This window comes from Methylophaga sp. UBA2513, from assembly GCF_002341285.1.
Lineage (GTDB): Bacteria > Pseudomonadota > Gammaproteobacteria > Nitrosococcales > Methylophagaceae > Methylophaga > Methylophaga marina.
The window spans coordinates 115,343-158,899 of record NZ_DDNT01000014.1; the positions used below are offsets into that span (position 1 = coordinate 115,343).

A 43,557-nucleotide genomic window follows, 5' to 3' on the forward strand; every position below is an offset into this window, starting at 1 on the left:
GGCCATAAAGATCCGGTTCTTGCCCAGTTAATGAGTTTGTCAGCCGATGTGGTGACAACGCCTTTTTCGAGAACACCTTCTATTCCCACTCCAGCGCTCCTTTTTTCCATTCATATACAAACCCAACTACCAAAATGCCTAAAAATAGGAACATGGCCAAGAGACCAAACACACCGATCTCATCTAAAACAATGGCCCATGGAAAAAGGAATGCAATTTCTAAATCGAAAATGATGAAAAGAATAGCAACAAGATAATAACGAACATCAAACTTCATGTGGGCATCTTCAAAAGGCTCGAATCCACATTCATAGGCTGATCGTTTTTCACTGTCAGGATGCCGAGGCCCCAATACAAAGCCGGCCAGCAATGGCAGAACACCAAAACCGATGCCGATGATGATAAACAACAAAATCGGGAGATAATTCTCCAGCATGCTGTGCTTCCTTCGGATGTCTCGACAATTCAGCATGAGGGACTCGCGTCTCTGCTCATGCCCCTGACTACATTCTTAAATATTTGATGTAATCATCATCCTCGATACTACACACTAAAAACGTCAATGAGAAGTCACAATATGCGTTAAATCATGATTTTGAGAACGGCTTTAATACTGGACAGGATAGGAATGTTTGTGCTCGAATAGCCGCTGCTTTAAATTTGGTTGATTATGCCAACAAAATGGCATTGACACTTTCATAATAAAAAAATAGAAAGGTGCATCATTTCAGGTGAGTAAGAGTAAGTGGTTAAGTAAACCTGTTGTGGTTGCCATCGTTATTTTATTAGTCGCAGTGATAACAGCCACTGTGGCTGCGTCTCATCTGTTTTCCTTGATTCAGGAAGACGTGACTACACGCCTCAATACCGCACTGACCACATCCATCAATCGCGTTAAACAGTCCTACACCAATCATCAACGTAACAGCCTCTACTGGGCAGAAAACACCGTTATTCAGCAGATTGCTTTATTAGCGAATAAGCAGGATAACAAAGTGATGCAACAAGATTTATATCGACTTGTTGATGGCAACATCAAAGCGATATTGAGTAATGAAGGTTACCTTGACTACAAGCTGTTCACAACGCATGGCGACATGATTTTATCGGGAGTGAGTGGCTTTGCAAACGAAGGACATCAAGTCCGACTTCCTCTCAACATCCGTACGGATTTACCGACAAACACAGTCTACACGTCCCCCCCTTTTATGCCTTCAAGCTCATGGCAGGAAACACTTGGGCAGAATTACCCCACGCCAACTATGCTTTTTATTGCTCCCGTTCATGATTGGGCTGGAAAAACAGTTGCTTTTTTTGCTTTCGAAATCGATCCCGACAAGATTTTCAACCCTGCTTTTCATGAAAACCAAGTGGGGCAAACAGGCCAAGCCTACGCAATAGATGAACATGGGCGAATGCTCACTCAAAGTAAGTTTACTAAGCAGCTTATCCAAGCTGGATTAATTGATGCCGCTCATCCATTAAGCGAATTGGCACTGGAAGTGCGAGATCCCGGCGTCAATCTCTTAAGCTCTGAGAAAAAACAAGTTGCTGCCAATGCTCCACTCACACTGATGGCGAAATCATTGACCCAACACCAGACGGGTGTAAGTCTGAAAGGATATCGTGATTATCGCGGTATCAAAGTCATCGGTAGCTGGCGCTGGGATGACCATCTGAATATGGGAATCGTGACGGAAACAGAAGTCGCCGAAGTTTATAAACTCTATCGTTCCTTATTATTCAGTGTGGTTATCAGCATCGTATTTGTGATTTTCATGACGGCATTTGGTACCTATTTCTACCGCCGCTCGACGCAACAACGCATTGCCTCACTACAACAACGTGATGCCATCATAAAACAGACTGATGATGGCTTTGTCACTATTGATGATGTTGGAAAAATCACCATGGTGAACCCCGCTGTCTGTCTGTTATTTGGTTATCAGGAAGCGGAACTTATCGGTCAACCAGTTTCTATTCTGATAGATAAAAATGAACGACATAAACATGATAGTTATCTTAAGCATGCCAACATTCATGAGCCTAAAATCATACACAGAACGCGTTCTTTATCTGCCACCAGAAAAGACGGCACCGAATTTCCCATTGAACTTAACATCAGTCCGATGCAATTTGGCCATCGGAAATTCTATATTGGTGTAATTCGGGATATTTCAGAACGTCACCAATATCAGCAAGAGTTAATCAAGGCCATGCAACAGGCCAAGCACGCTAATGAAGCAAAAAGTGAATTTCTAGCAAAAATGAGTCATGAACTTCGCACACCACTCAATGCCATCATTGGTTTCTCGCAGCTCTTACAGCTAGATAATCTAAATGAAGATCAACGTGAATCGGTCAGCATGATCGAGAATTCAGGAAATCATCTACTCTCACTGATTAATGACATACTGGACTTATCACGTATTGAAAGCGGCCATATGTCAGTCTCAGTGGAAGATGTGCAATTAAAACCGCTTATTGATGACCTTATTCCCTTTATTCAAACTCAAATTCAGTCTTTAAATCTGCATATTGAAGAGTCATATCCAGCCAATATTTCATCTTTATTTGTGAAAGCCGATCACATTAAACTCAAACAGGTGTTACTCAATCTTTTATCTAACGCGGCCAAATACAACAAACCGAATGGCAAAATTAAGATTATTATAAGCAGTACTTATAAATCCTCTCTTCGTATTGCTATCCAGGATACCGGCTACGGCATTGATGAAAAATTACAACGTCGCCTGTTTGAACCTTTCGATCGTCTTGATAAAGATAACTCAGGTATACAGGGCACAGGTATCGGTTTAGTCATCAGCCGAGAGCTGATTAAACTTATGAACGGACGCTTTGGCTTTGAAAGTGAGCAAGACAAAGGCGCCACATTTTGGATTGAACTGCAACGTTCCAAGGTGACAAACGGCTCTCTATTATCATCTGAACATCACGAACCAGAACAAATGGAGGATGACTCCAAGGAGCACGTCAAAATCTTATGTATTGAAGATAACCCAACTAATCTCAATTTGATTAAAAGAGTCTTTAGACAATATATTCAGTTTGACCTTATCGCTGCTAGCGATGCTGAAACAGGCTTGGAATTAGCCAGACAATATGAACCAGCAGTCATTCTGATGGATATTAACTTACCGGGGATGAACGGTTTTGAGGCATTAGAAGCCCTCAAACGTTCGGCGATCACCCGTGACATCAAAACGATTGCACTGAGCGCGAATGCCATGCCTCATGATATTGATAAAGGGTTGAAGGCGGGTTTCGATTATTATCTGACTAAGCCAGTCAACTTTGAATTATTAATTGAGACCATTAACCGGGCATTGGAGAGACCTCTCTGACCCAGGAACCGTCAACTTCTAGATAGACAGACTTTTGTTAAACAGACTCAGACCAGTCACTCATCGCTTTCAGAGCAAGCTGATTCAGCTCTATGGCTCGTTCTTCACGACTAGCTTCAGTGTAACAACGTAATTCAGGTGCATTACCTGAAGGCCTGACATGAATGATTTCATCATCTGCAAAAGATAGTCTGACACCATCAGTGGTATCCACTGCTTTGATCTCGCCCATAAAAGGAAACAACTGTTGTACCTGCATGCTATTAATCTGCTTATCCACGATTAACGTATCCATCAATAAACGGCTTTTTTCCAATGCGAAGTTTTTCAGGCGATCGCTGCTGGTATAAATCGCAGGCATCGATGCATTCAGTTCAGAGACTGTCTGTTGCCTTTGTTTTGCCAGTAATAAGACACTTAAAATCACAATGATGGCATCACGTGTTGGTAGTGGACTTAGAGTTTTTCCTGATAGCTCAATGGCTGATTGCTGCAGAAATCCACCATTCGCTTCATATCCCACCACACCTTTTTCAGGCGAGTTTGTAGCCGCTGTTTGCATGGCTGCTATCACATAGGGTGAGCCGATTCGTGTTCGCAACACCTGTTCAAAAAAGTCGGCGTTCACGCAAGAGTTACTACTGACAGGCGTAACCACGATATCCGCCCTCAGGTAGAGCGCGGTTAATAAGCCGACAATATCACCTCTGAGCCAGCGTCCATGTTCATCACTGATCAAAGGTCGATCACTATCCCCGTCTGTTGACACAATCGCATCCAAAGCCTGTTCGCTTGCCCACTGTTGAGCAAGTTCGACATCTTCAGGCCGAATGGCTTCAGTATCTACTGATACAAACTGCTCACTCCTGCCTAGACTAATTGTGTTAGCCCCAAGTGCAGACAAGATTTGTTGCAGCACATCTCGACCCACAGCAGAATGCTGATATACACCCACCGTCATGCCTGCCAAACAATTATCAGGTAAAAACTGAGTAAAGCGCTCTATGTAGTGTTTTTGAGCAGAGAAAGATGGCTCAGTTAACACAGCATCTTGTTTGATAAATGCACCATGGTCATCAAACAGCTCATCCGGAATATCAACCCATTGTTGTTTGATGGCTTGCTCATCAGCCTGAAGTATTTCACCTATTGGCAAATTAAACTTCATTCCATTTCGATCATCAGGAATGTGGCTTCCGGTAACCATAATGGTCGCCATATGATGTTGAATTCCGTACAAGGCGACTGCTGGGGAAGGAATAAAACCCAGATTAATTGGATGAAGACCATAATGCTGGCAAGCTTTGGCCACTGCCTTCATAATTCGTGGACTGCTGGACCTCAAGTCACCACCGATACCAACTTGATCCCCTTTCTGTATCTGCTTCTCGTGAATCAAATGCTGCAAAAATGCTGAGGTATAGGCAAAACACACAAAATCTGTCATGTCTTTGACAAGACCACGGGTACCACTTGTACCGAATTTGACGCCAGAATCTGACATCAACTGTTCAATATGAATGTTCATTTGGATAGCTTAGTGTCGATGGTAATTATCCTGGAAGCGAACAATATCGTCTTCACCAAGATAGCCACCGGATTGAATTTCGATAATTTCTAGAGGTACTCTGCCAGGATTATGCAATCGATGTTTTTGCCCAACAGGAATAAAGGTAGATTCATTTTCTGACAGTAAAAAGACTTCATCTTCTCTGGTCACCTCTGCTGTACCTTGAACTACTACCCAATGCTCAGCTCGATGATGATGCATTTGCAATGAAAGAGATGCCCCTGGTTTTACTCGGATACGTTTGACCTGAAAACGTTCGCCAAGATCGATGGAATCATAATAACCCCATGGTCGATAACAAAGCCGATGATTTTCGGCTTCAGAACGTGATTGTTTTTTAAGCTTGGCGACAATGTCTTTAATGTCTTGTGCTTGGTCTTTGCTGGCAACCATGACCGCATCAGCTGTTTCCACAATGACCAGATTTTCAACACCTATTGCCGAGACAAGTCGGTGCTCGCTGTGTATGTAAGCGTTCTTTACATTCTGTATTTCAACATCACCCTTGAGAACATTATTATTTTCATCCTGTTGTGAACACTCCCACAAGGACGACCAGGATCCAACATCATTCCAGCCAGCATCAAGAGGAACAACCACCGCTTTTTGTGTTTTTTCCATCAAAGCGTAGTCGATGGAATCAGATGGACAGGCCTCAAAAGCCTCTTTACTCAAGCGTACAAAATCTAAATCCTGTTCACTGTTGGCAACAGCTAGACGACACTGTTCAATGATATCGGGATGAAACTTGCTCATTTCCTCAATTAATACAGATGCTTTAAACATAAACATACCGCTGTTCCAGTAGTAATCACCTGAGGACAGATACGCTTCAGCCGTAGCAGAGTCAGGTTTTTCGACAAACTGCTGAACAGCAGAAATCGTGGCTTTTTCCTCAGCTTGAATATAGCCATAGCCCGTATGAGCGCAAGTGGGAACGATACCAAATGTGACTAAATTTCCGACCATAGCTTGTTGTTCAGCGAGCTTTATTGCTTGATGAAAAGCGTCAATATCGGCAATCACATGATCAGCTGCCAACACTAAAAGTACGGGGTCTTCTTCACGTGACAATGCCTGAAAAGCGGCACTGACAATTGCCGGTGCCGTATTTCTACCTACGGGTTCCAACAGAATGCTGGGTTTCTCAATATCAATTTCGAGTAATTGTTCCGCCACCATAAATCTGTGGCTTTCGTTACACACCACTATAGGCGGTGAATTATTTAAACCACCTAATCTAAGGATGGTTTGTTGAAACATGGAGTCATCACCAAACAAATTTAAAAATTGTTTGGGTTTATGCTTACGCGAAAGTGGCCACAAGCGCGTACCACTTCCTCCCGACATTACGACAGGTATCATTGAAATTCCCGATTTAACTTATTATCCGTTATCAATTGTTCAGTGAGCTGATGGCTGAATCAATATCCGCTATTAAATCACTTTCATTATTTTGTGATGCTTGTTGTTTAGCCGTGTTCAGATATTGTCTTGCTAGCTCACTATTACCTTGTTTTACATGTAACACACCTAGGTGATAATTAAATACAGCAACATTGGGTTCTAGTGCTACCGCCTGTTCAAGTACTGGCTTAGCTTCATCCAGCTTATTTAATTTCACATTAGCCCAACCATAACTGTCGAGAAAATAAGGTTGTGTTGACGTTTTAAACCGTTGAGTAATTTCCAAAGCGCGGTTTAAATTCTCGGGCGACTCAAACCGATCCGTTAATAAGCTGGCCAGATTATTGGCAGCAATATCGACATTATTATTTTTTGCAAGAATGCCTTCATATAGATCACGTGCCTCAGCATAATTGCCACGTGACTCTTCAATGGAAGCTAGCTGTAAAGAGAATCGAATGTTGTCATCGACATTATCAACGGCTTTTTTCAGTATATTTGCCGCTTCGGATAACTTGTCATTACGTAAATAATAGTCGATTAATAAAGAGTAACCCAGCGTCCATTTTTTCTGTTCGGCAAGCTTTGATTCAAGAATATCGACTGCCTGTTCCGCTTTCTCCACCCTGAAATAATGAATAGCCAGTGTTGCAAATCCATTCATAGAGTTAGGATTTTGTTGATTGAAATTGTTCAGATAAGTTTCTAACTGTTCATTTTCTCCCAACGCTTCCATCGAGGTTGCCAGACCTTGCATCGCACGACTTGAATTTGGCGCTAATTCAAGTGCCGCTTGATACTCAGCTTTTGCCAGCGCATAGTCGCCTTGGCCTTCGTATAATTGTCCAGACAGAAGATAAGAAAGTAAGGTATCGCCTTGCTGATCTTTAAGTAGATCAATGGTTTCAATACCTGCCTGCCAGTCTTTTTTCAGGATTCTGACTTCAGTCAATTGCTGGAGTAAAGTGGTATTTGTAGGATTTTGCTCTAAAGCGGTGACTAAAACCTGTTCAGCTTTGTCATAATTATTTTCGTTAACTAACAACCCTGCCACCGTAAATGCTGCAGTGGCGTTATGTGGATTGGCTGCCAAAGCTTGTCTGAAACTATCTTCTGCGAGCGCATCAGAACCCTGTCTTTGATAGGCTTGAGCCAGCAAGATCATGGCTTCATCTGAATCAGGTGAGTTTCTTAATACTGTTCTCAGGTCAGTCACCGCTTGATCATATTTTTCATCCATCAAGTCCAGTTTTGCTCTGACCAGCAATGCCCCACTTTCTTCTGGCGCGACATCTAAAACAGCTTGAGCCAGCTCACGCGCTTTTTTGAAATCCTGCTGTGATGCGTAATATGACGCAAGCATGACACGAGCCTCATTGCCATTGATACCTTGCGGATCTTCGTTAATGATATCATTGAGCTCTTTGACAGAACCTTCAACATCACCGTTCTTGTCTAACAACGCGGCTTTTGCGAAGCGTAACTCATAATTCTCAGGATCAGCTTCAATCATCTCATCGAGTTTTGATAACGCTTCTTGTGGGTTTTTCTGGTTAATTAAACCTAATAAGAATTGCTGAGCTTCATCATCCTCTGGATGATTTTTCAGGAATGATTGTAAAAGCGTTAAAGCCTGATCATAACTATCTAATTTTGATACCAGCAATTTGGCATAAGACATGACCACTTCACGTTCATTAGGTTTACGAGCCAAAATATCTTCGTAGACATCAGCCATGCCTCTATAATCTTTCATGTCGTTATACAAGCTGAGTTCGATCAAACGAAGCGACATATCTTCGGGATATTTTTCAACTGCCTGTTTTGTTTTTGCCAGTGCTGCAGGAAGCTCACCTTTATCTTTTAAAATCAAAATTTCCAGTGAGAGAATATCCTTATGATCTGGATAATCTTTAGAGACTTCAGCAAGCAGTGTTGATGCTTCCTCAAACTTTTGTTGTTTTGCCAGAATAGACGCTTTCAGAATTCGACCATCAAAACTTTCCGGTTTTATAGATAAGGCTTTATCAGCTCGTGTGGTCGCCTCGTCAAGTTTTCCACCCAGCAGATACAATCGACCCAACTTTATCTGAGCATCAACATGATTGGGATCAAGTTGCTCAACAGTGGTCAAGTTGGCAAACATTTGTTTCCAGCTTTTGTTTTCTTCATCAATTAATGCGAGTCGGTAATATGGTTCGGCCTGTCGAGGGTCAATCTGGATTGCATTCTTGTATTCGACACGTGCTTTTTCTAAATTTCCATTTTTGAAATATTCATTTCCACTTTGAACAAAATCGGAAGAAGTTTCTGCTGAGTTTCCGCATCCGGCAAGACTTAACACAAAAAGTACTAATATAATTTTTTTCATTGTTTCAATTCATCCATTCCTGAAAAACAGCAGTATCTATGTATCTACATCAGCACAATGCTATAGTCATTGTATCCGATTGACAATCACTCAGTTGATTCGGTTGACGCTATTAGCAAGCACTTGAGCTCCTGGTAACGAAGTCTACATCGTGAAAAGAAAAAGTCATAGCTTTGCTGAAGGCCATCAAGACAAGGTGGAACTTAACCTAAGTTTACATTTGTTTGACATATCTTTATTCTGAGCTAATGGGTATTCATACACTAGCGTGAACAATTAACTACGAGCAGGGATAGTCTAATCAAGACATGAAAATACTTATTGTGTGTGAGCATGCGTCTGACAAATTTGGCGGCGAAGCAATGCTACCTCTGAATTATTATAAATTTCTCTCAAAGACTAATCATGAGGTTTACCTAGTTACACACGAACGAGCTAGAGCAAGCTTAGAGTCTAACTTAGAAATCAATAACAAGAATATCTACTATTTACCCGACACAAAATTACATAAATTAATTTTCAAACTTGGAAAATGTCTACCTGCTAGAGTCTATACAAGAACTTTCGGTGCTCTGCTTCATGCACTTACACAAATTTATCAGAGAAAAGAGGTAAAAAGGCTCGTAAAGACAATAGGTATTGATATCGTGCATGAGCCAGCGCCAGTATCTGCGACCCAACCTTCAGCGATGTATAACGTGGGTTGTCCAGTTGTTATTGGACCACTCAATGGCGGCATGACATTTCCGAAATCATTTCAAGATATGTCTGGGCTACTCGAAAAAGTTATATATAAGTTAGCAAAATACGCAGACAATACACTCAACAGATTAATTCCAGGAAAAGTTAAAGCGAATCTAATTCTGGTAGCCAACGAACGCACCAAAAAAGCCTTACCAGCTTGTATTAAAGGACCGGTTGAAATTTTAGTTGAAAACGGCTCATTCGGTATACAGTCCAATCCAAGACATTATGCGAAAAGAAAGCTAACAAAAGTCCTTTATGTTGGAAGACTGGTGGACTGGAAATGTATTGATATTGCTATTGAAGCTGTTAGCAAACTCAAAAATACCGAGTTAACTATAGTTGGCGATGGTCAGGAACGAAATAATTTAGAAAGATTGTGTAGAGAAAAAAACATAGAAAACGTCAGTTTTACTGGCCTTGTTCCACACAACAAAATTAACGAGTTTTATGACGAAGCCGATATATTTGTGTTGCCCAGCATCCGCGAGTGTGGTGGTGCAGTAGTCCTTGAGGCCATGTCCAGAGGACTGCCCGTTATTGCCACCGATTGGGGTGGTCCTGCTGATTACCTTACTCCAGAATCCGGCTTTCTCATTGCTCCAAAATCGAAAGAGTGGATGGTGGAACAGTTTTCAAACACGATACTACGCCTAGCAGATAGTCCCGAACTCAGGGAGAAAATAGGCATGAATGCGGTCGAAAGAATTAGAAAACATTTTTTATGGGATGACAAAATACAAACCATTTTGTCTCACTACAAAAATATCAAAAACAACAAATAATACTTGGTTAACAATAATGCCCTTAACTCAAAATTTATCTAAACACTGGCGACTTATATTATTCGTTTTTATCACTGTTGGTTTACTTGTGGCATTCAATGAAGCTACATCCGTATTGTGGAGTAGGTGGGGCGAGGAAAGGTACAGTCATGCACCATTTGTTTTAGCTTTAGCGACTTACCTTATCTGGATTAAACGTCACGAATTGACTGATACTAATGAAAGTCCATGGCTAGGCGTAATATTTACAATTATCGCCAGTGTATTACTCATTCTTGGTGAGTTAAGCGCATTGGTTACGCTCACTCATTATGGCATAGTCGTTATGATGTTTGGGCTCATGTGGACCATGCTTGGGCTCCAGACGCGACGCATCCTGATTCCATTTGCACACGTTCTACTAGTAATTCCTCTCCCCTACATGCTCGACGTGATGCTCTCAGGTAAGTTTCAATTGATGTCATCGACATTAGGTGTCGAGATGATAAGACTAATGGACATCCCAGTATTCAGAGATGGCAACATTATTGACCTAGGGGTTTACAAGCTTCAAGTCGTCGAAGCCTGTAGCGGGCTGAATTATACCTACCCTCTCATGACTATAGGCTTGATGATGGCTTATATGTTTAGAGCATCGATGTATGCGAGAGTTGCATTGTTCTTATCCACAATACCAATCAGTATTGTCATGAATAGTTTCCGTATTGCATTGGTCGCTCTGCTAGTTAACCATTCAGGTATTGAAGCTGCTGAGGGGTTTATGCACTACTTCGAAGGTTGGGTGATCTTCTTCTCATGCATAGCCATATTGCTGATCGAAGTAAAGCTCTTTAATGTTCTAACAAAAAAACACCGATCACTTAATGAGTCTTTTGATTATCTTGAAAATGATCGTGATTATGGATTAGCCGAACGTAACCCATATATCAACAAAACACCAATATACGTAGCTACAGTTTTAATTCTGATATCTGTCACGTCTACCATTTCCGTTAATCAACGAAATGAGATCATTCCTGATAGAAATTCATTTGTTAACTATCCACTATCTATTAACGGGTGGGATGGGCACACAAGAACTTTCCAAAACGGCGAAGATAAAATACTCAAGCTCGATGATTATTTTCTTGCCACATACCATAAAAATAACACCTATGTAGATGTTTATTACGGCTACACAGCTTCACAAAGAAGTGGATTTGTTCCACACTCACCAAAAGCCTGTATTCCTGGGGGTGGCTGGGAAATATCTAAAGCAAGCATTGAAACCTTTTCTATTAACGAAGAAAAAACTCTTTCTGTCTCGAGAATGCTGATTAGTAAAGGACAAGAAAAAATGCTTGTTTATTACTGGTTTCCTCAGAGAGGTAGAGATTTAGCAAGCGAATTCCCAATGAAATTTGCTCTCTTGTATGATTCTATAATGCTCAACAGAACTGATGGTGCAATCGCTCGGTTTGTTACACCAGTAGGTAAGTCGATAAGCAAATCGGATGAGAGGTTGCAAAACTTTATTGCTATGACTTACCCTGATATTAAAGCTTACATTCCAGATTGACTTAAAGTAGCTTGGAGTAATCACTCATGTGATGTAAATCTATTCCAAACTCCTGCCAAAGATAGCAATCGCTTAATTCTATAATTAGGCTTCAATATAACAAGCTCACAACCACAGCAATTGAGCTTACCTTGAAGCGTAAGCAATCGAGCCATGAATGCACTATCAATATAACTGACACCGCTCACATCTATCTTTAACTGAGCTCGGGTTGCCAGTAATGTGGTATTTATCAATGCGTCCAGTTTTTCAAGGTTAGTTGACTGAAAACAGCCAGTCAGTAACAACGTCTTATTATTAGGTTGCCAGTTAACGGTATTCTCGTGACTGTTACTTTTTTTATATTTCTTATCAACAAAATAATAAGGAAGTTGCTTTGTGAGTAATAACAAAGCCAAGCCCCAACCATCTTTGAGATAACGCTTCCACAAACTTGGCTCTTGTTTAATCCGCCACAACCATTCCAAGCCAAGTTTTCGCCACTTTTCTGGTGCACGTTTGACAGAACCTGCAACAAAGTTAATCACGGCCCCCAGATGGCTAATGACGGGCGCATTCAGATTAGCCATATTATTCATAATCCAAGCCTGACCTTTTTTTGCACCCAAGGCAACAAGCACAAAATCTGCTTCAGAGGCATTGATTTGCTCAATAATGTGATCCTGACTCATCTCTTCAATGCTCACAAAGCCTGGATCATAAAATCCAACACTGACCATACCTTTAGAATAGCTGTTGAGCTGCTCATGAGCTTGTTTGGCAACACCTGGTTCGCCACCGAAGAAAAACACCCGAATCGGTTTTTCTCGATGTGTGTCAGACAAAAATTGAAATAAGTCAGAGCCAGCTACGCGTTCCTTGACGGGTAACCCCATCATCTTGGCCAACCACACTAAAGGCATACCATCTATAACAGACAGATCACTTACAGCAACAGATTGATAAAAAGCGTCATCCCCGTGTGCTGCAATCGTGAAGTTGATATTTGGTGTGGAAAGAAAACAGCGTTTTTTAGATGAAATGGCTTGCTCAATCAGCTTTGCCGATTCAGCAATGCTGACAAAGTCGAAAGGTAGCCCCATCAAAACATGCTGTTTATTACGCTCATGAATAGCAGGAAAGGTGGAATTATTAGTCATTTGTTAGTCTCATCACGAGGTAATCCCCAGATTTCTTGGTGAGACCCCTTGGCAGGTAATTCAAAACAACAATGTGCATAAATCCAGCCAATGAATTCAACTAATACCGTTTTCGCACCAGCACTCGTCTGCCACCAATTGGCTAATCTAAATTCTCTTGGAGATGCGCTGATAATACCGATAGGAATAGCTAAAGCATCAAACGCCTGTTTGTACAAAAAATAAGTCCTGCGGCTATGCACATTTCCTGAAAACACATTAATCCCTTTCACCTTATCTATTGAAGGTGTTGCTTCAATAAACTTTCTCACCATCACTGCACTGAGATAGGTTCTATCTTGAGCAGAGGCAGGTGTTGGAATTACCTTAAGATTGTCCATACTTAGACCTAATAATTTCAGTTGATGGGCAGCTTGTTCAGCATAAGAATCAAACTGATCAGTAAAATTCCTCGCTTCAGGCCCACCCGTGGTGATCACTAAATCATAGTGACCAGATTTATATTCCATATAAGCCTGGCTGAGCGCATCAGACTCAAGCCAGCCCTCCACAACCAGAATATTAGCCTCAACAGGCGCTTGTTTAGCTAAAAAAAACGCAACATTGTTTATAAAGAATATGGCGATGGTCAGCAATAACAAAATAAAAATGATGACCGACCATATGGTGGGAACAAGAATAAAGCGTCGTCTGAAAAACCATCCATGTTTCTGCATCTACAAGTTACCAATTGATTCAGCAAATAATGCCTCTAAACGCTTAGCATTAATATCCTGTGCAAATTCTTGCTGCACTTTCTTCTCAGCATGACTGATGAGCGCTCCCCGTAAAGCTTCGTCCTTTATCAGCTCGAGCATCGCCGCAGCTAATTGCTCACTATTACCTGGCTCAATTAATTTACCTGTTTCCTCATCAATTACAAGCTCTGGGATACCGGAAATTCTAGATGAGATGACAGCCGTTCCCACCATCATCGCTTCCATCAATACAACAGGGATACCATCCATATCGCCCTGTTTATCTTTTTTACAAGGTAAGACAAATAAATCCAACTCTCTGACAAATTTGACGACCAGATCATGAGGCAATGGCCCCAGAAATACGACATTGTCATTCAAATCAAGTTGTGTAACTTGCTGTTTTAACTCTTCTTCCAGTGGACCCGACCCAGCTATTTCGACAGTAAAATCAGAAAATTGAGTCTTTAGGGTAGCGAGAGCAGAAATAAGCGTATCAATCCCTTTTTTCTCTACTAGTCTACCGACAAGACCTATACGTACTGGGCTTGATAGTGCTATTGAAGACTTGAGAGTGAACACGCGACTATCTACGCCACAGCGAATAATTTCTAATTTGTCAGGATTAACTTGATAAGTTTGCTGAATATAGTGACGATTAAAATCAGAGATTGTGGCAAAGAAACTAGACCTTTCGACCTTTTTATCCAACAATAAACCTCGCTCAAATATATCATTGGCATGGGCTGTAACGCTGAAAGATATGCCCGAGAGCATACTGGCATACATAGCAATATCTGTAGGTACATGAGCAAAATGCACATGCAGATGTTGAGTAGAATTCTCTTTTAATTCTTGAGCTAGCTTAGCTGCATAAAAAAACCGATAAAACAAGGCTAATGCATCACGGGATAATATGTTCACTTTGAACATATCCTTCACGCACTCACCAAGTGCTTTTAAATAATGAACAGGTTTTTTTGTCAGTAAGTTGAGGTGGCTAAAAAAAACTTTCTTCTTTGGTGTTGCATAAAGATAGTTCACCTTGGAGCGCAGTGCGTCAAGATGTTTATCAGTGGCAGGCATTATCGGTTTATGAACAGAGAACGGTATTATCTCGTGCCCTAGCTCACTTAGAGCCAGAACCTCGTTATACACAAAAGTAGCAGATAACGCGGGTATCTCTGGTGCAAGATATGCCAGTTTCAAAGGTTGCTCCTACTAGCTGTGTGATTGTTGCCAAACAACAGCTTGTTGTTCATTTAACTGCTGGGTTGCTTCAGCTTTCCCTTTAACAAGACACTGCCATTGGTAATGGCGAATAAACGCAACCAGTGCTTTATCAGCAAATCTTGGTTGACGTGTCAGCATACTTTTCACATAGCCCCACCACATCGCTGCACCACCGAGAAAGTATGGCGGATGTAGCATACGGAAGACTGATGAAGCGGTCATGTAAATCAGCCCAGTACCCATAAAATATTGGCCAAATCCGTGACGCATACGTCCTGTAAATATACCTTTCTGACTCGAACCCATCGGTCTCAAGTGAATAAACTGTAAATCAGGCTCATCCCAGCTAACAGCAATCCAACCTAGCTGGCGACATTTATGACAATCAATGCCATCCCACATTACCTGGCGGACAAAACCACCAATTTCTTCAAAACACGTTCGACGATAAAATTTTGTCATACCAACCGACATCTCATCACCACACTTTTCACTGATAAGCTGGCCTGATTTTTTATCTCTAAAATAGGCTTTACCACTGCATGTACCAATGCGTGGGTTCTTATTCATGCGATCAATCAAAATCTCAAAATAACGTGAGGGTAAATCTAAATCCAAATCAAATTTACAGATAAAATCAAACTGACTGACGTCCACTTGGTCATAGCCATAGTAAAAAGCCTCAATAACACCGGGACCTACACTACGATGCCCTCGGTTCTCACGCGTAATCACTTTGATAAAAGGATATTTTTCAGCATACTCAGCCAGAACTTGTGGCGTAGCATCAGTTGAACCGTCATCAACAATCACCCATAGATCAGGCTTAATAGTCTGATTCACAACACTATCCAGCGTTATTCGCATATAGTCAGATTCGTTGCGACAAGGTGAAACCAGTAAGTAACTCATAAATTGTTCTCGTTTATTTAAGCAATCGGAAACTCAGTCGAATTAAGGGCTACTTATATTCAATGATTTTCTGTCGTTTACCTGTTAAAAAGTTTTTATAAAAAGTCATGATACCTAATGTCTGTGGAAACTTAGATAGCACGTTTGAACTGGCAACTATCAATGACATCGAAAGAGGAAAATACTTCTTTGCGTCACGAGCTGTCAGTCTCATTATTTGTAATGGATATACAAGCAATAGCCAAAGCATCAACGGCTGCAATAGCGATAGTATAAGTAACGTTGGCAAAATGAGAGACCAAAAAACATTGCTCCTAACTTCTTTAAATCTGAAGCGTTCCTGAGATTGTCCATGGAGATAATAAGATTCAGCATAAGCATGGCCAGCTCTTTTATGACGTTTCCACCATTGAGTAAATTTTGTCATAGCAGCATCATGTAATGTCATATCGGCATCAAGGCGCATAATCTTCCATCCTTGTTGACGCATACGGAAGCACATCTCAGGCTCTTCACCCGCAATCAAAAAGTCTGAATACCCATTGACACTCTGAAAAGCAGAAAGACGTATTAATGTATCTCCCCCGCATGCATTAGCATCTCCTACAGGGGTATTCCACTCGATATCACATAACTGGTTATATACGGAGTATTCTGGAAAACGTTCACGCCTTCGTCCACAAGCGATTGCATAATCGGGCGAAGATTGAAGAAATGTATGTGCTCTTTGAATCCAGCCCGATATTACCTCACAATCTCCATCCACAAACTGTATATACTCAATCTCTGGATGCGCTGTGATTAATACTCTTGCACCTTCATTTCTGGCTCTGGCAGCGGTGAATGGCTTCTGCAAATCCAATTCGATTGTAGTGACCCTCAAATCCATTGCTGCTTGGACACTACCATCAGTAGAACCAGAGTCAACATAGATTATATTAGCTATATCCTTTTGGAGTGATTTAATACAACGTATCAGACGTTCCCCCTCATTACGCCCTATAATGACAGCACCAATATTCGATAGTGACATTTTTACTTCACCTTATCCCAGTGGCTTTGTCTACTAAACAAAAATAGCATTGTTTCAATCATAATTAACTTTGTTTACTTGGCTTTCTTTTTGTCATTCTTTTTGCCAAATTAATCCAATATTTTTCGTAGTAGAACGTCGATAAATGAGCAAGAACAAACAATACAACAAAAAGTATAGGGCGTTTTAGATATTTTTCCAGCGTATCTCCAGACCCAAACCATGTGTTGACAAGAAGTGGATGGATAACATAAAGCGCATATGAAACGCTCGCTAAATAAACTAAAACACGGGCATTCAGATATGTCAGTAATGAGCTATTAATATTGTATAAAGTAGAGCCGACCAATACTGCAGCAATATAAGGTCTAAAATAATTTACAAAGCCACCCTCTGGGTGAGAGGCGACGAATAATGCCAACAATGCAAAATAAGGGTTAACTGCACGGAGAAATTTTTGAAGAAAACCCAGCCCTTTATCATTGTATACAAGCGAGAGGATTACGCCTGCCAGTATTTCATCCACCCTATAATAAGTGTTTATGGCAACATGAACCCCATCAACCATTCTGTTGGCTGTAATTAAAAAACACCCAATTACCAGGATGATAAATGCCTTCTCTCTAAAAAGAAGAAACAGTAAACCTATAGTAAGATAGAACTGTATTTCAACGCACAAACTCCAGAAGTGACTCGTGCCATGCACAAGGTCCATCGGAGGGTAATTAGCATAAAAAAAGAAGTGTGGAGCAAGTTTAGAAAGATCGATATTCAATATAGGAAAGGCAATAATCAAATATAGCCAAGCTAGAGGAATAATCCTAAGAATACGCCTGATAAAAAAATCATGAACGTTAGGACGATGTATTAGAAAATTCGTTATCAAAAAACCAGAAAGTATGAAAAAAATACTCATCCCAATCACACCTGAAGTGAAATTGAGCTGTAAAAATGAAGGCCCGAGAGGGAGCAGATGAGCTGCAAGTACTAACATTATGCTGATACCACGCCAACCATCAAGAACATAGAAATAATCTTCAGTATTCTGCTCTCTTTTAACAGCTATCTTTTTCTCTTTGGCAGTAATAAAACTGAGAAATTTATTCATGCATTGATATCACTAATCTGAGTAGTACCGATCAATTTGGCAGGCACCCCAGCAACAATTGCATAGTCAGGGACATCTTTAGTGACCACAGCATTCGCACCTATTAATGCGTGTTTACCTATGGTGATATCACCAATAATCTTCGCTCCCGCACCGATATCAACATGCCCTAAAAGCGTTGGTGCTTTTGCTTCGAATCGCTTGACCCCCAATGTCACCTGTTGATGAATAAGGCAATTCACACCAATTATAGAAGACGGGTGAATAACAATACCATTAGCGTGTGGCAGTGAAATCCCTCCGCCCATACTTACATTCAAAGGAATATCCGCACCAGTTACTACAGACCAAAAACGATGTCTTAGTACGGCAACCTTCTTTCTAAATGGAGCAATTAATGAACGCTGAGTCGAGGCATTTTGATAATCACGTATACTTTTTATTAGCTTTTTTGATGGCTGCCAAAAAGTAGTGACTTCCTCTCTCTGCCAGTCAGGCATATCCGCTGAGACCACGTTCATTTCCTCTGGTTATGTAAGACTTATATGAGTATTTTTTGCTAGTTCTTTATAGTTTTCAAGGCTAATCTGACAGCCACTCAACGAGCTTAAAGTTCTTAAATCATCGTTGAATATTTTTTCCAGCTTCTCGAGACTTCGAGTTGTTAGTTCCGGCCGTTCTTTCATAACCAACTGTTGTTTCACAAAGTCACGTAGGCCTCTGGGCACCAGGCTTCTTCTTAAGGAAGCCAATATCGGGTTGTTTACAATAAGATTGTAACCTTTGAACCGTCTCACACGCTGATTAGAAACATTTTGTTCGGGGAGGGTTTCATGCCATGTTACTGGTTTATCGTACCCAATAAATCGTGCAACACGTGCCAGCTCTAGCTCTGGCTCTTTCCTAAATGCTTCCGAAAAAACTAATAAAATGTTCTCACGACCATACTGTTCTATGTAGGGTATTATCTGCATAGAGTATAGACTGTAATTTATGAGTTCAGGGAATAAATCAATAGCTGTATTGATATCGTCTCTAATAACATTTTGGCTCCATTGATGAATGTAATGAGAGACAAGCCTTTCAACAGGATGCCTGATAACATAAACAAGCTTTATCTCAGGCAAATAGGAAGACATTCTATCTAGAGTATGAGGATAGTCTGGCAACTTTGTGTAGTGCGTACTGGACTCTCCACAAATATCATTACGATTTGCACTCTCAAATAACCCTTGATACCAATTCAAACCTAGCTGATAAACATCATCATCACTAAAAAAGTTTGGCTCTTTGGGAGTAGACATAAAGATGCCAGGCTGTAATGCCAATTGCTCATGTAAAGTGCTTGTGGCACTTTTCATAGCACCAATAATAATAAAGTTTGGTTTAGTCATAATCTTTCGGATGTATGTAGGCTCTTAGAGGATTAGTAAAGTTTATCCATGTGTCGCGCCATTGCCCTTTTGCAGTGTTGCTTTGATAATGCTTGGACAGCTTTTCTCTCAGTCCCGAAATTGCAGCACCAAGTGACCAAGCGATGTTAGCGAGAATAAGCCCCCAATAGCCATAGAGTAAATAAAAATATCGTGTCCGAGACTCATAGAAATAACGTGGTAATTTTTTCCTCAATTGAGCCTGAGACTTGAGAGGAGAGCTACCTCCACGCAGGTGAACAACGTGAGCATTCGGTTGATAAATGACTTTCCAACCTGCTTTTTTTGCACGATAACTAAACTCTACATCCTCAAAGTACATAAAGAACTTGTCATCCAAAAGCCCAACATCTTTTATTACCTGACCTCGTATTAGCACACAGGCAAAACTCACCCACTGATAATACTCAGCGCTGTCAGCCACTGGTCTTGCTACAATATACCTATCTAAGAGACGGGAAAATAAGCCGATGCTAGCAGCTTTAAGGAACTCACTCACTGGCGTATGAAAGTGAAAACAGCTCTCTTGAGGTTTGCCATCGGGCCATTCTAATCGTGCGCCCACCAAACCAGCCTCAGGGTTATTTTTTAGGGTTTCCAAGAGCATTTCTAAAGCCCCAGGCCTCACAATAGTATCGCTGTTTAGCAACAGATAATAATCTGCACTCACAGAATTAATTCCAGCATTATTACCACCAGAAAAGCCACTATTAGAGGATGAGTCTACCAACTTGAATTTCTGCTTTTTATCCTCAGCTAATATCCACTCGTTAATTTGGACCACTGAGTCATCCTGAGAATCATTATCTACAATAACTACGCAGGCATCTAGGGTGTCCACTTCATGTTTAAGAGAATTGAGAACATCAACGACCATTCTTGGGGTCTTATAATTCACAATGATGACGGCTAACTCACAGTGTTTATTTGTCATCAAAAAAATAAGCCTTTCTTAGTTGCTTTAGCTGAGGTTCCAAGGCGGGATCAAAACTTCCATCTCTTTGATGAATAAGATGAGCCCAAGGTAGGCTGTTTGTTTCTTTTTCTAATTTATTGACGAGATCAGCCATATCCCCGATAACTCTTGCAGGCACACCCGCGACAATACTGCCTTCAGGAACATCACGGCTAACAACTGCACCGGCTGCTACAATCGCATTGGGTCCAATGGTTATTCCAGGTAACACAATAGCACCATGCCCTATGAATACATTATCTCTAATGTCGACTTTTCCTACGCGATCAAGTTTTTTGTTATAAGCTCGATTGAGCACGGCAATAGAGCCATCATGTCCCAGAATAGTACATGCTGTTAGCATGACATTATTACCGAGCCTGGTGTATTCAGGATTAGTGACATTCGTATAAGGCCATATTGCGCAATGTTCCCCTATGCTATGGTAAGTCCCCCACCGCTTTAAAAATTCAGCATACTCAAAACCTGAGGGGTTGCAGAGTTTTAGATACAGCTTCTTACAACGCCCAGTTTTGAATGCTATTTTTTTTATGATAGTTCTTAACATGTAGCAATCCAGTTAAATGTTGTTATTTTCTGAGAGCTTTTTGTAAAACGCGATTAAATTAGTCTGTAAGTCATCAAGCCCATACTCGCTCGCTTTCTTCAGCCCTTCAGTTCTTATTCGTTCCTTCAATGGCGAATCATTTATTAATGTTAAAAGGTGCTCAATAACAGTGTCGGTATCTCCGTCCTCCGCAACTAGAGCCGTTTCCCGGTGAATCATAAATTCTCTTCCAGCTCCTCCAGTAAAGCCAACAACAACCGCCCCACAAGCCATTGCTTCAATAGGAGGCAGGGAAAACCCTTCGGGATATCCAGTTGCAATAAAGATATCGGCAGCTTGATACTCTTTTATCAGTTCGTCTTGTGTAAGACCATCAACTACATTGATATCAATACCATATTCCCTCATCGCTTTCTGGATAATAGCCAGATCATGGGGATTTTTTCGCGACATTGCCAAGATTCGGCGTTCAATTCTTGACTCCGCTTGAGGCAAAAAAACCGTCAAGTCAATTCCGTTAGTAACGGTATTGACAGCAATACCCATATCCTTTTCTACATAATCAGAACAGAACTGGCTACATGTCATCACTTCATCATAACCAATGTCCTTGTAACTTTTCTCTTTATCATCGACTTTCAACCAACGTCTGAGACCAACTAAGTTTTGTAAAAAAAGGACTTTTGTTTGTGCAGGAAATAAGAATGCTTGATAAGGAGCAAATTCGGTGGCGACAACAATGTCATCCATCCCCATCTTCTCAAGCGCCTCTTGATAACTCAACGTGGGAACATCAAAACCAAAGAAATTGCCATGATACTTACCCATTAAAACAGGATAAGCACGATACCCCGCCTTATTTAACATCAAACAATGTTGATATATGACTTTGACACCACCAACAGGTTTAAATTTACGAAAAAGACATCGTCTGATGTAATTAAATAACCGACGTCTTTTTAGATGTCTTACCGCACTTCTAAAAGAGAAACGTTCTTTTTGAAACAAGTCAGGAATAACGTAGTAAATGTGATTCATTTTTTATTATCTGTCACCTGAAATGTTTCCAGTGGCTGCTGAGAGTTTGCCGTTGGAACATTATTGTTATTTTCACGACTAATCACATAAGCTCTTCCAGCCAGTGACCCTATAATCAACCAGTAAAAAGAATTCAAAGAAGAGTTAGGCATCTGATCTAGAAGAATAACAGAAACTAAAATGGCATGAGAACCGAGTAGTATCGCCTGCTTATTGTCTTTTTTAAGCCGTTTCACGGACAACTTATATGTCAGCCACAAAGGCACTACAATTAATAAAAACTGAGATAGATAACCAACCCAGCCATACACTCCAAGCGTTCCAATCCAACGACCATCTGTAGTACTAGCATCACTCTCGGTAAGATCGTTGATCACACGATTTCTTCCCCAACCACCCCATCCAAATAACGGTTTTGCATTGGCATGATTCAGTAACGCCCTCTCTTGTTGAAAACGAAAGTCGAGCGATTGTGCTCTATCCGGATTAATTCGGTTGGCTATATCAACAAGTTGACCGTGCGGAAACAAGTTTAAAGACGACATCAGTGGATAACTTATAAAAAGAATACCAACTAGCAAGGCAGCTTGATGCATTCGTTTTGGTGACATCATCAACACCATGAATAGACCAAATAGACCAAAAACGAGGGACGCTAAACTTTTTTGTAAAACCAAAGCAAATAGACAGGCAGCAACAATATAAAGACTTTTCACAGGAGTGACTTTTTCTTTGTATCTCTTCAATGCTGCGGCGGCAGTTAAACCTGATGCTATAAATATAGCCACCACCAGACCATGCCCCATAAATACCATGGCGCGAAATCCACCCTCTCGATATTGTTGTAACCATGAATGGGGGTAAAAACCATATACGATAGCGTGCAATCGTGGACTCATTCTCACTTCATATAAAACGAAGAATGCATATACAAAGGCCGCCATGGCCAAGTACTTGAATAACAGAACCTGCTTTTCATAAGTACTAAAATACTTAGCACCAAACAGAAATGGAATAATTGTCAGGAAAGTCTGTATGGAATCACTTAGCCCATCATATAAAGACAGACCTTGAATATAGTAATAGCGCTCAGGGTTTGCCAGAGCAGTTAAAAAAGGCACTATCAGACACATTACAAACAGAAATTTAAGAAACGAGTTTAACGCATTAAATCCGAACCGTTTCTTGTTGAAGTATAAATAAACAATAATTGTTAGCGTCGTGAGTGACAACTTATTGAGTGGTGGAATGGCCGGCAAGTCAACCTCAAAAGAGGAAGGCAAGAACATCTGAGCCCCAAGCAGAGCTAATAATATTCCAGCTTCTATACCTTTTCTCCTTATAAGGAGTATGGTCACCAAAGGCCATGAAAATAATGCAAGATAAGCAATAGAGTTAGGCATAAAATAACTTTCCTACACTAACTTCATAGCGTGATTCAGAGTTAAGTGAAGGCCATCATTAAAGCTAGTACTGGGCTGCCAGCCTAATAATTGTTTTGCCTTGTTATTATCCAAAGTGATTTCAGGAATATCAAAATCACGTTTTTCCTGATAATGGAGATTAATTTTTTTTCCAGACTCATTTTGAACTAACTGGATAATGTCATTGAGTGAAACCCCTTCACCACTTGATATATTGAAAGTATCACTTTTTGAATAATTCAAAGCAGAGATGGCGGCATCCGCCACATCAGTCACATAAACATAATCTCGCTTAACACTTCCATCGCCCCAGATTGTTAATGGTTTGCCTGTCAATGCTGCTGCAATGCATGTACCAATAAACCCTTGTACACCTGTGTGTGTTTGGCCTGGCCCGAATGGATTGGATGGCCGTAGAATAACCGCATTGAGACTATATAGTTCAGAATACATATGTAGATATTTTTCTATAGCAAGTTTGACAATGCCATAACTACATACCGGGTGATTAGTATGAGACTCATTGATGGGCAGTACCTCTGGATGCCCATAAACAGTGCCTCCTGATGAAAAGTAGACAATATCTTTTATACCAGATTGCCTCATTATTTCTAAAAGTTTGACGGTATTAACCAAGTTCCCTTGAATATCACTAACAGGGTCTTTGTTCGAAGAACTGGGTACAGAAGTGCTGATAAGATGAATCACTTTATCTACACCTATCAAAGACTCAGATAATGACAAAGTATCTGAGAAATCAGCATTTATAGCCTCAATGCCCGAGAGCTTAAGTCTATCTGCGTGTCTATCAAAAACAGTAACTTGGCAGTTATCCTCAAGTAACTTTTTGACAACATGCTGGCCTATAAAGCCAGTTCCTCCTAGAATCAGAACTTTCAAATCAGAGTCCTAGCTTATTGATAAGTAATTTACGACGTTTGTCTGCGACTTCTTCCCAGAGAAACTGAGTTGCGTGATCGTGAGAGTTTGTCGCCATTTGAACTCTCATAGAAACATCTAATGCTAATTTTTGGATACTCGATATCCATTTTTCTTTATCATGTGGATCGATTATATAACCATCTATACCATCTCGGACGACACCATCGCCCCCCATTGGTGTTACCAGACATGGTAATCCTGCACCTAAAGCTAAATATGTTACCAACGGGCTACCTTCTTCTATGCTGGGTAGGATAAACACATCAGCAGACTGATACATAGAATCTATATCAGCAGTAAAGGGAATAAACTCAATATCACCTCGTTCTGAAAAAGAATCTACCAGCGGTTGTACGCTTGGGTCTATTTTGCCAACCACCATTAACGTCCCATCAACCTTTGCTTTATCCCAGTACTCAAGCAATAAATGAATACCTTTACGTAAAATTACGCTTCCGACAAATAAGAAAACAGGTTTATGTTGACGCTTTTTAGTCACCGGTAACACCTGTTTTGGACTAAGCCCGTACGAGGTAGATAGAATCTTAGACTTATCTACCCCCGATACTATCAGAGACTTTGTCACCTGTGGGCTAGGGCTGAAAATATAATCAGCGAGTGTCAGCTTCGCATGCTCATCTCTAATACTGCTGTCATCAATTAAATGTGTTTTGCCCAAGCCTAAGAGTTGCTCTTCGTTACTTAAAAGTTGTTTCGCTACTTCTTGATGACAATTAATACTCTCAACAACAATTATTTTTCCTTTTCGTTTCAAATATTGAAACGTTTCAAGCGAACATCCTGGCCACAAAATGATGACATCAAACTTTCTCGCGTAACATCGAAATCGCCATTCTGTGTAACGACGTATTTTTTCAATGGAAATGAATTTAGACGCTATTCTTAGTAAAAGTTTTGATTTTATCGCACTTTGAACTAATGGTGATGTTTCTGCAAAATCAGAATCAATTGAAAAAATCTCTGAATGTACCTGATGATTATTCATACCAAGGGCAAGTGAATGAGCTGCAAAACCAATACCGTAGGGGTGAATATAATGATGCAGATAAGATAAAACTTTCATGTATATCCCTGTAACGTAACTTCTTTTTCTTTGTATGAATAGTGTTGAGTCGGCCACTCAAACTCAAGCAGAGTTTTAATATACAGTTTGCTTCAAACGCTTAAAAATTAGCAACATGTAATTGCGCCAAGACAACCATTTTAATGGTGACATAGAGACTAACCTAAAGCCTGATTTAAACGCCTGCTTATAGTCACCAGTATTAAACCAATACCATGACTCAGAAATCAGCTGATTAGTAATATGTTCATCTGCTGTTTTCGTTTCGAGTTCAATACTATCTGGAATTTCTGGTTTTCGCCCCATCATTAAATCATCTTTGCCTACTTCAAGCCTTTGCAAGTGACACTGTTTAGCATAATCCTCAAAGAAAATGCGCCTGCTGTTTAACTGGTTATGGGTAATAGAAAAATGGTGGAGTCTGTACTGATAGAAATTATCTGCAATAAAAAAAATGGCGCCTTGCTGAGAGAGTCTTAACTGTAGATCAATATCTTCCGCTGTTTCAAAAAATGTCCGACAACCACCGATAGCTCTCAATGCCGAAGTCTTCACCATAAAAGTACCAAAATGTGTGATGACCTGACCATCCATAAAATGACTATCAATACATCTCGAGCGCGTATTCTTATGATATTGAATGATATGCCGACCTTTGCTGTCGATAGAAGAGTAGGAGCCACAAACAGCAATATATTCGTGGTGTTTATCTAACCATTCTGCTTGTATCTTGAGTCGATTTTCGGGGAATAAGTCATCTGAATCACAACGACAAAAATATTTACCTTTTGCATGTTTCAAACCTATATTAATTGCTGATGCAATACCTTCGGCTTTACCATAAACGACTGTGACTCGAGCATCAATTACACCTTCAGCTATGTTGCGAGTGTCATCAGTAGACTGGTCATCAACGATAATTAACTCAAAATTAGTATATGTTTGCTGAAGTATTGATTCTATGCTTTGCTTAATGAAGGCTCCAGCATTCCTTGCTGGCATAATTACAGATACTAAATCGGACATTTTTTTCCTTAAGTTTGAATGGCAGTTGCAAGCGTTCTTGGAAATCTAATGTTTAATTATGCTTCTATTGAACTTTTTTCTGGCATTAAATCTTATTAATTTTTTACTTATCAAATTTTTTGCACTCAATAATTTTTTGAGTCAGATTTTATTCAATGCACATTTATCCTTACATAAGCCATATTAACTCTATCGAGCTTCTCAGACTACTTCGATAAAAAGGGAATGAGCAATTATCTAACTATCAAGAGAATTTCTTTCTCCTTCTTCGATACATCACCTTGAATTAGAATAGTTAGTGTTAAATCTAAAAAAAACTTCTTTTAACTTATCCTTTTTTTCCTCAATGATTGAGCTACTTGATAAGAGATAATCACTGCGTTTTTTTATTTGTTGTAGTTTTCTTTGGAAAAGCTTTTCATTAAAAAACTCATTAAAAAAATATCTTCTGGCGTAGTCTGGTTTGATCAGTGGTAGGAGTTCTAATTTTATGTTTAGCCCCATTGACTGCGCCCAGTCCTCCCATTTGAAATCAAGAATTAGCGCAGAGTTTTTTACAGGAAACCATGGCACTCTTAGTGAGTCAGCTAATATGGCACCATGCATTGCAGAGGTTATCAATCTCTCACAACTGTTTACTTGACTGATTACACTCATTGCTTGACCCAATGGTGAAATGTAGCTAACACCAGTAGCTTCTACAACTTTTTTCAATCTAGGTGAATCGATACTATGATGTGGCATAAAACCAACCCTCATAGTTCTCTTATCACCAATATTATCTAAACCAAGAATATCGCTAATTAAAATAGCAGGATCTGCAATTGCAAGTTTTTGCTCTACGCCAAGAGCTTTTGCCGTTAATGGTCCTCTTACACAGTGTATAGTCCAGCTTTTTGTTGGTTGTGGAATGGATTCCCCATAACCTGCCCCTGACCCCATTATGTTTATGGAGTTGTAGTTACTCAATGGGAGTTTATCGTTGATTAAAGTACCAATACCGACAAACAGTTGGTCACAATCATCATTAAAAGGTGCATCAATGTAGTTTGACCAAAACCAGGGGTTTATTGCATCACCGAAGTTTGCACACTCAGTATAATGAAAAAGCTTCATTTTTTTGTCTCACCATAATTTTAACTTAGTGAATATACATCAACTAACAGATTTAGAAAGGCTAAGAAGCTCTAATAAACACAAAAATCTTATTCAAAATGAGATTATTTTTATTCAATATCTCTCCTTACTCAAAGCGATAAATTGAATTTTCTGGTTAATCTTTTCTGTTCTTCAGATTCGCCAGTAGCATACTAGAACATCTTAGATTACTGCACTTGCCTAATTAATGGAGCAGAGCAGTAAATAATCATAGTCAAATATCATTTGCTCAGGATGAATTGTCTGTTACAGGTATGCTTCTCTCTTGACGTTTCTAAAAAATCGTACAAATAGATTAGCTCATAAGAAATTACCCATGAATATGTTTTAGGGTATCCACTGATGCAAAATAATAACGACATAAATTGATAAGAGAATGTCGTGCGTTTTTAACAGAGGGACACTAACTCACTTCAGGCTCTCTCTACTTAACTGCTTAAAGAAGATACATATCCTACTGAAAAGACGATAATGAAATTAATCCATCTTGGTTAAATGGCTTTGCACAAGGATTTGTTCAAGTCATCCCTTCTCAATTAGATGTAGACTCTTAACTTCATTCTTCAACAAGGAAGAAGTGCTCAGCTTGTGCAAATAATTATCAATACTCCACATAGTTTATTAAAAGGCCGTAACTTTCCAATTAACCCCCCCCTTAGCCTTATAAGTTTTTATTCAGTTAGATGTTTAATATTGGAGCTCACTACTTAATTTTAGGCGATACAGAAGACGTGTATATTACCGCCTAATCTTACTTCAACATTGTTTATTCCATATTCCAGAAAACTATTTGAGAGGGAAGATAAATAGATGTATCGAGGTGAGAAATACCCATATTGTTTTAGTGCGAGGGAAATATTAGACCATATAGATGATATATTGTTATATCATCATGATTTTGTCGCTAGTTAGAAAGTTATTAATGCCTAATTCTGAAAATGCCAGCCAGAGGTCTCCCCTAAAGAAACTCATTGTTAAAGGCTCATTATGGACTATCGGTGGTTATGGTCTGGCACAGCTTTTTAGACTAGCCAGTAACGTTATAATGGCGAAGTTTCTCTTTCCAGAAGCTTTCGGCTTAATGACCCTTGTCATGGTATTCATGCAAGGTATCAGTATGTTCTCTGATATTGGAATCACACCCAGTATTATTCAAAACAAACGTGGAAATGACCAAATTTTTCTTAATACAGCCTGGACTATACAAGTATTTCGTGGATTTGTTCTTTGGGCTATCGCTCTGGTAGGAGCCTACCCATACTCAATTCTCTACAACGAACCCCTCTTGGCTTGGATGTTACCCGTCGCAAGTCTAAGTGCGATTATTGCAGGGTTCAACTCAACATCACTCGCAAGCTCGAATAGAGATTTAAACCTCCGGAATATTACTCTTTTAGAGCTTATCGCTCAGTTTTTCTCAATCTCTGTGATGATACTTTGGGTCGTCATAAGTCCTACGGTATGGGGTTTGGTCGTTGGAGGATTGGTTAATGCATTGGTCAAAATGTTGTTATCTCAGTTTTGGATTGCGAAAACGAGAAATCGCTTTCAGTGGGAAAGAGAGGCTGCCTCAAGCTTATTTAAATTTGGTCGTTGGGTTCTGGCCAGTACAGCGTTGACATTTTTTGCGCGTCAGATTGACCGAATATTACTTGGTTACTTAATCGGAGCCGCGACACTGGGAGTTTATTCAATTGCTGCCATGTTTAAAGAAACAGCCTCTAAAACAGCTCAAATGCTCGGTAGTAGAGTTTTGTTTCCTTCATATTCGCGCTTGATACGTGAGAATGACCACAAACGCCTATATATAGCCTTAAGAAAGGCTCGATTATTTATGATTGTGATGACATGGTCTGTAGCAATAGCTTTAATTACATTAGGAAACCAAATCATAGATTGGTTATATGATGCACGATATGACGATGCGATTTGGATGGTGAAGATATTACCTCTGGACTTATTTATTGGTGTTTTGTCAATGACTTATCATAATGTTTATCTGGCAAAAGGGAAATCTTCGTACATATCTTTTCTACTTTTTTATCAATTAATCATACAAGTAACCTGTATATTAGTTGGTTACAATCTAGCCGGCACTCATGGTGTTGTCATAGGATTAGCTGTAGTCGGATGGCTTTTGTACCCAGCTAATGTTATTGCTGCCATAAGGCTCAAAATATGGCAGCCAGAAATAGACATACCAGTTATTGCCTTAGCAATTCTATTCATTACTGCATATTTAACACTTTCTGATGTTTTGGTTTCTATTTAAATTTAACCTAGCAATTTTTTACTATTATTCATTGATATACAACTTATCACTTAGTAGTCATTCGTCTTAGTGAAAAAGTGAAGAATCAAGAAAGTGCTTAATTCTTTAAGTAAGTTCGATTTATGGATAAAACAACTATAACCGGCGCGTCAGCGCCCCCAAACTTAGATAGGCTGGCTATGAATCATGCACCTTTGGTAACCATAATTATCCCCTGTTATAACAGAGAGAAATACATCAAAGACGCAATAAATAGCTGTCTTCGACAAACTTACTCTCATATCGAAATAATTGTCGTTGATGATGGTTCCCAGGATAATTCGATTAACGTCATCCGAGAGTATAAAAGTAAAGTTAAACTTATTACGCAAAAAAACAGTGGCGTAAGTGTTGCGAGAAACACCGGCATTGAAGCTTCACAAGGTGATTTTCTGGTATTTCTTGATTCAGATGATTGGATTTCTGATGATCTTATTGAGATGCATATCAACACGTTTAAAAAGTGGGATGATTTAGACATCGCCTGTGCCGACTCCAGAGGTATTAGTTCTGATGGTGTTGAGAGCGCTACAAATACATCCAACTGGCCCGAAATAGCGAGCAGTCCAAAAGAGTTATTTCTTCTAACACCGCCTCCATTCCCTGCATGCGAGATGTACAAAGCATCTACAGTGAAATCACTCGGTGGTTTTTATAATGATATGCGTGCATTTGCTGATTCAAGCTTACGAATTAGAATTGTTTTGAATGGTGGAAAAGTTGCCAGAACTCAAGGGGGACATGCCATATATCGCCCTGTAGAAAACTCCATTACAAGAAATAAAACCAAGCTCCACTATTATGCACTTAAGCTGTTAACAAAATTAAATAACGAGTTTAAAGACAACAAAAAGATCCTCCAACTATTAGAGCTAAGGAAAAAGAAACATCGTTTACGATATTGGTTTTCTAACTTTTCTTATCATCTAGGCTTTCATCCAATATCAATGATGAAATTCATTCGACATCTAATCGTCGTGTCTAAAATTGATCCTGGCTATACTTACTTCATCATAAAAGAGAAACCGTGGCTGTCTGAAAAAAGCGACGCTTTCTAAAAAAAAGGTTGGCCATGGCCAACCTTTTTTGTCAGATTTGTTAATAAACTATCTCATTAAACAACCAAACCGAGAATAAGCACGGCATGTTGTTGGCTCAACATCACTGTTATCCTCATTTGTTGCTTTTATTACCTCATTAATTGTGACACTCTCAATAGTACTTCTAGAGATAGAGCTCGGCTGCGTAATGACAGGCTCACTATATTCATCACCCGTACCAGTTGTTGTGTCATTTATTGTTACTGTAGATGTAGAGAAACGACTCGTTGAAGGCTGTACTTCAACATTTGAATCACTAGTTGTACTCGAAAACCTGCTTGTTGAACCTGAACTTGTTGAACCTGAACTTGTTGAACCTGAACTTGTTGAACCTGAACTTGTTGAACCTGAAGTTGTACCAGTATTTTCTGCATCAGTTGAGCTAGGTGATGAGAACCTTGACATGAAGGAGTTAGTCTCATTAACTGATGATGTAGTTTCTTCAGCACCTAAAACACCCTCAACAGCCTCTGTTACTTGATCTTCGACTTCTTGAACAGTATCGACAACGGGTTCAACTGTTTCTTCATAAACATCTTCAGCGTCAGTTAATGCATCAGATGGAGCGTTTACTAAGCTTTGTAAATTCACCCCTTCATGATTTTCACATTGATTAGTAGAAGTATCTGTATCGATATTGGCATCTTTTTTCTCAATACACTCTTTGAAAGCCGAAGTACTAGACCAGATTCTGTTATTGAGTACAGAGAACGAGTGTTCTCCACCAACTATAATGCCAGTAGCTTTTTCAAAATTTGTTACGATTCTATTATTTTTAATGACAATATTTTTAGACTTGATAGAGTCTTCATTTTTTACCGGTACGTTGACACCAGCGAGCAAATTTCCAGCCTCATCGATAATTGTATTATTCTCAATTAACGCACCGTCACAGGATGCACAACCGATGGCATTACCTCCCATGTTCATGAGCGTGTTATCCCGAATAGTAATATTCAAAAATGACTCATCACTTGTGTAACCACCATCGAAACTAATGCCCCAGCAGCTGTAAGCCGCTTTGCCAGCGTCCTCTTTTATGATATTACCTTCGACTATTACGTCTTTAAGAAGTCCATGACCTACAAGTGAAACACCTTGGCATGAGCCATCAACAATAGCTGATTTATACAATGTGTTGTTTCGTATCGTTATACCAGTAGCATATTGCCCTTTATTAGCAAGATATATATTGTGATCGAAACCGCGTGTTTCACCATTATGTTCAAAATGATTATTTTCGATTAGGCAGTCGTTACAGCCACCCATAAACCCTTGCGTAGTATTGTTTATTATCACAGAGTCTCTCAATACAAAGCGGTCATTCATCATATTGACGGATGGGTCATTTTCATCAGCAGGATTACTCCCTGCAGAATAGACGCCTAAGTCGAATCCTTCGATATGCAGGTTTTCAAGCGTAACATCATCAACATCGTTATATAACCTTACTCCAGTGCCTTTACCTGTAGTGGAGATGAGGATAAGATCTTTGACGATGTATCCGCCATCTCCCCCTGCACTACCACCTTCTTCAAAATTAAGTGCACTTTCACCTTCACTACTTACGATTTTTGGCGCATCTAGAGATGGATCACCATAACTGGCAATCGTGCATGGTTTCTCAGCTGAACATTTCCAGTTAACTAATTTATGTTTTGCGGTTACGTAGAACTGCCCACCCCGACAAAATAATAAAGCCCCACTAGGAGAGACTTTACTGAAAAGCGACACACCTTTCGTGAATGATTTAAAAGCAGTAGATTCTGAAAGCCCATCATTGTTATCGTCGCCAGTAGAATCACAAACATAATAATTTTGTGAATATGCAGCCGATGAAATAAGCATCAGTGTGAGTACAAATAAAATTGAAGTTATTCTTTTCATGTCCATCTCCCCCCGTGATAAATAGATGACACAGGTAAATAATATGCTTGATTCACAATTACGTTAGTGATTTCTTTCACACAATTTAAATGAAAAAAATCTTTTTAAAATTTTTGTGAATTCCTGAACAGTATAACGACCGGAGCAACTAATTACTTAGTCAAAGTCATTGAGGTATGGTTCAAAAAAAAGCCCAGTGTTACCACTGGGCTCAAAAACTTTCTGGGGGGCAGAAAGTTTTTAAAGTGCAGTAGATAATTTAGCGATCAATTTTAGCTTTCGTCGTGAACAACGTCACATTGTATAAATGTATTAAAAATCAGGGTTCAGACTAAGTGAATGTTATATAACTCTAGCAACCAACTTCTTACACGCTTAACATCAGGATTCTGACTCTCTTTCATTTTTATTATTGTAGAAGAACGTTTATCTTTGATCATATCAATGACCGTATTCACATTGACTTCTCTAGAGTCATCAGCAAAAGCATAAACAAGAGCGAAATCACATAGATTGTTTATTCGTCTTGGTACACCTTCACTGTAACAAAAGATAGCAGCACAAGCTTCATTACTGAAAATTTTATGATCAGCTCCCGCTACCTCCATTCTATGTTCGATGTATTTTTGTGTTTCTGGATAGCTTAACGCTTTGAGGTGATATTCAACGCCTATACGTTGTGCAAACTGTTCCAACTCCGGTAGATTGAGCTTATCTATTAGTTCAGGCTGACCAGTTAAGACCAACTGCATAAAGATGTCAGCATCAATATTAACATTGGATAATAGCCTCAATTCTTCTAATGCTTTAACGGACAAATTTTGAGCTTCATCCACGATTAAAACAATTTTTTTTCCCTTCGCATGTTGCTCTACGACGAAATTGACGTAATCACGATAACGTCCTGAGTTATCTGTTGCGGAAGATTCGATATCAAGCGCATCCAGAACCCATTCCATTAACTCACCAAATGACTCACTTGTGTTATTGATTAGGCCGATGACATATTCATCATCAAGATTCTGCAACAATGTTCGAATCAGTGTTGTTTTTCCCGCGCCGATTTCTCCAGTGACTACTGTAAAACCAGCTTGGCTCATCAAACCATATTCCAGCATAGTTAATGCTTTTTTATGATAAGGACTCAAATAAACAAATCGTGGATCTGGTACAAGGTTAAACGGTTTAAATTTAAGACCAAAGTGTTCTATATACATAGATTAGTAGTTCTGATGTGACGGGGCGGTATCAGCTTTATTCATTACTGTACCGATTAAATGTGTACCCTCTAACAATTGTAAAGACTTCTTAATGTTAGCTTCATTATTCTTCCCATCTTCAAGTACCAGTAAAGTGCAATCAAAGTAATTTGTTGATAACAAGACATCGTCTGTCTGTAGTAAAGGAGGTACATCAAAGATAATGACGCGTGAGTTGTATTGAGATTTAATATCCTTCACTAAGGATGCCATTTTCGGACTTGATAATAACTCGGCAGAATCTTCTGCTCTACCTACCCCCGGTAAAAGAACCAACCTTTCGATACCAGGATTAACGAGTACATGATGTAAGTATAAGTCTTCTTGAAGATATTCTTTAAGCCCTGCATCTACATTCAAACCAAAATATTTGGCAATCGATGGATTTCTTAAATCCATATCAACTAATAAAACAGTTTGATTAAGCTCCATGGCCACAGCAACAGCCAGGTTTGCAGACACGAGTGATTTCCCTTCACCAGCCGTTGGTGACGTAATGGCAATACTTTGCCAGTCATTTTGTCGCATCTTTTGAAGGACTTGCGTTCTTAACATTCTAAATACGGCTGACTGTGGGTTATTATAATGTCCGGCTATTACCCTGTTATTTTCCAAAACGCTTGATGGTGTTTTAACTACTTTAGTTTGTGTGTATTGAATATTCTCAATGGCTGGTGCTAAAGGATCTTCAGGAAAACCATTTTCTTCCTGCACATCACTATTAGGTATATTTACATCATCGTTTATGACGTTACCAGTATGCTTCTGTCTTGCTTTGTCTAAGGCTTTCTGAATTCTATCCATTACTAATTCCTATCAGAAGATATGCTAAATCACAGTAAACTTACTTTACGCATTAACTTAAACCATAAAACTTCTAAATTAACGACATAAAAGTGAACTGCAATGACTGAAGCTATAGCAGCAACAATAGCAAGTACAATCCAACGATTTCTGATTGTTTTTTTGCGAGCTAACTCACGAGATGTTGTGATTACAGGTATGACCACAAGTGGCGTCTTACCAACCAGATGTGTCACTTGGGTATAACCTCTTACACCACCGAAAAGCAACTCTATCAATAAGGCCAGCCCTAAACCTGCACCAACTGATGCTCCCACTCCCAAGATGAGAAGTTTTGGCCTATTTGGTTTTTCAGCCTTTGAAGGTACGGCAGGTGGTTCAATGAGTGAAAAGCTCTCACCTTTGTTTTCAGACTCGAGGTTTTGCGCGAGTTCAGCTTGAAGTTGTTTTGAGCGTAATTCTCTATATTTAGCCAAGGTATTTTCGTGATCGCGTGTTAATTCACTATATGCTCTCTGTACTTGATATGTTTCAGCGACTCTTTTTTCAAAGTCAGCAATTTTAGCTTTTATATCTTCTTGTCTATTTTTTAAACGAGCTATTTCCCCTTCTGTCGAGGCAATCTTAGCCTGAATCTGAACATAGGCAGGATTAACATTTTTATTTGGCTGATTCGTCGTTGTCGATTCTCTACTTGCCGTTTTGAGGCGATCTTGAAGATTAGCAATTTTATTATTAAGCGCTTTTATATCAGGATGATTTTCAGCATACTTCTCTTTAAGGGTAGTTAAGTCGTCGGTAGCTTGATCTATTTCTGCCTGAATGACTTCTCTACTATTACCGCTTACACCAAGCTCATTCTCCAGCGCATCTATTTGCCTTCCTAATCTGAGTACATCGGGGTGATTAGGTTCATATTTTGACAGTAGATCGCTATATTGTATTCTCAGCTGTTCCAGACGTTGTTGAGAGGTAGTGGCTTCATTTGGATTCGATATGTTTGTTGGTAAAGCAGATGGAATGGTGGAAAGTTGTAAACTGAGCGTGGTGACTTGATCTTTCAGCACTAAAATTTCATTTTGATTTGAGTTTTGCTCATCTGTCAACCTCTCGATCATTGACAAATTATATTGTAATAACTCAGGTAAACTCTGGCTGTACCTATCTTTGAACTCTGCTATTTGTTTTTCAAGCTCACGCACTCTTGCTTGAAATTTATCTCCTTCCTCTTTCAAGAAGTCTTTCGTTTCTGCAGCACGATCTGTGCGAGCTTTGACATTTTCATTCAAAAACTCAGTGACAAGCTCATTGGCAACCTGCTGTGCTTTTTGTGGTGATTTATCCATAAATGAGACCGTGAAAGCAATACTGGCTCGTTTAGCTCGACCACTAACAGGATCCGTCACATTAGCTTGAACCAGATCCACGCTAACATTTGATTTAAAAAGTCCTACAAGCGCTGATGTTGCAGTTGCTTTCTGTCTTTCCTCTCTATACAGATCATACTTTCTTACGATATCCATCACACGAGCTGAAGTCATCAAACGCTGCTGGATAACTCTAATACGTTGATCGGCATAACTTGTGACAGTGGAGCGTACTAAATCATTTGGAATTTCTTGAGACTCAATTAATATTGTCCCTTCAGACTTGTATGTAGCAGGTAGTGAATAAACCACAAGAACAGCTGCAATACTTAGAACCACAGCTGGGATAATAATCCAGTATTTTCTGCGCCATAGGATATTGAGATAATCTCCCAAGCCTTTTACTTCTTCTTCCATTGATTATTTGCTCTTAACTCGTTGTTATGATTTAACGTGAAAAATGGATGCCATCCCAGTTATAGTCGATATTTAGGGACACAGAATTACTGTTTACATTTTTACCATCAGACTCATCTATACTGCGATAACGATACCCAAATGCGAGTGACCATTTTTCATATATATCCCATCTCAAGCTAGGAGAGAAATCGATATATTTTGTGGTAATACTGCTGATATCGTCAGCACTTGTGTACTCACGGTAAGTCGTTGATACACTAGCTTTAAGCTTTTCTGACAGTTCTCTACTGTAGCTGAGAGTATATGCATCCTGCTCGTTCACAGCGCCAGTGCTAGAAGGTAGTAATGAACGACTAGCTGATAGACTCATGGAGTCTAACTCACCATTTTTCGTAGCGCTCAAGGAGTAGTTAAGCCCAGAACTACTACTAGTTGTTGTTAAACCATTAGAAAAAGTATTTTCACTATCCAAGTAACGCGCACCTAACAAACCATTAATAACCCACAATTCAGTTAATTGATATGTAGAGGTAAAGCCTGCTGTGTATGTATCGTATTCATTATCTAGACTTTCTGATTCGGCAGAGTAATTTACGTATCCTAGGGATATACCACCACTTAGTCTTTCAGAATATTGATGTTGCCAGGCTAAGTTTAAACTCTTAGTCTCATTATCAGTCAATCGAGAATTGTTAGATAATAATGAATTATTCGTTGTTGAAGATTGTGTCCGCTCTTGGTAAGAAGCACTGGTTGTAATTGTATCTAACTCAGTCAAGCTATAACTAAAATTTGGAGATATAGATTTAATCGTGGTTGTAGATGTATTGCTAAAATCTGCTGTGTCTTCTTCCGCGATAGATCTTGACTCTCTTTCAGAATAATCTAGGTTTATTCCATAAGAGCTTCTTTCAGTCGAGCGAGATGTAGAAAAACCAATGAAAGGGTTTTCAGTATCAAGATCATTCAAGTCTTGGTAACGACTGATTCTATATCCCATCCGTAATCGAGACTCTGAATTCTCTAGATTTCTTGATAGTGATAATGTCGGGTTAATTTTTAGACTGAAGTCACCTTTTTTGTCTTCCCTTAATAGTTCATTATCATCGTATTTAAACTGTGGGTCAGCTTCAAAATCAATTCCCCACTCTGCAGCATTTACAGAGCTGGCGAACAAAATAGCAACTGTCAGTGATAGCTTTGTTTTCATCAACTTCACAGTTATGTTGAACTAAGGAATTATCATGACATCACCACTCTCAAGTGTGATGTTTGTTTTGAGTTGTTTGCCTTTTTTAATTTCAGCGTATTTGACTGGGAGCACTTTTTGGCTCTCTCCATCTCTCCTGAGCACAATAATGTTATTCTCTTCGGCATAGGGTGATAATCCACCGGCTAAACTCAATGCCTGCATAGCATCTAGTGGTTGATTCATAACAAACGACCCTGGATTAAGTACTTTCCCCAAAATATGTACTCTATTACCTTCAACACTTGTCACGGATACTGTAACAACTGGGTCAGCTAAATATTCACCAAGCTTTTTAGTTAATTCTGCCTCTACATTGGCAACTGTTTTATCTTTAGCCACTATTTCGCCTGCAAGTGGGAAAGTCACCACTCCATCAGGAAGAACAACTGCTTGCTTTTGCAGAGCTTCTTCGTTCCATACTGAGATATCTAAAATATCTCCAGAGTTTAGTAGATAACGTTCTTCTTCAGCTAATACTGCTGTAGAAAAAGATAATAATAAAGAAAACATTAAGATCAAGCGTTTAGACATTGAAGAAAATCCTTATCTATAATTGACATTCAAAATTGATATTAACACTCTATTTTTCAAAAAAAAAGGGAGCATTCGCTCCCTCCAAAAATATCTTAGTTAACCTACTGTTAACTTAAGTATTATTATGCAGCCACTGCGTTCTTTCTTCTAAGCCCTAAAAAGCCTAATAAAGCAGGAGCAAACAAGAATAATGCTGCTGGCACAGGTACTTCTGACACAGAAACATCATACTTGAATACATCACGGCTAGCGTTAAGAATATCTACAGCATAATTTACACCAGCTTCTAAAAACATAACAAACGAGTAATCACCAGTTATGTCAATAAGTGTTGTATAGACTGGGTAATCAGCTTCAGCTGTAAATCCGAGTTGAGCATTGGTAAAATTCGACTCTGGATTAAATGACCATTCAATTTTTACGTAAGTGTCTTCAGAACTACTTAGATTGAAAAATGACTTCCACGTATCACTAGGACCTGTCCCTTCAGTCACAAAACCACCACCTAAGACAGTTTGTCCACTGGAGATACTGACATCTTGTGTCGCATTCGATGCGCCCGCCACGTCAAAAGATAAAGTCGCTGCATTAACACCAACAGAGAACATTAGAGCTACTAAAAATAGCATCGCTTTTTTCATAATAAACTTCCTTATGCATAAGTTAAAACAAGCAATGCAGCCCAGCCATCTTCAGCGTCAAAGATCTGTGGCTTTCCGACCCCGCCTCACGACGAGTTTGGCTTTAATTAATTATCAAATTTGAGTTTGATAATTACCTATCTGACTTTTTCAGATGGTTCCATGTTAAGGGTCTAGTTCAGAGTCTGTCTATTGTACCTTGGTACAATGTTTACATATATTTACGTAGTCGACCTAGACTTCGTCACTAACAATAACATCAGCCAATAAAAAGGGAGCTTAAGCTCCCTTTTTATTTTCTGTTTTGCTTTTACTTATGCGGCAACAGCAGCTTTTCTACGAAGACCCAAAAAGCCCAATAGAGCTGGAGCAAACAAGAATAACGCTGCTGGAACAGGTACAGCTGAAACACCAAATGACATATTACCCAAAGCAGGTTGAATATCAAATGTTACAGCGTAAAAACCTTCTGCAAGGTTTAACATTGTCGTGAAATCAGGCGCAACGGCGAAAACCATAGTTCCGATTGTAAGTGTACCAGCTACAAACTTGCTAGATGGAGAAAAGTCAAAATCAATAGCAGACAATCCGCCATCGATAACTTCAAGTGTGAAAGACGTTGTAGTATCACCAAATGATGTACTTACTGCACTTGAACCATTATCGAAAATGGTAGCACTGTCTGAAGTTGTTAAGTTGTATGTCGCCGCGTTGGCAGCAACAGAAAACATCATAGCTACGATAAATAGCATCGCTTTTTTCATAATAAACTTCCTTATGCATAGGTTGAAAAAACAAGCAATGCAACCCAGCCATCTTTATATTTAAAGATCTGTGGCTTTCCGACCCCGCCTCACAGCGAGTTTGGCTTTAATTACACAACATCTAACCTGCTGACATTGTGTAAGACCATTTGTATATGATCTTGCTACAAAGCCATCACCGTTGATGTCTATTGTTCTGATTTCTACTGAAAATAATCACGATAACGAGTGTTATCTAGCACCCAAGATTGATGCATCTATTTCAGTAGTATTTCTATGATACCGTGTCTCAGGACAGGCAACAAGTTTATTTTCCTAAGTAAAATTACTAATAAGCTGAGTCGAGATTTCAATAGGCATTTTTACCTACAAACCCCTTAAATATCGTTAAGAAAATAATTTCTATATCCAGAAGTAATGACCAGTTCTGTATATATTTTAGATCGTAATGCACACGACCTTGCATTTTGTCCAAGGTATCAGTTTCCCCCCTAAAGCCATTTATCTGGGCTAAGCCCGTAATACCTGGTTTGACTTTATGTCTCAACATATACCCTTGAATCTGAGCACGGTATTGTTCGTTATGCGCTACAGCATGGGGTCGTGGTCCTACAATCGACATACTTCCGCCCAATGAATTAAAGAATTGGGGTAACTCATCCAGTGATGTTCTTCTCAAAAAGCCACCAAATGGTGTGATACGGCTATCATTTTTTTGTGCTTGTGTGACGGTGTCTCCATCCTCTGTTACCGTCATCGTACGGAATTTCCATACCTTAATTTTTTCACCGTCCATGCCGTAGCGTGTTTGCTTGAAAAACACGGGGCCCTTCGATGTCAATTTAACCCCTGCGGCAATCACCATCATAGGAAGAGCGATCATCGTCAGGATAAGACTACTTAGGATAATATCTTCCAGCCGTTTAAGGATACTATCGATACCAGCAAAAGGGGTTTCATAGACTGAAATGGCGGTGATTCCCTGGTAATCGACCCATCGAGAATTAAGCAAGTTAAATGTGAATAAGTCAGGAACAAGATATACAGAAGCCGTACTATCGGCTAATAGCTCAGTAATGTGTCTGATTCTATGCTCAGCAGACATAGCCAAGGTGATGTAAACAGTATCAACCTTCCCTGCCTTACAATCTTCAATGAGTTGATTGAAATCACCTGCTTTCTTATTTGTTACGACCAGATTAGGTTCTGTTTCTACCCGTTTTTGTGAACGGTCATCATAGTATCCAACCAGCCTAAATCCAGACCAATCCATTTCGTTAAATGCGCTTTCTAACCGTTTACCTAACATTGTCTCACCGACAATAGCCACATTTCTGGTATTGACACCACGAGCTCTAAGAATAGCCAATGATGTTCTTACAATGGCATGCCAGGAAATTAACTCTATAGGTGTCAGTAAAAACCACAAAAAGACAAAGCTATCAAGATAGGTGCCTGAATGAATAAAGAAGATATCAATCATGACCAGAATAAAAACACTGGTAAACCATGAAAACATGACGGCAGAGACTTCTTCCCTTAACGCCGTACCCCGCCACGAACGATAGGCATCTTGCGACTCAGCAAAAAAATTAAATAATACAATAGCGAACAAAAGACTCCATATGTAAAGTACATCCCAAGTCGCTTGGAAAATGTCGAATAAAGCTAAAAACGTTAGCAGGATAATACCGCTATCAATCAGTCTTGATATGGCATTAATTTTTGCGTCGTATTGTCTGATCCTGCCCTGAGCCATCTGTGCTAATTTATCCTATCGTTTTTTAGTCTTTTGATTATAAGTATAAATGACTTTGTATTAGTTGATATTGCTACTGTAATAGTCCTCAACAGTAGAAATTAGTCTTGCAAGCTCGGCTTCTTGTAATAAGTTTATGCCTGCTGCTGCTTTTCTGCCGCCACCTGTGTCGAACTGACCTGCAATAAAATCTGCTCCTTCCTGACGTATTTTAGGAGCTCTGATACTAACGACATAAGCCCCTGAATCAGGTATTTCAGTAAGAATTAAATGTGCTCGAGAAGGAAACTGGTTACTCAAGTAGTTGCTGAAGGTGCCACTAATACGTCTCGCCCATTTATCATCAGGTAAGGTAATAACCCCTACCATATCACTCTCATAACTTAGTTTTTGCTGTTTAGCTTTTGATAAGTCTGAATTGTAGCCTGAATCCAGTGTCTCCATTATCTCTGTATTTTCATTAATAAAATCCAAAGGTGATGAATAGCTTACACACTGTCTATAGAGTTTATCAGGTGTAAAAAACAAATCATCCAGACTCGCACCATAGCCATTATAATTAATATGCTGTCCTAAGGTTTTGAGTTTGATTATCTGGGTTTCAGTGAGGTGTAGTTTTTTTGCATAATTCTCGGCAACATTAGACAGATTATCACCAAAAGCTGCCGTAATTGCCCAGAGCTCATAGGCATGATTGAGGTGCTCATTGACAATTAAAGCTGTGCATTTATTGGGATGCATATCAATCAACGCCTCTAAACGAGGATGACTAATTTGATCTCCTGGGTTGTGGTGATCGGCATAAAAGACTTCAACATCATTTGATAACAAATTTAACAATGCATCGTGATTTTTCTGCATTGATATGTCTAAAACAGTGACTTTTGATGCTTTTTCAACATCTACCCTGCTCAGTAATTTTATATCTCGCTTAACACCTGTAATCAGTTCTGCCTTACTCGGGTTGGCCAGTCTTAATTGAACTAAGGCACATATACCGTCAGCATCGCCATTAAAAACATCAAAGTTGGTCATGGATTTGATTTTAAATTATCTCGTTTTGTTTTAGATAGGTAATCACTCTCGCCACACACTCATCCACATTGAGTTCAGCAGTGTTTAGCGTCACTTCTGCGGAGACTGGCGCTTCATATTCTGAATCTATACCTGTGAAATTTTTTATCTGTCCACTTCTTGCCTTTTTATATAAGCCTTTTGGATCACGTTGTTCACAAGTACTCAGTGGGGTGGATATATAGACTTCAACAAATTCTTTCTCTTCAACGAGATCTCGAACCAGTTTTCTATCACTGCGGAAAGGCGAAATGAAAGCACTCATGACAATGAGACCAGCATCAGCAAATAGCTTTGCCATTTCACCGATACGTCTGATGTTTTCAACACGGTCTGCGTCAGAAAACCCAAGATCTTTATTTAAGCCGTGTCTGACGTTGTCACCATCAAGTAAATAAGTGTGATGTCCTAGCTCAAATAGCTTTTGTTCCACAGCATCTGCAACCGTTGATTTGCCTGCACCACTGAGCCCTGTAAACCATAAAATACATGGCTTTTGTTTTTTTTGTTTTGATCGGTCTAACTTTTCTACTTTATGTTTATGCCAGACGATGTTGTTCATAGTAAAAAAAACGTCCTTATCTGAGTAAGTAAATAATCTATTGAAATAGATATTACCGACTTCAGCAATTATTCCTAGTCTTATTAATGTAAAAGTTAATTATTTCTTTGTCTTGACAAAGTTATCAGGCAAAAAAAAGCCTGACACAAGTCAGGCGTTTTAATTTGGTACCGACGGCCGGAGTCGAACCGGCACACCCGAAGGCACTACCCCCTCAAGATAGCGTGTCTACC

At 39.5% G+C, this 43,557-nt stretch carries 37 protein-coding genes, 1 tRNA gene and 2 riboswitches (2 of these 40 only partly in view); of the genes, 5 read left to right on the forward strand and 33 right to left on the reverse strand.

The window, feature by feature from the left end; genetic code table 11:
• Together B3V56_RS08335 and B3V56_RS08340 are read right to left on the reverse strand one after the other, a co-directional pair.
• Positions 1 to 89: the 5' portion of a NuoB/complex I 20 kDa subunit family protein gene (locus tag B3V56_RS08335; protein ID WP_289281994.1), read on the reverse strand. It extends 397 nt beyond the left edge of the window; the window shows 89 of its 486 coding nt (coding positions 1-89); the start codon lies at positions 87 to 89; its stop codon lies beyond the left edge, outside the window.
• The gene (locus B3V56_RS08340; protein ID WP_007146561.1) at positions 80 to 436 is read right to left on the reverse strand and encodes an NADH-quinone oxidoreductase subunit A; all 357 of its coding nucleotides are present in this window, start codon (positions 434 to 436) and stop codon (positions 80 to 82) included. The genes B3V56_RS08335 and B3V56_RS08340 overlap by 10 nt, the downstream gene beginning before the upstream one ends.
• Before the next feature lie 295 nt (positions 437 to 731).
• Between B3V56_RS08340 and B3V56_RS08345 the strand changes: the two genes are divergently transcribed.
• The gene (locus B3V56_RS08345) at positions 732 to 3,365 is read left to right on the forward strand and encodes a PAS domain S-box protein (protein ID WP_289281993.1); all 2,634 of its coding nucleotides are present in this window, start codon (positions 732 to 734) and stop codon (positions 3,363 to 3,365) included.
• A 37-nt stretch (positions 3,366 to 3,402) separates the two neighbouring features.
• On the opposite strand, the gene B3V56_RS08350 is transcribed toward B3V56_RS08345, so the two are convergent.
• The 3 genes from B3V56_RS08350 to B3V56_RS08360 are packed head-to-tail and all read right to left on the reverse strand — an operon-like array spanning position 3,403 to position 8,713.
• A complete protein-coding gene (locus tag B3V56_RS08350; protein WP_289284164.1) occupies positions 3,403 to 4,893 on the reverse strand; it encodes a phosphomannomutase in 1,491 nt (496 codons plus the stop codon).
• Positions 4,894 to 4,902: 9 nt separating this feature from the next.
• Positions 4,903 to 6,300, reverse strand: coding sequence for a mannose-1-phosphate guanylyltransferase/mannose-6-phosphate isomerase (locus tag B3V56_RS08355; protein ID WP_289243280.1), 1,398 nt, complete (start codon positions 6,298 to 6,300; stop codon positions 4,903 to 4,905).
• Between the two features lie 31 nt (positions 6,301 to 6,331).
• Entirely contained in the window at positions 6,332 to 8,713 is a 2,382-nt protein-coding gene (locus B3V56_RS08360; RefSeq protein WP_289281989.1) for a tetratricopeptide repeat protein, read from the reverse strand.
• A 308-nt stretch (positions 8,714 to 9,021) separates the two neighbouring features.
• On the opposite strand from B3V56_RS08360, the gene B3V56_RS08365 reads away from it, so the two are divergent.
• Both B3V56_RS08365 and xrtD read left to right on the forward strand, forming a co-directional pair.
• On the forward strand, positions 9,022 to 10,242 hold the full coding sequence (locus tag B3V56_RS08365) for a glycosyltransferase family 4 protein (RefSeq protein ID WP_289281988.1): 1,221 nt from the start codon (positions 9,022 to 9,024) through the stop codon (positions 10,240 to 10,242).
• Positions 10,151 to 11,800 (forward strand): VPLPA-CTERM-specific exosortase XrtD, encoded by a 1,650-nt coding sequence (gene xrtD / locus B3V56_RS08370; RefSeq protein WP_289281987.1) that lies wholly within the window; start codon positions 10,151 to 10,153, stop codon positions 11,798 to 11,800. The genes B3V56_RS08365 and xrtD overlap by 92 nt, the downstream gene beginning before the upstream one ends.
• Before the next feature lie 20 nt (positions 11,801 to 11,820).
• Here xrtD and B3V56_RS08375 read toward each other — a convergent pair whose 3' ends face one another.
• The 16 genes from B3V56_RS08375 to B3V56_RS08450 all read right to left on the reverse strand — a co-directional run bounded on the left by B3V56_RS08375 (position 11,821) and on the right by B3V56_RS08450 (position 27,548).
• On the reverse strand, positions 11,821 to 12,939 hold the full coding sequence (locus B3V56_RS08375; RefSeq protein WP_289284165.1) for a WecB/TagA/CpsF family glycosyltransferase: 1,119 nt from the start codon (positions 12,937 to 12,939) through the stop codon (positions 11,821 to 11,823).
• Positions 12,936 to 13,655: a hypothetical protein gene (locus B3V56_RS08380; protein ID WP_289281984.1), complete on the reverse strand. Its 720-nt coding sequence runs from the start codon at positions 13,653 to 13,655 to the stop codon at positions 12,936 to 12,938. The genes B3V56_RS08375 and B3V56_RS08380 overlap by 4 nt, the downstream gene beginning before the upstream one ends.
• The gene (locus tag B3V56_RS08385) at positions 13,656 to 14,885 is read right to left on the reverse strand and encodes a glycosyltransferase (protein WP_289281983.1); all 1,230 of its coding nucleotides are present in this window, start codon (positions 14,883 to 14,885) and stop codon (positions 13,656 to 13,658) included.
• Between the two features lie 12 nt (positions 14,886 to 14,897).
• Complete coding sequence (locus tag B3V56_RS08390; protein WP_289281982.1) at positions 14,898 to 15,821, reverse strand: glycosyltransferase; 924 nt, start codon at positions 15,819 to 15,821, stop codon at positions 14,898 to 14,900.
• Between the two features lie 49 nt (positions 15,822 to 15,870).
• Positions 15,871 to 16,854, reverse strand: coding sequence for a glycosyltransferase family 2 protein (locus tag B3V56_RS08395; protein ID WP_289281981.1), 984 nt, complete (start codon positions 16,852 to 16,854; stop codon positions 15,871 to 15,873).
• 64 nt (positions 16,855 to 16,918) lie between these two features.
• Complete coding sequence (locus B3V56_RS08400) at positions 16,919 to 17,962, reverse strand: acyltransferase family protein (RefSeq protein ID WP_289281980.1); 1,044 nt, start codon at positions 17,960 to 17,962, stop codon at positions 16,919 to 16,921.
• Positions 17,959 to 18,483 (reverse strand): serine O-acetyltransferase, encoded by a 525-nt coding sequence (locus B3V56_RS08405; RefSeq protein WP_289284166.1) that lies wholly within the window; start codon positions 18,481 to 18,483, stop codon positions 17,959 to 17,961. Before B3V56_RS08405 ends, B3V56_RS08400 begins: the two co-directional genes overlap by 4 nt.
• Before the next feature lie 9 nt (positions 18,484 to 18,492).
• Entirely contained in the window at positions 18,493 to 19,356 is an 864-nt protein-coding gene (locus B3V56_RS08410) for a sulfotransferase family protein (protein WP_289281978.1), read from the reverse strand.
• A complete protein-coding gene (locus B3V56_RS08415) occupies positions 19,349 to 20,329 on the reverse strand; it encodes a glycosyltransferase family 2 protein (protein WP_289284167.1) in 981 nt (326 codons plus the stop codon). Before B3V56_RS08415 ends, B3V56_RS08410 begins: the two co-directional genes overlap by 8 nt.
• The gene (locus tag B3V56_RS08420) at positions 20,319 to 20,714 is read right to left on the reverse strand and encodes an acyltransferase (RefSeq protein ID WP_289284168.1); all 396 of its coding nucleotides are present in this window, start codon (positions 20,712 to 20,714) and stop codon (positions 20,319 to 20,321) included. Before B3V56_RS08420 ends, B3V56_RS08415 begins: the two co-directional genes overlap by 11 nt.
• A gap of 216 nt (positions 20,715 to 20,930) precedes the next feature.
• On the reverse strand, positions 20,931 to 21,956 hold the full coding sequence (locus tag B3V56_RS08425; RefSeq protein WP_289281973.1) for a glycosyltransferase family 4 protein: 1,026 nt from the start codon (positions 21,954 to 21,956) through the stop codon (positions 20,931 to 20,933).
• A complete protein-coding gene (locus tag B3V56_RS08430) occupies positions 21,953 to 23,359 on the reverse strand; it encodes a hypothetical protein (protein WP_289284169.1) in 1,407 nt (468 codons plus the stop codon). Before B3V56_RS08430 ends, B3V56_RS08425 begins: the two co-directional genes overlap by 4 nt.
• A 12-nt stretch (positions 23,360 to 23,371) precedes the next feature.
• Positions 23,372 to 24,280 carry an NAD-dependent epimerase/dehydratase family protein gene (locus B3V56_RS08435; protein ID WP_289281972.1) on the reverse strand — a complete coding sequence of 303 codons (909 nt, stop codon included), beginning with the start codon at positions 24,278 to 24,280 and terminating at the stop codon, positions 23,372 to 23,374.
• Between the two features lies 1 nt (position 24,281).
• Complete coding sequence (locus tag B3V56_RS08440) at positions 24,282 to 25,406, reverse strand: glycosyltransferase family 4 protein (protein WP_289281971.1); 1,125 nt, start codon at positions 25,404 to 25,406, stop codon at positions 24,282 to 24,284.
• A 75-nt stretch (positions 25,407 to 25,481) separates the two neighbouring features.
• The gene (locus B3V56_RS08445; protein ID WP_289284170.1) at positions 25,482 to 26,432 is read right to left on the reverse strand and encodes a glycosyltransferase family 2 protein; all 951 of its coding nucleotides are present in this window, start codon (positions 26,430 to 26,432) and stop codon (positions 25,482 to 25,484) included.
• Between the two features lie 276 nt (positions 26,433 to 26,708).
• Entirely contained in the window at positions 26,709 to 27,548 is an 840-nt protein-coding gene (locus tag B3V56_RS08450) for a polysaccharide pyruvyl transferase family protein (protein WP_289281968.1), read from the reverse strand.
• A gap of 964 nt (positions 27,549 to 28,512) precedes the next feature.
• Here B3V56_RS08450 and B3V56_RS08455 point away from each other — a divergent pair.
• Together B3V56_RS08455 and B3V56_RS08460 are read left to right on the forward strand one after the other, a co-directional pair.
• Positions 28,513 to 29,862, forward strand: a complete 1,350-nt coding sequence (locus B3V56_RS08455) for an oligosaccharide flippase family protein (RefSeq protein WP_289281967.1) — start codon at positions 28,513 to 28,515, stop codon at positions 29,860 to 29,862.
• Positions 29,863 to 29,984: 122 nt separating this feature from the next.
• Complete coding sequence (locus B3V56_RS08460) at positions 29,985 to 30,959, forward strand: glycosyltransferase family 2 protein (protein WP_289281966.1); 975 nt, start codon at positions 29,985 to 29,987, stop codon at positions 30,957 to 30,959.
• Positions 30,960 to 31,007: 48 nt separating this feature from the next.
• Here the strand turns inward: B3V56_RS08460 and B3V56_RS08465 are convergent, their stop codons facing one another.
• The 12 genes from B3V56_RS08465 to B3V56_RS08520 all read right to left on the reverse strand — a co-directional run.
• A complete protein-coding gene (locus tag B3V56_RS08465) occupies positions 31,008 to 32,888 on the reverse strand; it encodes a right-handed parallel beta-helix repeat-containing protein (RefSeq protein WP_289281965.1) in 1,881 nt (626 codons plus the stop codon).
• Positions 32,889 to 33,214: 326 nt separating this feature from the next.
• Positions 33,215 to 34,105 carry an ExeA family protein gene (locus B3V56_RS08470; protein ID WP_289281964.1) on the reverse strand — a complete coding sequence of 297 codons (891 nt, stop codon included), beginning with the start codon at positions 34,103 to 34,105 and terminating at the stop codon, positions 33,215 to 33,217.
• A 3-nt stretch (positions 34,106 to 34,108) separates the two neighbouring features.
• Entirely contained in the window at positions 34,109 to 34,951 is an 843-nt protein-coding gene (locus tag B3V56_RS08475) for a CpsD/CapB family tyrosine-protein kinase (protein ID WP_289284171.1), read from the reverse strand.
• A 29-nt stretch (positions 34,952 to 34,980) separates the two neighbouring features.
• Positions 34,981 to 36,735, reverse strand: a complete 1,755-nt coding sequence (locus B3V56_RS08480) for a Wzz/FepE/Etk N-terminal domain-containing protein (protein ID WP_289281962.1) — start codon at positions 36,733 to 36,735, stop codon at positions 34,981 to 34,983.
• 31 nt (positions 36,736 to 36,766) lie between these two features.
• Positions 36,767 to 37,948, reverse strand: a complete 1,182-nt coding sequence (locus B3V56_RS08485) for a hypothetical protein (protein WP_289281961.1) — start codon at positions 37,946 to 37,948, stop codon at positions 36,767 to 36,769.
• A gap of 21 nt (positions 37,949 to 37,969) precedes the next feature.
• Complete coding sequence (locus tag B3V56_RS08490) at positions 37,970 to 38,521, reverse strand: polysaccharide biosynthesis/export family protein (RefSeq protein ID WP_289281960.1); 552 nt, start codon at positions 38,519 to 38,521, stop codon at positions 37,970 to 37,972.
• Positions 38,522 to 38,646: 125 nt separating this feature from the next.
• Positions 38,647 to 39,165, reverse strand: coding sequence for a hypothetical protein (locus B3V56_RS08495; RefSeq protein ID WP_289281959.1), 519 nt, complete (start codon positions 39,163 to 39,165; stop codon positions 38,647 to 38,649).
• A gap of 32 nt (positions 39,166 to 39,197) precedes the next feature.
• Positions 39,198 to 39,277: riboswitch (cyclic di-GMP riboswitch) on the reverse strand.
• 202 nt (positions 39,278 to 39,479) lie between these two features.
• On the reverse strand, positions 39,480 to 39,929 hold the full coding sequence (locus B3V56_RS08500; RefSeq protein WP_289281958.1) for a hypothetical protein: 450 nt from the start codon (positions 39,927 to 39,929) through the stop codon (positions 39,480 to 39,482).
• Positions 39,930 to 39,964: 35 nt separating this feature from the next.
• A riboswitch (cyclic di-GMP riboswitch) is annotated at positions 39,965 to 40,044 on the reverse strand.
• Between the two features lie 234 nt (positions 40,045 to 40,278).
• Positions 40,279 to 41,688, reverse strand: coding sequence for an undecaprenyl-phosphate glucose phosphotransferase (locus B3V56_RS08505; RefSeq protein ID WP_289281957.1), 1,410 nt, complete (start codon positions 41,686 to 41,688; stop codon positions 40,279 to 40,281).
• A gap of 60 nt (positions 41,689 to 41,748) precedes the next feature.
• Complete coding sequence (locus B3V56_RS08510) at positions 41,749 to 42,723, reverse strand: DHH family phosphoesterase (protein ID WP_289281956.1); 975 nt, start codon at positions 42,721 to 42,723, stop codon at positions 41,749 to 41,751.
• A 10-nt stretch (positions 42,724 to 42,733) separates the two neighbouring features.
• Positions 42,734 to 43,324, reverse strand: coding sequence for an adenylyl-sulfate kinase (cysC, locus tag B3V56_RS08515; RefSeq protein ID WP_286304007.1), 591 nt, complete (start codon positions 43,322 to 43,324; stop codon positions 42,734 to 42,736).
• A 165-nt stretch (positions 43,325 to 43,489) separates the two neighbouring features.
• A tRNA-Leu gene (locus B3V56_RS08520) sits at positions 43,490 to 43,557 on the reverse strand (it continues 114 nt past the right edge of the window).

What these genes read in the sequence shown, in the direction of transcription:
- B3V56_RS08340 (WP_007146561.1), bottom strand. Translation starts at nt 436, where the DNA reads ATGCTGGAGAATTATCTCCCGATTTTGTTGTTTATCATCATCGGCATC.
- B3V56_RS08350 (WP_289284164.1), bottom strand. Translation starts at nt 4,893, where the DNA reads ATGAACATTCATATTGAACAGTTGATGTCAGATTCTGGCGTCAAATTC.
- B3V56_RS08355 (WP_289243280.1), bottom strand. Translation starts at nt 6,300, where the DNA reads ATGATACCTGTCGTAATGTCGGGAGGAAGTGGTACGCGCTTGTGGCCA.
- B3V56_RS08360 (WP_289281989.1), bottom strand. Translation starts at nt 8,713, where the DNA reads ATGAAAAAAATTATATTAGTACTTTTTGTGTTAAGTCTTGCCGGATGC.
- B3V56_RS08365 (WP_289281988.1), top strand. Translation starts at nt 9,022, where the DNA reads ATGAAAATACTTATTGTGTGTGAGCATGCGTCTGACAAATTTGGCGGC.
- xrtD (WP_289281987.1), top strand. Translation starts at nt 10,151, where the DNA reads ATGCGGTCGAAAGAATTAGAAAACATTTTTTATGGGATGACAAAATAC.
- B3V56_RS08375 (WP_289284165.1), bottom strand. Translation starts at nt 12,939, where the DNA reads ATGACTAATAATTCCACCTTTCCTGCTATTCATGAGCGTAATAAACAG.
- B3V56_RS08380 (WP_289281984.1), bottom strand. Translation starts at nt 13,655, where the DNA reads ATGCAGAAACATGGATGGTTTTTCAGACGACGCTTTATTCTTGTTCCC.
- B3V56_RS08390 (WP_289281982.1), bottom strand. Translation starts at nt 15,821, where the DNA reads ATGAGTTACTTACTGGTTTCACCTTGTCGCAACGAATCTGACTATATG.
- B3V56_RS08395 (WP_289281981.1), bottom strand. Translation starts at nt 16,854, where the DNA reads ATGTCACTATCGAATATTGGTGCTGTCATTATAGGGCGTAATGAGGGG.
- B3V56_RS08400 (WP_289281980.1), bottom strand. Translation starts at nt 17,962, where the DNA reads ATGAATAAATTTCTCAGTTTTATTACTGCCAAAGAGAAAAAGATAGCT.
- B3V56_RS08405 (WP_289284166.1), bottom strand. Translation starts at nt 18,483, where the DNA reads ATGAACGTGGTCTCAGCGGATATGCCTGACTGGCAGAGAGAGGAAGTC.
- B3V56_RS08410 (WP_289281978.1), bottom strand. Translation starts at nt 19,356, where the DNA reads ATGACTAAACCAAACTTTATTATTATTGGTGCTATGAAAAGTGCCACA.
- B3V56_RS08415 (WP_289284167.1), bottom strand. Translation starts at nt 20,329, where the DNA reads ATGACAAATAAACACTGTGAGTTAGCCGTCATCATTGTGAATTATAAG.
- B3V56_RS08420 (WP_289284168.1), bottom strand. Translation starts at nt 20,714, where the DNA reads ATGCTAACAGCATGTACTATTCTGGGACATGATGGCTCTATTGCCGTG.
- B3V56_RS08425 (WP_289281973.1), bottom strand. Translation starts at nt 21,956, where the DNA reads ATGAATCACATTTACTACGTTATTCCTGACTTGTTTCAAAAAGAACGT.
- B3V56_RS08430 (WP_289284169.1), bottom strand. Translation starts at nt 23,359, where the DNA reads ATGCCTAACTCTATTGCTTATCTTGCATTATTTTCATGGCCTTTGGTG.
- B3V56_RS08440 (WP_289281971.1), bottom strand. Translation starts at nt 25,406, where the DNA reads ATGAAAGTTTTATCTTATCTGCATCATTATATTCACCCCTACGGTATT.
- B3V56_RS08445 (WP_289284170.1), bottom strand. Translation starts at nt 26,432, where the DNA reads ATGTCCGATTTAGTATCTGTAATTATGCCAGCAAGGAATGCTGGAGCC.
- B3V56_RS08450 (WP_289281968.1), bottom strand. Translation starts at nt 27,548, where the DNA reads ATGAAGCTTTTTCATTATACTGAGTGTGCAAACTTCGGTGATGCAATA.
- B3V56_RS08455 (WP_289281967.1), top strand. Translation starts at nt 28,513, where the DNA reads ATGCCTAATTCTGAAAATGCCAGCCAGAGGTCTCCCCTAAAGAAACTC.
- B3V56_RS08460 (WP_289281966.1), top strand. Translation starts at nt 29,985, where the DNA reads ATGGATAAAACAACTATAACCGGCGCGTCAGCGCCCCCAAACTTAGAT.
- B3V56_RS08465 (WP_289281965.1), bottom strand. Translation starts at nt 32,888, where the DNA reads ATGAAAAGAATAACTTCAATTTTATTTGTACTCACACTGATGCTTATT.
- B3V56_RS08470 (WP_289281964.1), bottom strand. Translation starts at nt 34,105, where the DNA reads ATGTATATAGAACACTTTGGTCTTAAATTTAAACCGTTTAACCTTGTA.
- B3V56_RS08475 (WP_289284171.1), bottom strand. Translation starts at nt 34,951, where the DNA reads ATGGATAGAATTCAGAAAGCCTTAGACAAAGCAAGACAGAAGCATACT.
- B3V56_RS08480 (WP_289281962.1), bottom strand. Translation starts at nt 36,735, where the DNA reads ATGGAAGAAGAAGTAAAAGGCTTGGGAGATTATCTCAATATCCTATGG.
- B3V56_RS08485 (WP_289281961.1), bottom strand. Translation starts at nt 37,948, where the DNA reads ATGAAAACAAAGCTATCACTGACAGTTGCTATTTTGTTCGCCAGCTCT.
- B3V56_RS08490 (WP_289281960.1), bottom strand. Translation starts at nt 38,521, where the DNA reads ATGTCTAAACGCTTGATCTTAATGTTTTCTTTATTATTATCTTTTTCT.
- B3V56_RS08495 (WP_289281959.1), bottom strand. Translation starts at nt 39,165, where the DNA reads ATGAAAAAAGCGATGCTATTTTTAGTAGCTCTAATGTTCTCTGTTGGT.
- B3V56_RS08500 (WP_289281958.1), bottom strand. Translation starts at nt 39,929, where the DNA reads ATGAAAAAAGCGATGCTATTTATCGTAGCTATGATGTTTTCTGTTGCT.
- B3V56_RS08505 (WP_289281957.1), bottom strand. Translation starts at nt 41,688, where the DNA reads ATGGCTCAGGGCAGGATCAGACAATACGACGCAAAAATTAATGCCATA.
- B3V56_RS08510 (WP_289281956.1), bottom strand. Translation starts at nt 42,723, where the DNA reads ATGACCAACTTTGATGTTTTTAATGGCGATGCTGACGGTATATGTGCC.
- cysC (WP_286304007.1), bottom strand. Translation starts at nt 43,324, where the DNA reads ATGAACAACATCGTCTGGCATAAACATAAAGTAGAAAAGTTAGACCGA.